General features: G+C 61.8%; 34 protein-coding genes (1 of these 34 running past the window's edge). 19 read left to right on the top strand and 15 right to left on the bottom strand.

Annotated features, from left to right (window positions below; translation table 11 throughout):
- The coding region annotated (locus tag BUS42_RS41630) for a beta strand repeat-containing protein (RefSeq protein WP_173878292.1) crosses the window boundary (this coding region is incomplete at its 3' end): on the bottom strand, nucleotides 1-265 show 265 of its 6,441 nt. 6,176 nt of the annotated region lie to the left of the window's left edge.
- Between the two features lie 2,238 nt (nucleotides 266-2,503).
- Between BUS42_RS41630 and BUS42_RS41610 the strand changes: the two genes are divergently transcribed.
- The 3 genes from BUS42_RS41610 to BUS42_RS41595 all read left to right on the top strand — a co-directional run bounded on the left by BUS42_RS41610 (nucleotide 2,504) and on the right by BUS42_RS41595 (nucleotide 7,102).
- On the top strand, nucleotides 2,504-3,070 hold the full coding sequence (locus tag BUS42_RS41610) for a hypothetical protein (protein ID WP_074318017.1): 567 nt from the start codon (nucleotides 2,504-2,506) through the stop codon (nucleotides 3,068-3,070).
- Between the two features lie 59 nt (nucleotides 3,071-3,129).
- Complete coding sequence (locus tag BUS42_RS41605; protein WP_074306086.1) at nucleotides 3,130-4,383, top strand: IS630 family transposase; 1,254 nt, start codon at nucleotides 3,130-3,132, stop codon at nucleotides 4,381-4,383.
- Between the two features lie 340 nt (nucleotides 4,384-4,723).
- The gene (locus tag BUS42_RS41595; protein ID WP_074318014.1) at nucleotides 4,724-7,102 is read left to right on the top strand and encodes a polymorphic toxin-type HINT domain-containing protein; all 2,379 of its coding nucleotides are present in this window, start codon (nucleotides 4,724-4,726) and stop codon (nucleotides 7,100-7,102) included.
- A gap of 2,128 nt (nucleotides 7,103-9,230) precedes the next feature.
- Here the strand turns inward: BUS42_RS41595 and BUS42_RS41580 are convergent.
- Both BUS42_RS41580 and BUS42_RS41575 read right to left on the bottom strand, forming a co-directional pair.
- Nucleotides 9,231-10,691, bottom strand: coding sequence for a hypothetical protein (locus BUS42_RS41580; RefSeq protein WP_254054153.1), 1,461 nt, complete (start codon nucleotides 10,689-10,691; stop codon nucleotides 9,231-9,233).
- A 110-nt stretch (nucleotides 10,692-10,801) separates the two neighbouring features.
- Nucleotides 10,802-12,235, bottom strand: a complete 1,434-nt coding sequence (locus tag BUS42_RS41575; protein ID WP_074318007.1) for a class I SAM-dependent methyltransferase — start codon at nucleotides 12,233-12,235, stop codon at nucleotides 10,802-10,804.
- A 1,199-nt stretch (nucleotides 12,236-13,434) separates the two neighbouring features.
- Between BUS42_RS41575 and BUS42_RS41565 the strand changes: the two genes are divergently transcribed.
- On the top strand, nucleotides 13,435-14,250 hold the full coding sequence (locus BUS42_RS41565; protein ID WP_074318002.1) for a ParA family protein: 816 nt from the start codon (nucleotides 13,435-13,437) through the stop codon (nucleotides 14,248-14,250).
- The gene (locus BUS42_RS41560) at nucleotides 14,250-15,146 is read left to right on the top strand and encodes a ParB/RepB/Spo0J family partition protein (RefSeq protein WP_074318000.1); all 897 of its coding nucleotides are present in this window, start codon (nucleotides 14,250-14,252) and stop codon (nucleotides 15,144-15,146) included. Before BUS42_RS41565 ends, BUS42_RS41560 begins: the two co-directional genes overlap by 1 nt.
- Nucleotides 15,147-15,153: 7 nt before the next feature.
- On the opposite strand, the gene BUS42_RS41555 is transcribed toward BUS42_RS41560, so the two are convergent.
- Nucleotides 15,154-16,653 (bottom strand): replication initiator protein A, encoded by a 1,500-nt coding sequence (locus tag BUS42_RS41555; protein WP_074317998.1) that lies wholly within the window; start codon nucleotides 16,651-16,653, stop codon nucleotides 15,154-15,156.
- A gap of 1,361 nt (nucleotides 16,654-18,014) precedes the next feature.
- Here BUS42_RS41555 and BUS42_RS41545 point away from each other — a divergent pair.
- The 5 genes from BUS42_RS41545 to BUS42_RS41525 all read left to right on the top strand — a co-directional run bounded on the left by BUS42_RS41545 (nucleotide 18,015) and on the right by BUS42_RS41525 (nucleotide 24,749).
- Nucleotides 18,015-18,719 carry a sigma-70 family RNA polymerase sigma factor gene (locus tag BUS42_RS41545; protein ID WP_254054151.1) on the top strand — a complete coding sequence of 235 codons (705 nt, stop codon included), beginning with the start codon at nucleotides 18,015-18,017 and terminating at the stop codon, nucleotides 18,717-18,719.
- Nucleotides 18,716-20,452, top strand: a complete 1,737-nt coding sequence (locus BUS42_RS41540) for a LamG-like jellyroll fold domain-containing protein (protein WP_074317994.1) — start codon at nucleotides 18,716-18,718, stop codon at nucleotides 20,450-20,452. Before BUS42_RS41545 ends, BUS42_RS41540 begins: the two co-directional genes overlap by 4 nt.
- Before the next feature lie 229 nt (nucleotides 20,453-20,681).
- Nucleotides 20,682-21,758 carry a DUF1559 domain-containing protein gene (locus BUS42_RS41535; RefSeq protein WP_074317992.1) on the top strand — a complete coding sequence of 359 codons (1,077 nt, stop codon included), beginning with the start codon at nucleotides 20,682-20,684 and terminating at the stop codon, nucleotides 21,756-21,758.
- A gap of 450 nt (nucleotides 21,759-22,208) precedes the next feature.
- Nucleotides 22,209-23,114: a glucose-1-phosphate thymidylyltransferase RfbA gene (rfbA, locus tag BUS42_RS41530; protein WP_074318034.1), complete on the top strand. Its 906-nt coding sequence runs from the start codon at nucleotides 22,209-22,211 to the stop codon at nucleotides 23,112-23,114.
- A gap of 177 nt (nucleotides 23,115-23,291) precedes the next feature.
- Complete coding sequence (locus BUS42_RS41525; protein WP_074317990.1) at nucleotides 23,292-24,749, top strand: DUF1501 domain-containing protein; 1,458 nt, start codon at nucleotides 23,292-23,294, stop codon at nucleotides 24,747-24,749.
- 6 nt (nucleotides 24,750-24,755) lie between these two features.
- Here the strand turns inward: BUS42_RS41525 and BUS42_RS41520 are convergent, their stop codons facing one another.
- Nucleotides 24,756-25,178, bottom strand: a complete 423-nt coding sequence (locus BUS42_RS41520) for a GNAT family N-acetyltransferase (protein WP_254054152.1) — start codon at nucleotides 25,176-25,178, stop codon at nucleotides 24,756-24,758.
- Between the two features lie 147 nt (nucleotides 25,179-25,325).
- Nucleotides 25,326-25,619, bottom strand: a complete 294-nt coding sequence (locus BUS42_RS41515) for a type II toxin-antitoxin system TacA family antitoxin (protein WP_074317986.1) — start codon at nucleotides 25,617-25,619, stop codon at nucleotides 25,326-25,328.
- Nucleotides 25,620-25,946: 327 nt separating this feature from the next.
- On the opposite strand from BUS42_RS41515, the gene BUS42_RS41510 reads away from it, so the two are divergent.
- Nucleotides 25,947-26,273, top strand: coding sequence for a hypothetical protein (locus BUS42_RS41510; RefSeq protein ID WP_074317984.1), 327 nt, complete (start codon nucleotides 25,947-25,949; stop codon nucleotides 26,271-26,273).
- A 502-nt stretch (nucleotides 26,274-26,775) separates the two neighbouring features.
- Here the strand turns inward: BUS42_RS41510 and BUS42_RS41500 are convergent.
- Nucleotides 26,776-27,765, bottom strand: coding sequence for a tyrosine-type recombinase/integrase (locus tag BUS42_RS41500; protein ID WP_074317982.1), 990 nt, complete (start codon nucleotides 27,763-27,765; stop codon nucleotides 26,776-26,778).
- Between the two features lie 222 nt (nucleotides 27,766-27,987).
- Here BUS42_RS41500 and BUS42_RS41495 point away from each other — a divergent pair, with 222 nt between their 5' ends.
- From BUS42_RS41495 to BUS42_RS41475, 5 genes are all read left to right on the top strand, one after another.
- Entirely contained in the window at nucleotides 27,988-29,430 is a 1,443-nt protein-coding gene (locus tag BUS42_RS41495) for a tetratricopeptide repeat protein (protein WP_074317980.1), read from the top strand.
- Nucleotides 29,352-30,545, top strand: coding sequence for a tetratricopeptide repeat protein (locus BUS42_RS41490; RefSeq protein ID WP_074317978.1), 1,194 nt, complete (start codon nucleotides 29,352-29,354; stop codon nucleotides 30,543-30,545). Before BUS42_RS41495 ends, BUS42_RS41490 begins: the two co-directional genes overlap by 79 nt.
- A complete protein-coding gene (locus BUS42_RS41485) occupies nucleotides 30,542-32,491 on the top strand; it encodes a M48 family metallopeptidase (RefSeq protein ID WP_074317975.1) in 1,950 nt (649 codons plus the stop codon). Before BUS42_RS41490 ends, BUS42_RS41485 begins: the two co-directional genes overlap by 4 nt.
- Before the next feature lie 178 nt (nucleotides 32,492-32,669).
- The gene (locus tag BUS42_RS41480) at nucleotides 32,670-33,767 is read left to right on the top strand and encodes a DUF3500 domain-containing protein (RefSeq protein ID WP_074317973.1); all 1,098 of its coding nucleotides are present in this window, start codon (nucleotides 32,670-32,672) and stop codon (nucleotides 33,765-33,767) included.
- Nucleotides 33,768-34,399: 632 nt separating this feature from the next.
- Nucleotides 34,400-35,374 (top strand): quinone oxidoreductase family protein, encoded by a 975-nt coding sequence (locus BUS42_RS41475; RefSeq protein WP_074317971.1) that lies wholly within the window; start codon nucleotides 34,400-34,402, stop codon nucleotides 35,372-35,374.
- 102 nt (nucleotides 35,375-35,476) lie between these two features.
- Here the strand turns inward: BUS42_RS41475 and BUS42_RS41470 are convergent, their stop codons facing one another.
- The 6 genes from BUS42_RS41470 to BUS42_RS41445 form a co-directional block, all read right to left on the bottom strand.
- Nucleotides 35,477-36,937: a DUF1501 domain-containing protein gene (locus BUS42_RS41470; RefSeq protein ID WP_074317968.1), complete on the bottom strand. Its 1,461-nt coding sequence runs from the start codon at nucleotides 36,935-36,937 to the stop codon at nucleotides 35,477-35,479.
- Between the two features lie 13 nt (nucleotides 36,938-36,950).
- Nucleotides 36,951-39,398: a PSD1 and planctomycete cytochrome C domain-containing protein gene (locus tag BUS42_RS41465; protein WP_074317967.1), complete on the bottom strand. Its 2,448-nt coding sequence runs from the start codon at nucleotides 39,396-39,398 to the stop codon at nucleotides 36,951-36,953.
- Nucleotides 39,395-40,345 carry a hypothetical protein gene (locus tag BUS42_RS41460; RefSeq protein WP_074317965.1) on the bottom strand — a complete coding sequence of 317 codons (951 nt, stop codon included), beginning with the start codon at nucleotides 40,343-40,345 and terminating at the stop codon, nucleotides 39,395-39,397. Before BUS42_RS41460 ends, BUS42_RS41465 begins: the two co-directional genes overlap by 4 nt.
- Complete coding sequence (locus BUS42_RS41455) at nucleotides 40,342-40,815, bottom strand: RNA polymerase sigma factor (protein ID WP_159452365.1); 474 nt, start codon at nucleotides 40,813-40,815, stop codon at nucleotides 40,342-40,344. Before BUS42_RS41455 ends, BUS42_RS41460 begins: the two co-directional genes overlap by 4 nt.
- Before the next feature lie 242 nt (nucleotides 40,816-41,057).
- The gene (locus tag BUS42_RS41450; protein WP_254054150.1) at nucleotides 41,058-42,512 is read right to left on the bottom strand and encodes a DUF1501 domain-containing protein; all 1,455 of its coding nucleotides are present in this window, start codon (nucleotides 42,510-42,512) and stop codon (nucleotides 41,058-41,060) included.
- Between the two features lie 21 nt (nucleotides 42,513-42,533).
- Complete coding sequence (locus BUS42_RS41445; protein WP_074318030.1) at nucleotides 42,534-45,590, bottom strand: PSD1 and planctomycete cytochrome C domain-containing protein; 3,057 nt, start codon at nucleotides 45,588-45,590, stop codon at nucleotides 42,534-42,536.
- A 304-nt stretch (nucleotides 45,591-45,894) separates the two neighbouring features.
- On the opposite strand from BUS42_RS41445, the gene BUS42_RS41440 reads away from it, so the two are divergent.
- The 3 genes from BUS42_RS41440 (at nucleotide 45,895) to BUS42_RS41430 (ending at nucleotide 51,276) form a co-directional block, all read left to right on the top strand.
- Complete coding sequence (locus tag BUS42_RS41440; protein WP_074317962.1) at nucleotides 45,895-46,530, top strand: MOSC domain-containing protein; 636 nt, start codon at nucleotides 45,895-45,897, stop codon at nucleotides 46,528-46,530.
- A gap of 179 nt (nucleotides 46,531-46,709) precedes the next feature.
- Nucleotides 46,710-49,490 carry a tetratricopeptide repeat protein gene (locus BUS42_RS41435; RefSeq protein ID WP_074317961.1) on the top strand — a complete coding sequence of 927 codons (2,781 nt, stop codon included), beginning with the start codon at nucleotides 46,710-46,712 and terminating at the stop codon, nucleotides 49,488-49,490.
- A 406-nt stretch (nucleotides 49,491-49,896) separates the two neighbouring features.
- Nucleotides 49,897-51,276, top strand: coding sequence for an ammonium transporter (locus tag BUS42_RS41430; protein WP_143206720.1), 1,380 nt, complete (start codon nucleotides 49,897-49,899; stop codon nucleotides 51,274-51,276).
- Nucleotides 51,277-51,405: 129 nt separating this feature from the next.
- On the opposite strand, the gene BUS42_RS45935 is transcribed toward BUS42_RS41430, so the two are convergent.
- Both BUS42_RS45935 and BUS42_RS41420 read right to left on the bottom strand, forming a co-directional pair.
- Nucleotides 51,406-53,613 carry a helicase-associated domain-containing protein gene (locus BUS42_RS45935; RefSeq protein ID WP_083671453.1) on the bottom strand — a complete coding sequence of 736 codons (2,208 nt, stop codon included), beginning with the start codon at nucleotides 53,611-53,613 and terminating at the stop codon, nucleotides 51,406-51,408.
- A gap of 188 nt (nucleotides 53,614-53,801) precedes the next feature.
- Nucleotides 53,802-57,671, bottom strand: a 3,870-nt coding sequence (locus BUS42_RS41420; protein WP_254054149.1) for an Ig-like domain-containing protein, incomplete at its 5' end; no start/stop codon positions are given.

Below are 57,671 nucleotides of genomic sequence, written 5' to 3'. Positions count from 1 at the left end.
CGGTCCAGGTCGCGACCAACTTCTGCGGGTTGTTCTTGTCGACGGCGATCGACGGTGTGCTGGCGTTACCCCGTAGTCCGGTCACGATCCCGGTGGCCGCAAGCGGCGCGAGGGGTGCCGGCAAGGTGGACATCAGGGTCCGTTCCTCCAACCCCTCGAGCGTCAGCCGGCGCAGCGCCGACTTCCGAGCGGATTCACGGCGAAACCCAACCAGGGCCTGATTCTGGCCCGCCTTGGCTTTGACTTCGGACCGTTCCGAACGCATGGCCATCTCTCCGCTGTAATATCTGAGCGCAACCCTGGACCAGGGCATTTACGAGCCGAGCACAACGTCGGGTCGAGGAAGGGAATCCTGTTAATCTAGCAAACATGCAGCCGACTGTGCCGTTAGTCAAATCGAGGCGACTAACGTGTGAAGATTGCCAATCGCATCATCGCGAACCGTTGCACATCATTTCCGAATGGCACGGAAAACCGACACACTTACTGATAGCTTGCATGCAAGCTATCAGTGCGGATTCGGTTTCGTCAACACAAGTTTTTTGGGCATGCTTTGGATTGTGGTATTTAAAGGACAAGGCGTGTGAACAAACCGGCACAATGTGCGCACCACAACTGCGCTCGAGTTTCAAATCGAGCATGCATTCGAATAAAGAAATCTCGGGTAACCACGACCACTCGGATCCAGGCCGTCCGGTCCCACGACACTGTGGAGACGACAAAACCGATCCGAGAACGAAGAATCTAGGGGTTGTACCAAGCGGAACAAATGAGGATAGTCATGAGACCTTCCTCGTGTCTAGGGGTGCCTACCTGATCGGTATTGCGTTTTTTGCTCACTCCTCGATTCGAACGGATTGATCGTCGAATCCGCGGCGCCCCCCCCCTGCTCTACCACGAACGCGACGACCGCGGCCGGATCGTCACGTTCGCTGGAAAAACGCCAACCCGCGAACCAATCCACGCCTAATAAAACATTCAATGCGGTCGCGAGCTTTCACTTTCGGATTGAACCTGTGAATCGGTCGGTCAGGGTCCCCGAGCGCTCGATTCGCCTGAACCGCTCCTGGGTGGGCTCGGCCCCGAACGTTCGGGCAACGCTCTCGCACTTCAAAGGTGCGAGGAGGAGGCGGCTGGAAACGCCAAGGGGTTGCCCGGCATTCGGATCGTGAGGAGGATAGCCACTCGTGTCGTGGCCAATCACGATTCGTAGGCCGCACGGATTCATCGCGATCGCGGCAATCCCTCGGGAACAGACGCAAACCCTGCGATGCATAAAGGAAGGGGATGATGAACCAACCACCGAGCCATCTCGTCGGGGCGATCGCAGCGCCCATCTCGTTCATCCGGGGAGTTTTTCCCGGGAGTGAACTGATGACCATGGATCGGGAAACGCTCGTCCCCCTTGGGCTTCCGCCCTCAGCTGTGGACTACCTCTCGAGGGTTGGCCTCCCACCGGATAACAAGTCACTCGTCGCAATCATCGGTCAGACGTTCCGGCTACTGGCGACTCCGGCGCAGTCGCAATACGCTCCTCACCTAGCCAGCGAAGAACGGACTCGCTATTTATGTTTGGAAATTAATCATTATTAGTTAATGTGTTTTGAATGGATGAAACGCGGGGCCATCGTCAGGATCGACACCACGAGGAGTCAACGTCCTCTCTTCGTGAACTCGAACGTACAGAACCTGGGGTTATTTCTGGCGATGTTTGTCTCACACTGTCATTTGACGACGGAGCTGCCCTTCGATGAGGTAACAGGACCGGACGATCCCCTCGAGTCCTGCATGAAGTCGATCGCCCCAGACGCTCTGAGCGAGAAAATCTGGTGGCACACCATCCTTGAAACCCTGAAAGAAGGGATGCTCTGACTGGTAATCCCGGATCCCGAACGGGCATGACCCAAATCCACAAGCAAATCAATTGGCACCCAGGCAGATTAGCTGCCCTCAGTGAGGAAAGATTCCCGCCCGTCAACGTGATTGTCGTCCAAGCACCGAGTAAGGACGTTCTGGGTCGTCTGGCAGAAGGGACATTGAATTCAGATCTGCCGTTGTTCAGTCCGCGAACGAACAAGCCACTGCCCTTCTTCCTCACCGATACCCGACCTCGTCACGACGAGCCAACCGGTCAGGGGGTCGGAGGCGACACACATCGGCCTTAACCACAGGCTCATTCGGATGGGCTGGCCACAAAGAACAGAATCTATTAATGCAAATGACTATTTAAAAACTATAGCATGTTCGTCTTTGTTATAATCGTCATCGCGTTAACCGCATTTTCGCAAGTCAATATGAATTGATATCGAGTTTATGTACATTATGGCATCTAAACCGCCGCAACCTTGCACAATCCGAGCAGAAGCTCGGAACGGAGGCCGGCCTCTCTGTCGGACAGGGCACAATCCGACCACCCGCACCTGGGAGTTCGACCTCGCCCATCTTGAGATCACCGTGGGGTTCCGAACCAGGGTCGGCAAGGCCGTCCGCCAAGCCTTCGTCGATGCAGTGGCCCGCTTGGGGGCAGGCTGCGGCCAAACAGGGTGCTTTCGATGACGGTCCTATCTCGCTCGCCTCGACGGGCGTCGAGTTTAGCGGCACACGAGCCCAATTCCGTGTCGATGCCCGGCTATTGGGGCAAGACACGCTCAACTGGCTTGCGCTGGCCATCCTTGATTTCGGCGAAGCGGTCCACACAGTCATAGGCATTTATTTTGGATCAACCATCGAATTTATCGACGCCATGATCGGCCCGTGCCGAGGCACACTCGAAGTCGTCGAGTTCCCCAAGGATCGGTCCTCGGCAATCCCCCCGATGCCGATCGCGGCAACCTCGGTCAACCACGTCCCGCCTGACGCCAGACCTGCGGTGGGCTTCCTGTCGCGGAGGTTTCCTGTCTTGGCACTCCCCATCGACGAATGGGATTCTTTCGTAGGGACGATCTACTTCGCCATGTCTCCCTGGGAAGAGGAGCGCGAGCGATTGGTCGCCTTGCTTGATGCTTGGCTGCTCCTTGGGTCGTACGGCGGCCTAGACCGACTTTTCGTATTCGATAGCCCAAGGGGTTGACGAACACCCCAAAATTACCTGGATGGACTAACTTACCAGCCACCAGGAGTTCACACGTCATGCCGGGCCAGGCGGCCAAGATCACCATTACCGAGTGCCAGCAGGAAATCCTTCGGACTTTGTCCCGTGCCACCACGGCACCCTCGCGACTCCGGCAACGCGCCTCGATCATCCTGATGGGCTTCGACGGCCTTCGCAATCAAGAGATCGCCGAGGCGGTCGGTCTGGTCCACCGCCAGGTCGGACGCTGGCGACGACGCTGGGCCAACGCTTGGGAGAAACTGATCAACATCGAATGCTGCGAGACTCGCGCCAAACTGCGCCATGCGATTGAAGCCGTCCTCACCGACGAACCACGCCCCGGCGCCCCCAGCAAGTTCACCCCAGAGCAGGTCACCCAGATCTTGGCGATCGCTTGTGAGCCGCCTGAGAAGTCGGGCCGACCGATCACCCACTGGACCGCTCGGGAACTGGCCGATGAGGTCGTCAAACGCGGCATTGTGGTATCGATCTCATCGTCCCAGGTGAGCCGTTACCTGGATGAGGCCGCCTTGCAGCCCCACAAGAGCCGGTATTGGCTCAACACCACGGAGAAGGATCCTCAACGTTTTGAGGAGCAAGTCAAGACGGTCTGTGACACGTACCTCATGGCGTCGGAGCGGGAGCGGAACGATGCGACCCACACCGTTTGCATTGATGAGATGACCGGTCTCCAGGCGCTGGAGCGGATCGCTCCCACCAAGGGGATGATCGCAGAGAAGTGCGAACGGATCGAGTTTGAGTATATCCGACACGGGACGTTATGCCTGATCGGCAACTTCGAAGTAACGACCGGAAAGATGCTCACTCAAACGATTGGCCCGACGCGAACCGAGGCGGACTTCGTCCGTCACATCGAGCAGACGTTGACTCTGGACCCGGAGGGATCGTGGGTATTTATAGCGGACAACTTGAACATTCATTGCACGGAAAGCCTGGTGAATCAGATTGCCGTGGCGTGTGAAATCCCCCTGGAATTGGGCAAAAAAGGTAAACGTGGGGTGCTGAAGTCGGTGGCGAGCCGGCAAGCGTTCTTGTCGGACACAAGTCATCGGATTCGATTTGTATATCTTCCGAAGCACAGCTCGTGGCTGAACCAGATCGAGGTGATCTTCGGAGTGATCATGCGAAAGGTGATTCGTCGCGGTTCGTTCACGTCGGTGAATGATCTGCAATCAAAGCTGTTGAACTTCCTTACCTATTTCAACAAGGTATTCGCGAAGCCGTTTCGCTGGACCTACACGGGTCGTCCGCTGATGAAGTCAGCGGCGTAAAAACAGAGAAGATGGGAGGCCCCGGGATGTTGGCCTCTTCATTAGCCTTCAAAAACGAAAAGTCGGTCTAGCGGCCTTCCAAGCGAACGCACCGACGAAGGCTGTAACCTACACGTACGATCAGTATGATGCCAACGGCCGCCGCTACAACACGGTCGTCACACCTGACAACGGCACGACCACCTCGTACTACGACGCGCACGGCCAACTTGTCGAGATCGACGCGCTCCAGGGGGACATCACCTACACCTACGACCCCGCCACCGGCCAAAAGACCGGCGTCACCACAGCGAAAACCGACATCCACTACGGATACGACCAGGAAGGCCGTCTCCACACCGTGACGGTCGACAAGCTCGACGGCGCCACGCTGTCCCAGCCGCTGGTCACGACTTACACCTACGACCTCGACGATCGCTTAGTCTCGACCGCAATGCCCAACGGCACGGTCGAGACTCGTGGCTACGACGTCCTCAACCACTTGACCTCGATCGTGACGACACTCGGAGCGTCGGGGCCGGTCCTTGCCGGTTTCACCTACACGCTCGACAAGAACGGCCTCCGCCGGTCCATGACCGAGGCCAGCGGCCGCACAGTTGCCTATACCTACGACGCTGATGGTCGCTTAGTCAAGGAGGCGATCACTCATGATCCCTCGGCCACCGACCGAACGTTCGGCTACGCCTATGACCTGGCCGGGAACCGTTCTTCGCTCACCGACACCGGCGATGGCACGGGTGCCTCCGATCTCCGATCTTACTATGACACCGACAACCGGCTGATGGAGGTCTACGGAATTTCCAAAGGCGGAGGGTACACGGCTACCTATTCCTACGACGGCAACGGCGACACCAAAACCGAGACCGTCACGACCGACAACGGCACCGGCAATACAACGACCTCCCAGACGACTTATGCCTGGGATTTGGAGGGGCGACTCATCAGTGCCAACGTCCCCGACGCGAATGGGACGACGCATCACACGGACTACTTGTATGACGACGACGGCAATCGTGTCACTGCGACGACCGACGGGCAGCGGACGACCTACCTAAACGACCCCAACCAGGCATACGACCAGGTGCTTGAAGAGTACGCGCCGGGCGGAGCGTTGGTGGCGTCGTACGTGCGCGGACTGGACCTGCTGTTCCAGGACCGGAATGGGACACGTTCGTTCTACGTCAAGGACGGGTTGGGGAGCACACGGAAGCTGACGGACGCGACGGGCGTCGTGACCGATACGACGAAGTACGACGCCTACGGCATCACGCTCGCGCACACCGGAACGACGGTCAACGCCTACCAGTTCGCGGGCGAGCAGCGCGACGCGGCGACGGGGCTGGACTACCTGCGCGCCCGGTATTACGACGCGTCGGCGGGGCGGTTCACCTCGCGCGACTCGTACGACGGCGAGGTCGCCGACCCAGTCACGCAGAATCACTACTCCTACGCTGGCGGAAATCCGGTCGATTTTGTCGACGCCAGTGGCCACGAATTCACTCTGTCCGGAATCACAGTCTCAATCGGCGTCCAAACGACAATCAGGAGTGTGGGCACAGGGGCGGTCCTGGGCGCCATAGGAGGGGCAACCTACGGCGGGATTGATGCAGCGCTTGGAGGCGATGATTGGCAGCAGGCCGCACTCCGAGGGGCCGTTTCGGGGTTTATCCTTGGAGCGGCGGGTGGAGCGTTGGGTAGCCAATGGGGCCTGCTGACGCACGCGGCACATTACACGATCAAGACGGCTTTGTTCGGATTCAACGTCATCTCCACGGGTGCCGGAATCATCGAGTCGCTCTTCAACGGCGAACTTGATCAAGCCGGGTTTAGGCTATTCGCAGGTCTTGGAGGGTTCGGGCTGATCCGACGGATCCCCACGTGCTTCCCCGCCGGAACGAAGGTGCTCACCGTGGCGAATGGCTCGCATGGCCACCATCCTGGGTTCGATGTGCAGTATAAGAACATCGAGGACGTCGTCGTCGGCGACACCGTACTCTGCGCCGAGGAGACGCATGTCGACCGCAGCGCTCTCGGGAGGGTCGCGAAGGTCTACAGGCGGCAAGCAAAGTCGCTCCTCGTCATCCGGGTCGGCGGCATCGACAAACTTCAGCAGACATTGACCCCCACACCTGAGCATCCGTTCTGGGTCGATGGAAAGGGATGGTTGGCGGCCCGGAGCCTCATGGAAGGAGACCGGCTCCGTACGTCTGGTGATAGCCTCTGCACTGTGATGTCGATTCGTCACCAGGATCTTGAATCGGACATCATCGTCTACAATTTGGAGGTTGCGGACAACCACTGCTATTACGTGGCGGACCGCGAAGGGGTGGACGGAATTCTCGTGCACAACGCGGATTACGGGACTCTCTTGAAGGGGATGAAGAGCGCCCTGTCTTCGGGAAAGCCACATTACAACGAGAACGCTGATTCACTTGATGATGCTCTCAACGCGGTCAAGAACTTCCTGGGGAGCGACGCCATCGAGGCGCCGCCGGGCGTTCCCGACTCTGCGGGAAATCCCGGGGTCTACGTGGATCCGGCTTTCGGCACCAAAAAGTGGTTCCGAATCGAACCCCCCGACGGCGGCAGTAACATGTTTCACATCAAGTTCCAAGATTACACTGGTGGCAAGCGCGGGAGGGGTGGCATCAACGGACATATCACGTTCCCTGAGGCTGATTATTGGCGTTATGTCGAATTGCTCACAAAACCAGGGTAGCTGCTGCAATCCCAGTGGCCCCTTCCACACTCAAGCGGTCGAATCACCCAGGTAGGTGGCGCCCAGCCGCGGGGCCGGGCGCCGCAGTCGCTCAAGAGGCAGATCGAAGGCGGTCGGACAACCGGTGAGGTGGTTCGTGCATACAAACCTGCCGTGGTACGTTTGGGCGGCGGCCTTTCGGCTCTTCCTCGCGGCAATCCGCTCGAACAAAGGGCCGTCGGCCACTACAATCATGGGGTGCGGTGACACAGTGGTCTTAGGGCCGGCGCCCGCGAGGAGTTACGTCATGATCAATACGCCACTGAGTTCTCAATGCATCCCATTCGCCGACTGGCCAATCGCTTACCGATTCACTTCCGAGAATTACAATGTCTTGAATTCAGAAACACTCGCAAGCATCAGACCTTTGGCGGCGGCGGCCGCACAGGAACTCGCCAGACGCCATGACCTGATTCGGTTGATGAACACGGTGAGAAGCAACATGCCCATGCCCGGGTGGGTGCGGACGGAAATCGATCCATCCGATCTCGAGAAAACAAGGTCTTGGCTTCGTTCACGACCCATTCCGGCGGAGGATGACGTCTTCGTCGAATGGAGCGCGAGCGACGGCGGGGCGGCCATAGTCAAGTGGGGGACGCTCTGCGAATTCTTTGATGATTTCTGGTATCCGTTCGAAGTCGTACTCGTTACCGATGACTCGTCAGGCTGGCGACTCCTCTTCGGCCCCAACGACGAGGTCCGATGGCGCGGGAGGAAAGAGTAAAGTGGTTGCCAGGAGATTTCCTTATGGTGAACTGATGATCACAAGGGCGAACCGGTCACCGAGAAGGGCGGCTGATCGCGGTCACCTCCACCGAGAGGGCGGTCGACTACGAGTACGCCCCGGCCACCGGCCAGAAGACGCGCGTCTGGACCGGGACCGACCCGGCCGCCCCCGTCACCGACCTGACCTGACCTGACCTGACCTGACCTGACCTGACCTGACCTGACCTACGGCTACGACGAGTTCGGCCGCCAGGCGAGGGAAGCTAAAATGGGGACGGAGGAAATTTAAGGAGACCGTTCCTCAACTCCATTCCGATTCGAAAATTTCCTCAATCCCCAATTTTATCCCCTACGAAATCATAACAACATCATAACTTTGGTCGTCGGCACGTCCAAGGCGGGAGAGAAAATCACCCCAAAATTTCAACTCCGCAGTATTGCGGACGTCCCGCCTAATGGACCCGCTTGGCCATTCGCATCAAGAGATACTTTGGGAGGGAGCCGATGAATCCACTGCCAATCTACGCGGGGCTCGGGGTCGATCTGGAGTCCGATATCGCCCTAGAAAAGCGGCTCAGCTCACTCGCTGTTTTTCAGAAGCAGGGGGGGTCAACATCGAGTTCGACAAGCAGGCCAGGCCGACTTTCACACACCAAGTTGTACTCGCCTACTACCTCCAGGGGCGGCCGGAGAAGGCAAGGGAGTACGCGACAGCGCTGGTGGCGGAGGTCGAAGATTCTCTCACCGGAGATTGGCAGGAATCCTACGTGGTCACATGGTGGGTCGATGACCCCGCCCACCCGGATGGGGGTTACAAGAGATCGTTTATACCCGGGCATGAATGGTGTCGCCGAGAATTCCGGTGGATGGAGACTTTCCGCGACGGACTCCTCTGGGCGCTGTGCCTGAACGATCACACGGCCGCAGTGCGCTTGGCCGAATACCCCGGGAGCGACGTCCCCGCTCAAAAGAATTCCACTTCGGCCCGCCGGACAAGGCGTGGCGGATGCTGGCCGCATCCCTTGTTCTGAGGAGGCCCCGCTCAGACTGGCCTCCTTACGAGCAGGTGATCGAACGATCGCGGGTCAAAAAACCTCGTCTCCTCGTCTCCTCCTCGCCGCCCTTCGCGCCGTCTCGGCAGATAATACGGTCGCGTTCCGCAAAGCTATCTCGGAGTGTGTCCGCCATCACCTCCGCACGGAATTCTCAGCCAACGAAAACGGTCTCAATGACAAACTTGCCTTAGACGCCAGTCTCGTGCTCCAGATTGCTAGGCGCTCGGGAATGTCAACCGACCTCCTATGGGAAGATCAGTCGACACTGTCGTACGTTTGTGGTTCGAATTTGTGGCACTTCAGGTTCGCTAATGCACCATGCCTGGATAAGAGTCGGGCGGGGTATACTCCCTGCCCCGGTCACGGTTGGAATCCAAACGGTCCGTAACATCAACAAACTGAAAGGGATCGTCGTAGGTCGAGAACAGGTTGCGATTTTCCAGGATCGGCAGCTTGGTTCCAAAGTTGTTGTTGAAAACGACTCGAAACGAGTTGACCGGCGTAATCCTCGGGGTGAGTCCTTCGTAATTGTGGTTGGGAAAGTAATAGCAGTTCAAGATGCTCATCCGTTCGCGAAGGTCGGTCCGTTCAAGGTCGTTGAGGTGGTGACGTAGGCCGGAGCCATGATCGGACTGAAGGATGATGATCGGTGGCTCGGGCGATTGGGCGAGGATTCGATCGATCGTCTCTTCGACCCGCTTGGTGAGATAGATTGCCTGCTTGCGATAGCCGTCGCGGTAGTTCTTGGGGTTGTCGAGCTTCTTGGAGCCTCTGCCCCTGGCGTTGCTCGCGCTCGGGCTGACATCCTCGCCATTCTCACCGAAGACGAAGGGATGGTGCGGACCGACGATGTGGGCGAACGTGAACGTCGGCTCTTTCGCTTGGGCCAGCTCTGGGAGGTGGCCCAGGACGAAAAGGATCCGTTCACGCATCGACCTGTAGAAATCCCAGGATTTCACCGGGAAGGGCAGGAACCGCAACGGCGTCATCCGGACCACCAACATCTGGAAGTTGTCCGCCGGATGGCGAGGACCGAGGAAGCGATCCGCCTGGGTACACTCGGTGGGGTCGTAGCCGGTCGCAAACGCCGCGAACTGATAGCCGAGAGGCCGTAACGATTTGACAACAAGGTTGTCGCCGATCAAGAGGGCCAGGGGATCGCGGTCGCGCGTCGAGGGTGCAATCAACTTGTCGAGATACTCACAATTCAAAGTCGAGGCGAGCGATAAGGGCGTCTGGCCGTAGTTGGTCCGGCTTTCACGCGCGATGAAAAATCCCTTCTTCTCGAGTCGGTGGAGAAACGGTTCGTTGTCAAAGTCGAAGAGCTCCTTCATCACGTCCGAGCGCGCGTAGGCATCAAGAATGATGAAGTAAATGTCAGGTAACCGCGCCGGCCTCGAGGGTAGCGCGATCCCCCCTTCCGCTCGAATGATCGGCTTGGCGGGTTCGCGGATCCAGGCCATGACCACATTGCCAGTCGGCATGAGCACAAGGATCAGGGCGAAGACGTTCAGATAGCCCGACCAGAGGCCAGGGTCCTTCAAACGCCTGAAGATCAAAATCAGCGGGGGTATCGCTCCGAATCCCAGGATCGTCACCACGAGTAACGGATGCTCGCGATACCCCCGGTTCACCCAGAATTGGCTTAGCACTTCCAGAAGGGTGTCGACGACGACCAGGAAGGGATTAAACGCATAAAAGAGAGCGATCAGCATCGAGGTCGCCAGCGCGGCCCGCTGGCGGTCCCGGGAGATCGCCCACAGGGTCACCCAGATCGCGAAGGGCACGGCGAGCGCCAGGCCGATCGGCACCAGCAACGACCGGGGCGACGTCTCATAGACGTTGTGCGAATAGAGGGAGAGGATCGGGAAGATCCCGATCAGAAAGGGATGGAAGACCCATCGCCACCGGGCCGATCCCCCCTGCCCCGCATCAGGTACATCACCCGTCCGCTGTCCGGGATCGGATCCGAGGCCTCGATGGCGAAGTATTGTCGAAAACATCGCTCGAATTCAGCTTGGTGATAATCAGGAAAGATGTCTTCACGACTGGCCAGGAGCCGGGCAACTTGCGGATCACCCTTCGGTACGAACTCGATGATCAGGGATCGCCCGAGCCGATGCAGAAACTCGGCAATACCGACCAGCGGAATATTATTGGCAATCGCCAGGTGGTGGACTAGAGCGAGGGCCAGTACCACGTCGACCGGACCGCGGCTCAGAAGCGAGGCCCGTTCATGATTCTGCCAGCCGGTGCCGGGACTCGGATTGAGCAGGTCGAGCAGTAACGGCAAGATCCGAGCATCACCGCGCTGGACGACCTCGCGATAGTTCAGTTCGACACAGCCCGGATCCACATCAAACGAAACCGTCGTGATCCCCCGCGCCGCGGCGACCCGGCTGAACCGGCCGGTGTTCGCTCCCAGATCCCAGGCGGTCGCCGGCCTGAGCCGGTCGAGGTAATCCGCGACGACCTCTTCCTTACGAACCAAGGCCGAGTCGGTGTAACTGTGCTCGCGGTAGTAGCTGGCCCATTCGGTCTTCCCCGGTTCCCAACGGAATCGGCGGATCGCCGACTCGAGGTGATCGACCAGGCCCAACAGCGCCCCACGTCCGAACCGACGCTTGACCGATCGCGGCGGCGCCGCCGTGCCCGCATAAGCTGTCTGCATTTTTGCATGCAAGTGAATATGGATCGCCAACGACGGCCAGAGTTTCGATCGCGCCGGCAGCAGGCGGCTGGCCAGGTCGAGTGGGATCCCGTCGATATTCGTCCGCAAGAGCTGATTGAGCCGAACGTCGGTCCGACTCATCAGTGCCAGCGGGGCCAGGAAGTGCTGGCAAAACTGGCGATAGGCAACCCACGGGTTCCCCTCGCGATAGGTTTCAAACGAGAGGGTATCGATGAAGATCACGCGTCCGTTCCGGAACTGGACGTTGTAGGCGGTGCAGTCCTTCAACGTCATTCCGTATTCGATCGCCCGCTTCTGGATCGCCAAGGTCAGAAGCGCGGCGTCCTTGAACTGACTGAAGCTCCATTCATAAGGGTAGGAAATGAATGGGATCGGCTCAGGCCGGAGTACCTTGTAGCTGGCTTCGGAATCGGAGTCGGGCGAAGCCAGTTCGACCTCCTCGTGGGCGATGAGCCAGCCATCGTCCACAAGGCGGCCGTAGAGTCCCGACTCGATCAGGAGGTCGTAGTCGCTCCGATAGGAGTTGTTGACCTGGCGATAGAGCACACCGTCTTGTTGAAACACGAAGCCGTTGGGGTCGCGAAATGAGGCAGTCGATCGCGTTCCTCGGACCTCATGCATGATTTTTGAAGACGCGGCTGACCGAAGTCCGCACCACGCCGATCGACGACTTCAAAAAGAACAAGCTACTGAACATTCCTGCAATTAGCACCTGGAGTAACAAGCTCCCGCTCCCTGGGTCCAGATAGGCCAGGACCAACGGAAGATCGTTAGCGATAGGAAGGAGCCACGTCATGGGCATTCCTCTCATCAACTGGGCCGCTTATCAGGCCAATGGGCCCTGTGCCACAAGTGGGAACGCTTTGCCGAGGGGGGGTGTCGAGATCATGGGAACTTGGGACATACCATCCCCCAATCCAACGACACAAGCAAGCGTGGGACTCACTACCTTAACCAAGCGTCATTCCAGTTCGCAACGGCCCCGATTTTTTTAGGATTTATTCCCTCGACCTCGGTTCACCCCAGGACCAAGCCCTGCCACCGGATCGGACCGGTTCGAGAACCGTCGATCGGGCCCGTCTTGATCGTGAGCGGTCAACGTCTGCCGTACGCTTAAATCAAATCAATATTTCATCTTACAGCGAGCTTACACCTTCAAATCATGCCCTGGAATTTTGCGCCCTCCTGGTTCCAAGAGTCGGTCATCGGAGAGCATGATGCGCGGCCAGCCGGGGGGAGATTTTTTTTCAGTGATCCTGTTTTTTTTGACGCAAACGACCTTGAGCCCGCAACGAATCCGCGGTCGATCCGACCGAGTCGCCAGACGTCGAATCGAAGGCACTCCAACGGATCCCAGGAGGCCTCCCCTGCCCTGCTCGACCATCCCGTTCGTTGGCTGGCCCCTGTTACGCCGCGTAACGCGCCGGCAGTCTGGGGACGGACTGGACCCTGTTACGCCGCGTAACGCGCCGGCTATCTGAGAAAGGACCAGCCCTCTGTTACGCCGCGTAACGCGGCGGCGGTCCTCCGCCGGACCGGGCTCATGTTACGCCGCGTAACGCGCCGATAGATGGATCGCTGTTACGCCGCGTAACACTCGATTTTCTTTGAGACTGGAGCAGGGGGACCGGCGGTTCTCGATCCGAGGCCAACGGGTATCACGGGTTCCAGGCTCGAAACCCATGGCGGATCAGCCGGGACCCTCGCTCACGGGTTCCGAGGCCGGAACCCGCGGTATCCAAAGTTCATCCGGCTTGCGGCATCCATCGTCTCCCGGTGACCTGGCTCGAGTCGCGACTTATTATTGGGGGCCCTGACCCGTGCGAACGATTGCGTTTCTGAACAAGAAGGGAGGGGTCGGCAAGACCTCGACCTGCCACCACCTCGCCGGGACGCTTGCCCGCAGAGGCCTGCGGATCCTGCTGGTGGATGCCGACCCCCAGGCCTCGCTGACCCAGGGCCTGCTCGGGCCGGAGGTCGCCCGGCTGTTGAAGCCTCGCGAGACGATCGCGGGCCTGTTCGACGACGCCTGCGACGCCGACATGGCAAACCTGGTCCGGCCGGCCAGCGTTCCCGGCGTCTCGCTCTTGGCGGGCTCGAGCCGAATGGACAAGTTCAACGCCCTGGAACCATGGACCACGGGCGACTCCCAGTACGTTCTCCGCGACGCCTTGCGGGAAGTCGCCGGTGACTTCGACCTCACCCTGATCGACTGCCCGCCGCACATTTACCTCTGTGCCTGGTCGGCCATGGTGGCGGCGCAAGGGATCGTGGTGCCGCTCCAGGCGGAGGACTATGGAGCACAAGGGGTCGCCGCGATCCAAGGGTCGATCGACCACGTCCGCGCGGGGGCCAACCCGCGGCTGACCGTTCTCGGCTTCTTGTTAACGATGTTCCAAAAGTCGCTCGCGGTCCACGCGGGTTACGCGGCCGACCTGCGAGCGATCTACGGCGACGCCGTCTTCGAGACGGTCGTGCCCCACGCCAAGGACTTCAAAGAGTCAGTCATGCTCCGCAAGCCGGTCGTCGCCTACAAGCCCCGCTCGGCGGCGGCCAAGGCGATCGATGCGCTCGCCGACGAGCTCCTGGCGAGGCTCGACGCCCGCGTCGCCGACGAGCCGAGGAGGGTTGCCTGATGGCCAAGCCAAACCAGACCGACGAGGCGCGAATCAACCGGCTGGCGTCGATGACCCGCCTGCCGGCCGAATCCGAGTCCATGACGGCCGACCCTGAAGCGCGGTCGTTCGAGGGCCGCTCGCGACTGAAAACGGCGGCCGAGATCCGGCTCGATCGGATCGTGGCCGACCCCAACCAGCCCCGCGTCGAGTTCGACCCGGAATCCCTCAGCCGGCTCGCGGCCAGTCTCCAACAGCGCGGCCAACTCCAGCCGATCCGGGTCCGCTGGGATGAGGCCCTCGATCGTTACGTCGTAGTCGTCGGCGAACGACGATGGCGTGCCGCCGGCCTCGCCGGCCTGACCTCGATCGCCTGTGTCGTGACCACCGGCACCGCGGCTCCCGAGGAAATCCTGGAGGACCAGCTCATCGAGAACTGCTTGCGAGAGGATCTCAGGCCGATCGAGCAGGCCAGGGCGTTCCGGACCCTGCTGTCCCGTCTCGGGATTTCCCAGCGGCAACTCGCCGAGCGGCTCCAGGTCAGCCCCCCGACTATCACGAGGGCGCTGGCGCTTCTGGAACTGCCCGACTCCATCCAGACGTCGGTCGACGCCGGCGAAATTGCGCCGCACACCGCCTACGAGATCTCGAAGATCGACGACCGGGCCACGCAGGTCGAGGTCGCCGCTCAGGCGGCCCAGGGTCGGCTCCGCCGCGACGACATGCGCGAGATGGTGACGAAGACGCCGAGGCAGAGCAAGGGGGCCACCCCTAAGCCCTGGGTCCACAACGTCGACGGCCGGGTGCGCGTGACCGTCGCTCCCTTGGCCGACGACGTGGAGCACGAGGAGCTGGTCGAGGCGCTGCGGTCGGCCCTCGCGACCCTCCGCAAGAAGAGCCGCGGTCAGGCCGCTTGAGACCGGATCAGGCGTCGAGCTCATTTTCGGGGAACAAGGTCCCCTGCGCCACCCTGGCCGTGCCGAGCCGCTTCTCAAGCGCGACGAGACAGAGCGGCTCGAGCATCTTCTTCCAGCGACCGAGGCCAGGGTTCTCAACCTTGACCTCGGACAGAATGGCCTCACGTTCCGCGTCGTGAAGCCGATCCCAGGCGGCGCGGAGCTCGGTCTCCCGGGCCTGATCGCGTTCCGATTCATCGTGAGCCTGGCGACGGGCCTGGCGCCCCTTCTCCTCGGCGACCCGTTCCACCTCGGTCGCCGCGGCCTTCGCCTCCGTCGATTCGGCGGTGGGGAAATCGCCCGGGGCCTGATAGTCGGCCCGGATCGACGCGACGAGGTAGCCGGCCGGATTCTTGCCGACCCGCTTGTCGCCGTTTCGCAGGAGCCAGTCGAAGACGTCGACCTTGGTCTCGATCCTCCCGCTGGGGTGCGTCTCGACCAGCTCGGCGGCGATCTTGGCCGTCACCCCACGCGCCTTGAGCACCTCAATCAGCTCCGACGTCTCCTCCACGGGTGGCTCGTCCGCCTGTCCCGTCTTGCCTCGGATCAGGATGATCCGCCAACACCCTCGCTTGACGTACGAGTACCGCTCTTCAAGACTCAACGGCTCGAGAAAGCCGAGTTGCTCGAGCTCTTCCAAAGCAGGCTTGAGCCGGCGCTTCAATTCGGTGGGCGCATAAGATCGGCTCATCCCAATATGTTCGCATGCCATTGTCCGCAAATCAAAGTCGAGTCGCGAGCGGCGGTAGAATCGCTTGTCGAGGAAGCGGAACATCCGCTTGGTGGTCGGCAATCGCAACCGCAGGTAAAACTCGAGGTCGAGTTGTTTGAGGTTGCCGCTCTGGAAACTCTGGAAGATCACTTCGTTCCAGCGGAAGCTCGACAAGGGCAGGGGGGCCTTTTCGGCCTTCACCGGCTTGCCCGAGCGTGGCGCCGGTCGGCGTCGTTCGCGATCGTAGAGGGTGACGTTGTCCAGGACGTGGAAGTTCTCATCGACCCAACTCTTGGCGTTGTTGTCCCACCAAGCATTCTCATACATCAAGACCACGCCCACCCAGCGATGGAGCGCCTCTTCGATCCGCCGATAGCTCTGCCCGCTCTGCGGCCAACCGAGGAGCTCGATCAACTCGTAACGCGAGAACCCGACCTTGGCCTCGGTGAAGTTGTTCCGCCGCTTCGTCAGTTGAATCAGGCCGACCAGGACCTCGTCGTCCAACGAGGTCGGTAGGCCGTGCTTGTGCGTCCCCATGATCGTCAGCCGCCGAACGATCGGCGCGCTGTCACGACACTCCAGCTTGTCTTCGAAGACCAACGTGGTCTGCCCATCGGGAATCCGATCGGTCAGCGCGGCGATGGGAAACTCGGCGAGGTTCAGCTCGTCCTTCCAGCCGGCATCGAGCGCCGAGGGACTTTCGGCAACGCGCTCGAGTCGGGCCGGTTCCTCAATCGATTGATCCCAATCGTCCATCGCTGTTCCCCAGGGCTCAGGATGTCAGTCAAGCTGCGAGCGATTCTGCTGGATTCGAAACCGATCGAAAAAAAGACAGCATCAAAACAGCGGCGAGCTGTTGTTGTTCTTTTCTTCTAAACAAGAGTCTAATACAAATTCTAGGCGCCGCAAGTGTTTTGTGATCCAGAACTTATGAACCCTAACTATGTCCCGTTAATCGCTAGTGGTATGTCCGGGCTATCGTGGGTGCAGGGGCGAACTATGTCCGGGCTATCGTGAGAAGTATGTCCCATTAATCGCTAAACGGCGGCCGAATCATGTCCGGTTGATCGTGGTGGACAAAAAGCAACTATGGGTGGAATATCGGTAGTGTACAAAGGGATTGAGGTGCGTGCCGGAAGCCTGTATGTCCGGTTAATCGGCATGTACACAAAAACATGCTTAAGCACCGAGACTCAGGCCGGAGAGTCGATCGTCTCGGATTAATCGGTAAACGTCGAAGGGTTCAGGGGATACCGTAACGTCGAAGGGCGGGCGGAAAGTATGTCTGAACGATCGTGGTGGACGTAAGTCAATCGTTGGTTGCGCGCAGGCCGGGGGGCAAAGTATGTCCGGTGCATCGCCAACGGAAGGGCGTTGAAGTGGGCTCACGACCGGGCGGGTAAGTATGTCCGGTCTATCGGTAGTTCTGCCTGAGGTCCTGGTGGTGGCGTTCGACCAGGGCGCGGGTAAGTATGTCCGGTCTATCGGTACGGAGCCGTGCTGGGAGATGAACCGAGATTGTGAAGCTTGCCCAAATTCTTGTCCGTGGTCGCAGCCAAATCCCAAAAAAATGAATTCGGACCGATCGCGGGATGGGGGCGTCTGAACCGCTTTTTGGGCTCGTCGTCCGAGTTTCCAGGTGGCAAGGACTGGCCGGGTGAACGCTTTGGGGAGGAGGAGATCGGTTTCGATCGGTCTGCCCCTCTTTCGAAGAGCCAGGTCGTCGAGCCTTCGGGATTGAGGGACTCGGGAGGTTTCCGTTCGATTCGCAACGGAGAGACCTGGGAAGGGGTGGGGGAGGGGAGGGAACTCCGCACGGAGGGCGGCTAACTCGCGGTCGACTCGGTTGCTCCGCTCCCAGTGTGCGTTCAGGAGGGTCGCGTTGTCATGCTGGACCTGGCGGAGCAGGTCCAGCAAGCTTGCCTGCATTTCGCTTTGCTGCTTCAACCTTGCCCACTCGAAGGTGGGGCAGCGACAGGCTATTGTGATGGATCATTAATATTCGTCTCACTCCGCTGAATGATATCAACTGCGACAGCATCCATGATAGTGGACTGCGATGGCAGCTGACCGTCCGCGCCCCCCCCGCCACGACGGTCGGAGAGATTCTTCGGAGATTGTTTTCCAATTCGGGCGCGCACTGTCCACTTCAATGGCAGTGCGACCAAGCTCCAGTTCCGTCACGGCTCGAACAAAGCGAGGCCCGCGATTCACAATGGGGGCATGATGTGGTGGGAGATCGCCAGCACGTCATCGTGCGATATCCACGCACGCACTCTTCGTCAGAGGAGCGTGAAGTTTCCAAGGGCCGGGGGTTTCTCAGCCGATTCCTCAAGGCTGAGCGGCGCATCTTCGCCTACATTCTCGCGCTATCGCCTCGAAGATCTGATGCCGACGATCTTTTTCAAGAGGCAAGCATGGTGATGTGGGAGAAGTATGATGAAACCAATCCACCAGAAGATTTCGTGGCTTGGGGATGTCGCATTGCCTACTTCAAAATTTGTGACTATCGCAAGGGCCAGGTGCGGCAACGCGTGACCTTCAGTGACGCGATGCTCGCTCGAATGGCGGAGACCTTGGCGACCGAAGCGACGACGAGGCATCTCGACGAGCGGCGCGAGGCGTTGGAGTGCTGCCTCGGCAAGCTGAACCGCCGCGACAAAGACTTCCTCGTGCAACGGCTCGAGGAAGGAGCCACGGCTCAGACGACCGCTGAGCGGACCGGACGATCCGTCGCCGCGGTTTACAAGGCGATGGCGAAAATTCGTAGTTCTCTAGGCGACTGTGTGTCGCGAACACTGGCGATGAAGGGTCGGGCATGATGCGAGATCCCGATCGGGACACCGAGTTGCAATCGCTTCTCGAGGCGGTTTGCGAAGAGACGATCACGACCGAGCAACTGGCGCGGTTGGAAGCGATCATGATGGCCGATCCGGAGGCGGAAACCCGTTACCTTGAGTTCATGCAGGTCCACGCCGATTTACTCCGCGAGTTCGGCGGAGCACGTTCCAGGGTCGACCTGAGTGGATGGGACCGAGAACGGTCCGGATTCGAGGAGGGCGTGTTCCCGCACACCGCGTCCGGCTTCCGGCCGTGGAGCAGGCCGGCTTACCGCGGGTTCATGGTCCTGGTCGCGGCGGCCGCGATCGGGCTGGCCGCGACGATCGCCTTCCACGCGTTGAATGAGGCGCGCCCACGGCGGATGGGGCCAACACGACAAGTTGCGATCCGCAACGCGAAGCCGCCTTACCGCAAGGTCGATGTCACGCGCGGCATCGCCCTGGTCGTCAAAGTCGATGGGATGCAGTGGGAGTCGCCGGATCGAGCGCATCCATCGGAGGGGGACGTTCTCGCGGCCGGCCGGCTTCGCTTCCGCGCGGGACGCCTTTTTTTGAACATGTTCACCGGTGTTTCCCTGGTGGTTGAGGGACCCGCTGACGTGGAACTCCTCTCCTTTGACAAGGTTCACGTTCGCTCGGGCCGACTGCGCGCCCGAGTGCCGGAAGGGGCAGAGGGCTTCGTGGTTTCCGGTCCCGGTTCGGCGGTCGTGGACCTGGGGACGGAGTTTGGACTGAACATCGGATCCGACGGCAAGATGCAGGGCAAGGTCTTTAAAGGAATGGTCGAGGCCGCACTTTTGAACGACGCGGGGACCTATCGCCGCAGTCGGATGATGGATCCGAAGAGTCATAGCTTTAACATCGATCCCGAGGCCGAACTGATCGACTCGGGATTTCAGGCCGATGACTTTGTCACACTCACCCAGCAAGCCACATCCCACTTGATCCTGGACTCCCGCTATCGCGACGCGGTCACCCAGGCGGGCCCCTGGGGCTATTGGCGGTTCGACAGTCTGATCGACGGTCTGATCCCGAACGAAATTCCCGGCCGTCCCTCATTGCGAGCCGAGGGGCCGATCCACCTCTCGAATCCGGGGCAGGTCAACCGGAGCGCAGTGTTTGAATCGGGAGCGACTGGCCAGTATCTCACGGTCGACGGCCTTTGGGAGCCGCCACGACACCCAGGCTACGCGGTTGAATTATGGTTTCTGTCCCAGGGAATTTCCCACGGCGCGCTCGTGAGCTTTCTCGAAGATTCGCCGACCGTGCGGGTGAACCATTCCTCGGAACTGCACTTCAAGTTCCTTCTCGAACTGACATCCCGGGTCCGGGGGAAGCTTCATCAGCCGGCCTCCTTACGACTCCTCCACCGATTTCCGACAAGCTATAATGGTGGCGATAACTTGTATTCCAAAAGTCATTATATGCCGTGGCAGTGGCATCATCTGGTTGGTCAGTTAAACGAAAACCGAATGGAACTCTACCTGGATGGCGAACCGACTCCGCCATTGAACGTCGACCCGGTCTATTTCAACCGGGCGAGCCAGATCCTCCTCGGACGACTGACCACGCTTCCCAAGCATAATGAAGATACGAGCCGGCCGTTTGTGGGCTCGATGGACGAGGTTGCCATCTACAATCGGCCGCTCACGATTGAGGAAATCCGCAGTCATCATCGGCTTCGAACGGCCGCTCCCAACCGCCCCGGGGAGTGAGCCGAGATCATTGGCGGTGCAATCGCCCGCCGGCGGCGACCAAGTGCCTGGTCACCTTGATTCGATCGGTTTCGGCGAATGAGCCGCGAGCAAGGTCTCCGGGGGGCACGGATACGAATCGACGGAGATTCGTTGTGCTGATTGGTTGGGTTGGACCGTCGTTTTGCCGTGCCGTGCCGTGCTTCTTTCCTGTCTTTTTTTCTTTTTTTTAGGATTGCGAGGACTTCTCATGAGGCGTCGAGGTTTCACTCTGATCGAGTTGTTGGTTGTCATTGCGATTATTGCCGTCCTGATTGCGCTCTTGCTCCCGGCCGTGCAAGCGGCCCGCGAGGCGGCCCGCCGCTCCCAGTGTGTCAACAACCTGAAGCAGATGGGGTTGGCCATTCAGAACTATCACGATACCAACGGGTGCCTGCCGCCCACCGACAATGCGTCGATCTACAACAGCTTGACGGCCAACGCGAATGACTTCGGGATGAAGGTTCGCATCCTTCAGTATATGGAGCAGTCTTCACTTTACAACGCGTTTAATCAGTCAATTGCCTATAACCTGGCTCCGAACGGCACCGTCTCTTCGACCAACGTCGCCACCTTTATCTGCCCGTCCGACGGCACGTCCGTGAACCGGGGGATGTCGGGGTACGTCGGCCACAACTTCGGCGACTGCAACTATGGGAATAACATCGGAACCAGCTTGTCGTTCAACGGCGGCCAGATCGATGGGCCTTCCTATGTCATTGGCCAGTATCCGAGCGGTGGGATTAACTATGGCTCCAGCAACGGCGGTGTCGTTTCGATCGCGTCGATCATCGACGGAACGTCGAACACGGCGATGCATAGCGAGTGGGTGAAGGGGAAGGGAACGGCCGGCGACGGTCTCTGGCAGGTCTATGCGGTCGGTACCAACCTGACCACCACCACGCCCGCCCTCCCGGCCGGAGCGCTCGGTTGGCAGGCGGTCTTGAGCAGCATCGGCTCAAGCTGCCAGACGAGCACCACCCAGAACTGGAATACCAAAGGATACTCCTGGAGCGACGGCGGATGCGGCATCGGCGGCTGTTATAGCCACCTCCAGCCGCCGAACAAGAAAGCGTGCGTATTCGCCAACCAAAAGGAAGGCTATTCCGCCACGGTCATCTGGTCGGTCGGTACGATGATCGGCGCGAGTTCCTACCACTCGGGCGGGGTCAACGTCGGGATGCTCGACGGCTCGGTCCGGTTCGTCAAGGACAGTGTCAGCCTCGCGACCTGGGGTGCAATCGCGACCAAGGCTGGCGGCGAAATCGTCAGCGCCGATAGTCTCTGAGCCCCCCCTCGAAAGCACTCGGCCCGGGAGCCCCCCCGTCGGGCCGAGGTTTGCTCCAACTTCGTGGCTTCGCCGTTGCGCGGTTGGCTCGCTCGAGCCGCTCATGCCTTCGCTGAACAGCAATCCTCCCTCCCCGAGACTCAGTCGGAGCGGACTCATCGGTTCGGCCTCGGGTTCGTCAGACGCGACGGAACCAACGCGAAACCAAGGCGGGGCCGGGTGACCGACGCGTTGCCCGCTCAGCCGCGATCGTCCTGAGCACGCCCCTCCCGCTTCAGCTCGTATGGAATTCGGGCGACGCAGTCAAGCGAGACGGTTTCGAATCCCCAAGCAGTAACGATGGGTGTCTGTTGATGCGGTTGGGGCCGCGCCGCCTTGCCAGGCTCTGGGAGGGCCGCTAGCATGACCTCCGACCGTGTTGGCCAGCCGATCCGATTCCGGAGCGTTCCGATGTTGAAGGACCAGGAAGTGTTTCCCAAGGGCATCATCCTGGCGGGGGGTACGGGAACCCGGCTCTACCCGATTACCCGTGCGATCAGCAAGCAGTTATTGCCGATCTACGACAAGCCGATGATCTACTACCCGCTCTCCACCTTGATGTTGGCGGGAATTCGCGACATTCTTCTCATTTCCACGCCAGAAGATATCGGCAATTTTGAACGCGTTCTTGGGGATGGTCATCAAATCGGCCTCTCACTCCGCTATGCCGTTCAGCCTCATCCGGGCGGACTCGCCCAGGCGTTCCTGATTGGCCGCGAGTTTATCGGCTCGTCTTCGGTCGGCCTGATCTTGGGCGACAACATCTTCCACGGCCAAGGCTTTCAATTGATGCTGGCCCGGGCCGGCCGTCCCCAGCCGGGCGCCACGGTGTTTGCTTATCAGGTCAAGGATCCCGAACGCTACGGCGTGGTCGAGTTTGATGCTCAGGGCCACGCCATCTCGATTGAGGAGAAGCCCAAGCGGCCCCGGTCGCAGTTTGCGGTGACGGGCCTCTACTTCTACGACAACCAGGTCGTGGATATCGCCGCGAATTTGAAGCCCTCACCGCGGGGTGAGCTCGAGATCACCGACGTCAACCGTGAGTACCTCTCCCGCGGCCAGCTCCGTGTTGAACGGTTCAGCCGCGGGTTCGCCTGGCTCGACACCGGCACGATCGACTCCTTGAACCAGGCCGCCAATTACGTCGAGACCATTGAATCGCGCCAAGGGCTCAAGATTGCCTGTATCGAGGAAGTCGCCTACCGGATGGGATACATCTCAAGCGCGGAGGTTGAGGCGCTCGCGAGCAAACTCCCCAACGACTACGGTCGCTACTTGAAGGATTTAGTACGCGAGCCGGGCCAGACGGGCCTTTGAAATCCGTGGGGCAGGGGGGGGGAGCCGGTTCGCCGGTCGTATTGGGAGGGAGTCTCCAGAAATTGTTGAATCCGAGTTAAAGCTGTGGTCCCCTGGAATTGTTGAATCCTGTATCATGGAGTTCCGGATCGGAAGTTCCCCGAAGCCCGTTTCGACCGGTCAATGAGGATGGCGTTCATGCCGAGCCACAATCGACGTCAGCACGACCACGATCACGCCTTCGCCGGGCTCAATCCGATGGAGCGGGAAGGGCTGATGGTGGTCGGCCGCCGGAACATGCTCAAGGCAGGTTTGATGGGGATGGCGGGGCTCACGGTGCCCGGTTTGCTCCGCCGCCGTGCCCAGGCTTCGGAGGCGGGTCGGCCGATCGGCGGCCGGAAGAGCGTGATCTTGCTCTGGATGACGGGCGGCCCGAGCCAGCTCGATACCTGGGATCCCAAGCCCGATCGCCCGCTGGAAAACCGAGGCCCGTTCGGGACGATTCCGACCCGGCTGCCCGGGGTCCGGTTCTGCGAGCATCTGCCCAGGCAGGCAGCGATGCTTGATCAATTCACGATCATCCGCTCGGTCGATGCGCGGTTCAGCAACCACGAGCCGAACAAGGTGTTCCAGACGGCCAACCGCGATGCAGAGCCGCGCACCAATCCGGCCGCCGAGATGTATCCGGCCATCGGTTCGATCGTGGCGAAACACCACGGCCCCAACCATCCCGGGATGCCCCCCTACGTCGCGTTCATGAAGTCGCGGTCTCACCTCGCGTTTGCCGGTTATCTCGGCAAGCAGTACGACCCGTTCATCGCCGACAACGCCACGAAGCTGCCGATCTACGACAACGTCGGGGTCGACACGGGCCGGAAGACCGACGCCGGCTTCTTCCAGCTTCCCCGCGGTCTGACCTTCGAACGATTGCAAGATCGTCGTGCTCTGCTCGGAGAGCTCGATCGAATGCGGAGCGAAATCGATCGCTCCGGGTCGATGGAAGGTATGGATAAGTTTGGACAACAGGCCGTGGACCTGCTCCTCGGCCAGCAGGCGCGCGACGCCTTTGACCTGTCGAAGGAACCGGACGCGATCCGTGAACGCTACGGCCCCCACCTCTGGTGCCAGCAAGCGCTCCTGGCCCGGCGGCTCGTCGAGTCGGGGGTCAGCTTCGTGACCCTCGACCTCAGCCATCACACGGCCTCGGGCACCTGGGACAACCACGGCGACAACATTCCGCCTTACGGTGGGATCAGCAAGGGCCTGGGACCGTTGCTCCCGCTCTTCGACCGCCTGATCACCACTCTCGTCGCCGACCTGGGGGAGCGCGGCTTGCTCGACGACGTCCTGGTGATCGCCATGGGCGAGTTCGGCCGCACCCCCATGATGGGGACGCAAGGGAGCACCGACGGCCGGAACCACTGGAACCCAGTCATGTCGATGTCCCTGGCGGGCGGTGGCCTCCGGCATGGGCAAGTCATCGGGTCGAGTGAGATTGACGGCGGCCATATCAAGGATCGGCCGGTCACCCCCGCCGACCTCGCCGCGACGATCTACCAGCACATGGGCGTTCCGCTCGACACCACCTATCTCGATACGGTTGGCCGTCCTCGGTCCATCGTCGAAGACGGCAGTCCGATCCGTGAGCTTTTTTGAGGGGAATCAAGGGACCGGCTTCGACGAATCGTCTGGTGGTGGGGCGTCAGCTTGGTCATTGGGCGCAAGGTCAAGCTGACGGATCACATTCATCGAGATGAATAAATGGAGCGGGTCATCAAGCAGTGGTTCAAAGCCTTGCTTCATGTAGAAGTTTCGGGCCTCATCGTCAATCGCGTGGACGACAACAGAGTGGATCGCAATTTCGCGATCCAAGGAGAGGATTCGGCCGAGAGCTGACACAAGGAGAACGGTTCCCAATCCTTGCCCTTGGACACTTTTGTCGACCGCCAGTCTTCCCAGCAAGGCGGCGGGAATCGGCTGATATCGTGGCAGCTTCTTGGATCGGGTCGTTGGTAAGGTCTCGAAACCGATTTGGAAGCTCGACAGACTGTAGTAGCCGAAAACGCGGCACTCTCCTGGACGCACGGCCACATGGGTCCGAGAAACATCCCGCCGCTCGTTTTGGCCAGCATAGCGCTGAATCCATTCGGACAAGGCCGGCTTTCCGCAGTCGAAATTCGAATGGATATGGTGGTCGGCCAAACGCTCGATGGTCCAATCAGGCACAGGATGTCACCGGGTCGCGGCCTTGAATCGATCGACAGAACGGAGCAACGCCGCATTAGGCTTGGCGTCATCTCGAGCGAGGGCATCAAGGAAGCGATCTCGGTCACGATTGGATAAGGTGACCTGCTGGGCTGCGAGAATCACGTCTCGCGCATGCTTGAGGGTTGCGCCAAGAACAAAAGCGGAAACCGGCACCCCTGAAATTGCGGCGGCCTGTTCAATCTCATCTTTGAGATCGGCCGTGATCCGCAAATCGAGGCGTTCATTTTTCGCTCGGCTGTTGTTGGCTGTGCTCGCCATGAACTCCTCCTCGGAAGAAATACGCGTTCCTACTGGTCCGCTTTATCACTATCGTAATGGATGTACGGTAATTGTCCACACAGAAAGAGAGCGCAGTGCGCACAATCGGCAGTCTGTCGTTGCTAACAGAACATAACCCCCATTATCAGACGTTCCACGCCGGCCCTGCCCGGAACGCACGCACGACTGCCTTGGCCCCGAATCCGGCTGGCGTCGATATCACCGGGGCGTGGACACCGACGTCCGAGCGGCGTAACCTCACTCTGGAGGCGGGCCTCTATCCAGCCCATGAGTCGAGTTCGTACGGCCCCACTGATCGAAGGTTCCATGACCCGCGTCGATAGAATCTGGCTGCTCGCCTGGGCGGCGGCCGCGATTACGATCGCCGGCTACATCGTCGGTTCGATTCTCCTCCACGATCCGCCTCACCTCCTTGCGGATCGGATCTACCTGATGGGCTTGGCGCTGGCGGCGACCTTCCACGGAGCCTTGGGGGCGATGTTCTTCGTCGGCATACCCCTTCGGCTCGCCCAGAACCTCCTCATCAAAGAGCGGCGATTCAGCTATCGCTGGGAGACGGTCGCCTTGATCATTGCTTTTGCATCGCTGTGCTTCGCGACTTACGGCATGATTGTGTATCCGCCAGAAGGATGAGCCGACGTCGGAGGGCCGCCCCTGCCCTGCTCTGACGGTGAGAGATCATCAGCCCATTATCGGACGCAGAAATTCGAGGCCTGTTGTTTACCCCGCGGTAGGTCGTCTCAGGCGTTGCCAGCTCGAACCTCCGGGGGAGTCTCGTGATTTCCGCGGACCCCAGCGGCCACGATGTATCTGCTACAGTCGGAATCCATTCGAAAATGGGCCGGCCCAACGGGTTGAGTCTGTCGTGGGTCGGACGTGGCAACGACGAGAGGAACGCGAGTGATGCTGTTCGGCTTTCTTCGCTCGATCAGACCGATGGAGGTACTCGTCCTGCTTATTACGGCTGTCTTGTTTGTCTGGCCCGCGTGGCGTATTTGCTCCAAGGCCGGGTTCCCCGGGCCGTGGGGTCTGCTGGCCGCCGTCCCTGTGTTTAACCTTAACTTGCTCTTTGGGCTCGCGTTCATCGAGTGGCCCGCGCACCGGCGTGGTAAACGATCAACGGACTCGTAACAGTTCAAATGATAATTCGATCAACCTCGCCAATCGTGATGGCTTCGTTGGTGCGGTCATAAAGCTTGGTGGTGCGGGGTGACTCATGCCCGGCGATCTGCTGGGCCTTTTCCACCGTGCCGCCGTTTTGCAAGAAGACCGTGATTCCCGTGGCCCGGAACGTGTGACAACAGGTCGATGCGGGCAGGCCCGCCGCTTTCACGCGCCGTTTGATCATTTGGAGGACGTCGGTGCGATGCGGCCGGGTGCTGCCGATCGTGCGATGGCGGGTGATCGCGCGAAACAGAGGCGTGTGGGTTTGATCGCCGATCTTGGCGGCGGTCAGATAGGCGTCAAGATATTCTTGGGCCTTGGTGTGAGCGGGCACTTCATGCACTTTGCCCCCCTTCTCGTGGAAGCGGAACCACCAGCGTTTGCCGTTCTGGAAGTAGTCGCCGACGTTCATGCCGACCACGGCTGAGACGCGGGCGAAGCTATAGACCATGACCCCGATCAAGGCGCGGTCGCGAAGACCGGCGATGGAGCGAGTGTCGAAGGAATCCAGCAACTGCCGGGCCTGGTCGGCCTCGAGTACGGACGTCTTTCCGCGCTTCGTGACGTGCTTCGGGCCACGAACCGACGACGCGGGGTTCATCGGGAGGACCTGGCCGACCACCAGCCAATCAAACAGCATCCGGATCGCCGCGAGCCCCTGCTTCTTCGACGGGGCACTGCCGGGATGCTGCTCGATGTAGGCGGCCACGAGCATCGGTTCGACCTCGTGGAGCGCGATCGATCGTGCCTCGCACCAGGCGAAGAAATGACTGACCGCTCGGGCGTACGCCTGCCGTGTATTCGGGTTGCGGATGTTCGCGGTGAAGAATTCGACGAAGCGGCGGGCGGCGGGCTCACCGGCCTGGCGGACGGGAAAGGGAACCATCCCGAGCAAGAGCGCCGAGTGCGATTGACGGTTGACCAAATCCGTGATCGGCTGTTTGCGGGTTGATGCGTCCATACGGTCCATCATAAAGGCCGTTATGCTAGAGCGCAAGGGGGAAACTGGAATTCCACTGCGAGTTGAAATCAGAGGTCGTTGAGATCTTGAGATACGCTGTTTAAAGCGTTAAATTGGCGAGGAACCCGCTTCGGGAATGCCGACGATTGCGCGTGGTCCGGGAGGCTCTCACGCGACAAGTGAGGCGGGTAGGCGGTCGGAACCAGTCCTGAGGAACCCTCTATGCCTGGAACGATAAACGGGATCGGGACGCACTATTACGGCAAGAAGAACCTTCACGTTCGGACGGCCATCTGCGGGGCCTGTCAGCGGCAAGGGAACCTGTCGTCCTATGACACGCGGCTCTGGTTCGTGGTCGTCTTCATCCCGATCATCCCGCTCGGTCGCAAGCGGATTATCGACCAATGTCCGTCTTGTACCCGGCATCGGGTCGCCGATGCGGATGCGTTTGAACAGGCCAAGCAGCTTCAGATTTCCGCCGGCCTCGACCAGTACCGCCGGCAGCCGTCGGCTGACTCCGCGATCGGCCTGCACGCGCAACTGCTGGCGTTTCACGAGATCGATCAGGCGGCCGACTTCCGTCGCACGGCGCTGGAACGGTTCCCCAGGCACGCGGGATTGCGGGTTGGCCTGGCCCACCAACTCGAGGACGCTTCGGAGTATGCCGAGGCGTCCGGGTTATATGAGGCGGCCCTGGGCCTGGAACCCGATCTCCCGGCGGCGCGGACGGGCGTGGCGTTCCGGAAGATGGCCAACGGCGATTTGGATGAGGCTCGGGTCCTCTTGAACTTCGCCGAGGTTCCGGGCGCGGGGGGAGAGCATAACCTCGCTCCGATCGACATCCTCGCCGGACATTATCAGCGTGCGGGCCGACACCGCGAGACGCTCGAGCTGGCCGCGCACCTGCTCCGGGAATTGCCCGAGATCGGCCGCCAGCATGCGTTTCGCGCCTTTGTCGGGCGATCGGAAAAGGCCCTGGGCGTCACCGAATCGATCTTGCCGGAACGGAAGCACTCGGTCCGCGGCTTGTTCCGCGCCGAGGGTTCGGAATACCCCGCGTGGCAACGTTGGGCGATGATCGGCGGACTTGGGTTGGGCCTACTCACCATCGGGCTCGCGGCGAATAATGAGTATATCCGCCGCCATCGCGTGCTCAACGTTGTGAACGCGTGCGGGGTTCCCGTCGAGGTTTCCCTTGACGGTGGTGCCGCCAGAACCCTCTCGAACCGCGGTACGATCCCGATCGCGGAGGGCAAGCACCGCCTGCGGATCACCGGTCCCGTTGATCAGACGGTCGATGTTGATTTGGAAGCGAGTTACTGGGATCGTTGGTTCAAGAAACCGGTCTGGGTGTTGAACCCCGGCGATGAGGCCGTGCTCGATCAGAAGTCGATCTACTACGCCAAAAACCCGCGCCCGAGCACGCACCGCCTGATCGTCGGGGCGCCGTTCACGGCGTTCCCGCATATCGACTATCCGTTCGAGTCACCCCCCGAAAGCATTGAGGGGACAAGCAGGGCTCTGAGGTCGAGAAGACCGTCCTGGAGTGGACCCAGGGGCACGACGCCGAAGCGTTCCTGGAGACTTTGGCCGAGAACCGTGAGTCCGCACAGACCTTTGGCGAACGTCGGCTCCGCCGTGGTTCGATTCAGAATGAACTCCTGAAGTATTATGTGGGGACGGTGAATCCGGCCGACCTGCCTCGCGCCGAGGCGTTCCTGAAGTCGGGTCTCGACCGCCGCCCCGTCTGGGTGCAGTGGCACCGGGCCTACCAGTACTTCGCGGGGCAAGGAAAACATCAAAACGAGCTGATTCCGTACTACGACAGTTTGGTTGCCAAGGAACCGGAATCCAGCGCCTTGATTTATCTTCGGGCACGCATTGAACCGGACCCGGAGCGTCAGGTCGCGCTCCTGCGCCGCGCCAACGAGGCCGACCCCGCGCAGCCCTGGCCTTATTTCGCCCGCGGTCGACATTTGGCCTCGGCGGCCCGCTGGGATGAGAGTCTCATCGCGTTTCAGAAGGCCCGCGAACTTCACATCGATGCCTTCGACATTGATGAGAACATCCACGTCGCTCGGCTGGCCCGGGGAGACGCGAAGACGCTCGTTGAGGAATACAAGGCACGCCTAGCCGCGGTGCCGACCGAGATGAAGACGCTGATTTTTCTGTGCGATGCGCTCGCCGTGTCCGACCAGACCGATCAGATCGAATCGGTTGTGACCGAATGGACGAATCGCGTCGGGATGCAGTACGGTCCCGAGGCAACCGCCACGGCGCGGGCGATCGGTTTCTACAAGAGTGGGAAGGTCGAAGCGTGCGCGCGGGTCTGTTCCGAGACCGGACCGCTAACCGACAGCCCGCTCCGAGCGCAGGCGCTCCTGGCGCTGGGCCAGACCCAGGAGGTTATCGACAACAAGGCATTCGCGAAACTCTGGGTCGAACCCTGGAACGCGGTCGCACTGAGCTTGGCGCTCAGCCTCAACGGCCAGGCCAAGGAGGCGGACGATTGGCGCGAGCGCGCCGCGAGAACGATGGAATCGCAGGGCGTTGAAGACGGCCGGGCGGCGGTCTTGCTTCGCGCGGCCGAGCCGGCGTCGATCGCCGAGATCGAACGCGTGGTCGTCGATGCCGACGAAACGGCCTTGCTCTGTGTCGCGCTCGGCAGGCGATTTCCCGCGAAGCGTGACGAATATCACGCGGCCGCCCGCCGCTACAACATTCAGAGAAAGGCGCCTTACCAGCTCATTCTCCGTGCGACCGATGGTGAGAAGCCATGACCCGGAAGGACTTCGACGACCTGGTGCATCGGGTCGAGGCCCGCTATCAGGGCAGACCCGCGGCTCTGGAGCGGGCGGCCGCCAACTGGGTCAGGCTGGGCCAAGGGGGCGCTGTCGCCTGGGTGGCGCTGGGATTCGCGCTCGGGTTGGCGGCGTTCATCGGCGGCATCGTGCTCCCCCCTGAGTTTGGGGTCTGGCTGCTTGGACTCGGGGTTGCGCTCTTGGTCTACGCGGTCTCTCAGGCTGTGCTGTTCCTGGCGTCGCCCGCGGAGCGGGACGAGGGCCGGGTCCTGGGCGCGGGCGAAATGCCGAAGTTGGTCGCGCTGCTCGATGAATTGAGGAGCGAACTCGCGTGTCAGCCGTTCGGCGAAGTCCGGCTCTCGATGGATTTCAACGCCGGGGTTCACGAACGGCCGAGGCGAAGCCTGCTCGGCCGACCGGGGAGTGTGCTGGATCTCGGCCTTCCCTTGATGATCGCACTCCGCCCGGAGGAATTCCGGGCGGTGTTGGCGCACGAGTTCGCCCATCTCTCGGCGCGGCACGGCCGCGGCGGCCAACGGGTCGGCCGGCTCTACCGGACCTGGGACACCCTCATGGGGAAGCTTCAGAAAGGACCCACCGGCAGTCCCGACCGCGCGGTGCGATGGGCGGTGACACGGTTCGTGGAATGGTACTGGCCGCGTTTCCGCGCCCATACCGTCGTTCTCTCTCGGTTCCAGGAGTTCCAGGCCGACCGAGTCGCCGCCGAGATGGCCGGCGCGGAGACGCTTGCCTCGGCGCTCTGGCGGATCGAGTGCGTGGCGTTCTGGCTCTCGGAGCGGTTCTGGGTCGACCTCCATGGCCAGGCCGCCACGCATCCCGAACCGCCCGAGGACGTCCTGACTCGCTTGGGTGCGGCCCTCGAGGTTCCACCGCCCAACGACCTGGCTGCGCGGTGGACGGAACGTGGCTTGAATCGCTCGACCGGCGTCGACGATACCCATCCCGCGTACAACGATCGCGTGCAAGCGCTGGGCGTCTCACCCCAGGCCGTGCTCTCGGCCGGCTTTCGCCCCTCGGCCGGCCCGACGGCCGCGGAGGAGTATCTGGGCCTCGATCTTCCCTTGATCTCGGGCGAGCTGTCGCGGACCTGGTCCCGATCGCAGTCGGCCCAATGGCGCGAACGCCACCGCCGGGCGCTGGCCGAGGCCCGACGGCGGGAGCGGGAGCCGGGAACCACCGCGGCGGCGGCGGCAGAAGCGCCGGCGCTCGCCGTCGATCTCTCGGCACTCTGGGAATCGGCCCGCGAGGCGGTGGACTTGCTCGGCTTTGACGTGGCCTTGCCGGCCCTGCGCGCGATCCTCGAACACGACCCGCTCCATGCCGGCGCCGCGGTGTACATCGGCCATCACCTTGTGAGTCGTAACGACAGCGAAGGCGAACGCCTGCTCTGGAGCGTGATCGAACGCAGTGAACAAGAATGGATGCATAGCGCCTGTGAATCCCTGCAAAATCTCTATCGCGCCACCGGCCAGGCCGAACGGTTGCGCGACGTCCGCGCGCGGCTCGACCGGTTCGATACCGAGTCCGAACAGGCTAGCCGCGAGCGCGCCACCGTCTCTGTGAGCGACGAATTGCTGGAACACGGCCTGGACGAGGAGCAACTCGCCCCCCTGCTCCGCTCGCTGAATAACGTTCAGCCCGGCTGCGCGGCCGCCTGGCTGGGCCGGAAGCGGCTCCATCACTTCCCACAACGCCCGCTCTTCCTACTCTCCGTCGGAGCCACGTCGAGCCGTTGGGGTTTCGCCAGCTCCGACCGCGACCGTGCCCTGGCCAGGCAACTCATCCCCCAACTCGAGCTTCCGGGGCAGGTCCTGGTGATCACACGGCACGGGATCTATCGTGGACTGGCCGACAAGCTTCAGGCACTCCACGAGTCGCAAATCCACGACGGCACCCGAAAGTAAACCGGTACTGCGTGGCTGCGGCTGCCGTAAACCTAAGCGTCTTACTCAAGTATCAAAGTGTTCACTCTTATCTATGTGTTGGCCTGCGCCGTCGAAAAACAGAGTGACATTGGCGGCCGTCTCGCTACCATGGGGCAATGACGCTCTTTCTCTCACCCCAAGCCAAGGCTCATTCGCGATGAATCGTTGCCGATCCCTACTGTTCGTCCTGACAGCCACGGCGCTCTCGTCGTACGCCACCCGGTCGTTCGCCCACGACGGCCCGGGGGCGCACACCCACCACGAGGCGCCGATGGCCAAGGCCGGCCGCGAGATGGCGGAAGCGGCCAATAACCTTTGGGCCGATCTCACGCCCGAGCAGAAGCTCAAGGCCGGCTTTGAGTTCACCGATCCGCTTCGCTACGACTGGCACTTCATCCCGAGGCCGCGCAAAGGACTGCCAATCAAGGAGATGACGGGCGATCAGCGGGCCTTGGCCTACGGCTTGCTCTCCAGCGGCTTGAGCCAGCGGGGCACGATCAAGGCCGGGACGATCATGAGCCTGGAGCAGATCCTCGCCTCGATCGAAAAAGGCAAAGGGCCGGTTCGCGACCCGGAGCTCTACTTCTTCAACATCTTCGGCAAGCCGGGCTCGACCGATCCCAAGCAGCCTTGGGGATGGCGTGTTGAAGGGCACCACCTGGCACTCAACTTCACGATCGTGGGCGACCAAGGGGTTGTCGGTGGCCCGACCTTCATGGGAACGAACCCCGCCGAGGTCAAAGACGGCCCTCGCAAGGGGCTCCGCGTTCTCGGCGAAGAAGAAGACCTGGGCCGCCAACTCGTGAAATCACTGAACGACGAGCAACGCAAGAAGGGAATCGTCGAGGACGTCGCCCCCAAGGATATCCTCTCGCTCGCCTTGCGCAAGGCCAAGCCGCTCGAACCGGCCGGCATCCTGGTCTCGGAACTCAATTCCGAGCAGAAAGAACTGCTGAACTCGATCGTCGTGCTCTACGCCGAACGGCTCCGCCCCGAGCTGGCCGCAAACGACCTGGGCAAGATCCTCAAGGCGGGCGTTGATAAGATCGGCTTCGCCTGGGCGGGTGGCCTGGAGCTCGGTCAGCCCCACTACTACCGGATCCAAGGGCCGACCTTCCTGATCGAATACGACAACACTCAGAACAACGCCAATCACGTCCACAGCGTCTGGCGCGATTTCGAGAGCGATTTCGGCGACGACCTGCTCAAAAAGCACTACGAGTCAGCGTCGGCCGACCACGGTCACACGAAGTAATCGATCAAGATGCGTCGATTTGTCGACAACAATCGGGGATCGAGAGTTAAGCATTGCGGTTTAACTCTCGATCCCTGCTCGCTGCGCCGCCACATAGTAGGTGCGAAACGCGAGGAGAACAAGGCTGATCCCAGTCTCCTGGTCTATTGCGACGCTCGTCCCCATGCGCCCCGTCCTCCTTGCTTGACCTCCCGATCGGAGAGAAGCGATGAAGGGTTTTGTTGCCCCGCTACGCGGAAAGAGTTGGGCATCCTGGAGCCGAGACTCTGGTATCCCACATCGCTGATCTCCGCCCCGGGCCTTCCGATGCGTTCGAGGTGACAACGTCCCTGCTTCCGACGATCCCAGGGCCGTCCAATCGTGAGGTCCAACCGCTAATTCACGACGTGGGGGTCGAAGAATGCATCTCTATACGATCGAAGATTATGTCCACAGGACGCTCTGAGGCCACGTGCCGTCGCGGTGCAACGCCACACCGAGGGTGCGACGCGATCACTTGATTCGCACCTTCACCTCTATGAGGGTATCGAGGGGCTCACTGCCCGCAATTCGAACGGGAACATGCTGTAGAACGACTCGACTCCAATGGGGAAGTCGATCCCACGCGAGACGATCACAAAAAGGACGCTCATATGCCGAAATCGATTCGCATCACACGGACCGGCGGTCCCGATGTCATGCGCTGGGAGGATGTTGAGGTCGGCGCGCCGGGAGAGGGCCAGGCCCGCATCCGCCACACCGCCGTCGGCGTCAACTTACTCGACACGTACCACCGGTCCGGCCTGTACCCGCTGCCCCTGCCGACGGTGCTTGGGAGTGAGGCCGCCGGAATCGTTGAGGCCGTCGGCCCCGGCGTCACGGTCGTCAAGCTCGGCGATCGTGTGGCCTACGGAGGCGGCCCCCCCGGTTCCTACGCGGAGCGCCGACTGATCCCGGCCCAGATTCTGGTGCCGATTCCGGAAGAGGTCTCGGATGAGACTGCGGCGGCTGTGATGCTCAAGGGCATGACTTCGCAGTACCTGATCCGCCGGACCTACCCGGTCAAGGCGGGCGAGACGGTCCTGTTCCATGCGGCCGCCGGAGGAGTCGGACTGATCGCCTGCCAGTGGCTCAAGGCGCTCGGCGCGACGGTCATTGGTACGGTGGGGTCGGACGCGAAGGCGGAAATCGCCAAGGCCCATGGCTGCGACCACGTGATCGTCTCGACCCGGGAGGACCTCGCCAAGCGGGTGCGCGAGATCACCGGCGGAGCGGGCGTTCCGGTGGTCTACGACTCGGTCGGAAAAGACACGTTCTTGGCCTCGATCGACTGTCTGAAGCCGCGCGGACTTATGGTGAGCTTCGGCAACGCCTCCGGGAAGGTGCCTCCATTCGACATCGGGATCCTTGCCCAGAAGGGCTCGCTCTACTTGACGCGGCCGACCCTGGCGACTTACACGGCCAGTCGTGCGGATCTGGAGGCGACAGCCAAGGATGTCTTCGGGGTGATCCGCGAGGGGAAGGTGAAGGTCGAGATCCGCCACACCTACCCACTCGCTGAGGCCGCACAGGCACATCGCGATCTTGAAGGCCGCAAGACGGTGGGCTCGATTGTGATGGAGCCCTGATTGGCAGCAGCTCGGAGCGGTCCGGCGCGGTGGGAGATCGACCAGTACCTCACGGGCTGTGCTTACCGGCCAACTCCGCTTCGTAATCGAGTCGAGAGGCGCTCATGAAATAATATCCGTGACGACTTTTCCGTAAACATCGGTAAGCCTGAAATTACGACCCCCGTAATTAAATGTCAGTTGTTTGTGATCGAGACCGAGCAGGTGCAAAATCGTCGCGTGCCAATCGTGGACGTGCACTGGATTGACCACAGCCTCATAGCCGTATTCGTCGGTCTCACCGTAGGCCAGGCCGCCTTTGACGCCGCCGCCGGCCATCCAGAGGGTGTACCCTTTGTTGTTGTGGTCGCGGCCGAAGGTGCTCTGGCCGTAGGGGGTACGCCCGAACTCACCGGCCCAGATTACGAGGGTTTCTTCCAACAATCCGCGTTGTTTGAGGTCGGTCAGGAGGGCGGCGATCGGTTGGTCGGTGGCGGCCGCACTTTTCGGAAGCGCGTCTTGGATCAGGAAATGGTGGTCCCAGGCAACCGGGGCCGTGATCTCGACGAAGCGGACGCCGGCTTCGGAGAGGCGACGGGCCATGATACACTGCCGCGCGAATCGATCGGTGGGCAGGCCGGAGCCCACGCCGTAGAGCGTGCGGATCGACTCGGGCTCGGATCGCATGTCGAGTAATTCGGGGACTTCGTCCTGCATCCGGAAGGCGAGCTCGAAGGATTCGATCGCGCCCTCGATCTCCGGGTGATACGCATCGCGCTGGAGTTTACTCTGATTGAGATTGCGGATCAGGTCGATCTGTGCACGCTGCAAGTCGCGTGGGATGTTGTTGTTGGCGATGTTCTTCATCGGTGGCCCTGGCTCTTCGTCCTTGCCGAAGAGCGCGGCGTAGAACCCGGGGATCTGGTTCCCACCCATCCTGGTTCCCTGGCAGGTCGCGGGCAGAAAGGCGCTGCCGTAGTTTCGTACGCCTCCGTTGTCCGTCGGCGGATTCAACGTGACGAAGCCAGGCAGGTTGGCATTCTCGCTGCCCAGGCCGTACAGCGACCAAGCCCCGACCGAAGGACGCACGAACTGGAAACTGCCGGTGTGCATTTGCGTGAACGCTTGTGAATGATTCGGCAGGTCGGTGTGCATGCTGTTGATCAGGCAGAGGTCGTCGGCCTGCTTCGCCAACTGAGGGAAGACCTCCGAGATCCAGAGCCCCGACTCGCCATGCTGGGCGAACTTGAACGGGGAGCCGAGGAGCTTGGCTTTGCCCCGGTCGCGCCCGAGGCTCGTGGTTTCGCCCGACTGCTTATTCAGCTTTGGCTTGTAGTCAAAGGTATCAACATGCGACGGCCCACCGTTCATGCACAAGAAGATGACGCGTTTCGCCCGGGGGGGAAAGTGGGGTGCCTTGAAGCTCGGAGTCGCTCCACGCGATCGCCGGGCGGCGTCCTGGGCCGCTGCATCGTGAGCCAGACCGGCGAACGCCAGGTAGCCGAACCCGGATGCGGAGGCCTGGAGCATCTGCCGTCGCGAGACGCACGACGCCGGTCGATCGCCAGGTGGATTGGTAGCCATGTGCGATGAACTCCTAATCAAGGTTCCTGAATTCGGCCGTCGCCAACAAGGCCTGGCAGAAGGCGGCAAAGACCTGGCTTCGTGCGTTTTCAAGTTCGCCGGCGCGGGACTGATCCTGCACCAAGAACGAGGTGGCCAGCGCCATCTCATCCTCAGTCGGGACGCGGCTGTAGCAGAGCAGGAAAGCGCGGCGGATTCGTGATGGATCGTCGCCGGCTTGTGCGATCAGACGATCGGCCAACGCCTTGGCCCGTGCTTGCATGAACGGGCTGTTCATGAGATAGAGTGCCTGGAGCGGGACGTTGGTGGTCTCGCGGTCCCCGGTGACCAGGCTCGGCTCGGCGAAATCGAACAGGTCGAGGACGTCGGGCAGGCGATCGCGGAGGACGGGCAAATAGACCGACCGATGCCGTGACGCGTCGAGGTCGGCGGGCAAGCGATTATCGAGCCCGATCAGGGAGATCGGTCGATCGCCGATTTCCTTACCCACGAGCGAGCCGACGCGCCGCGAGGGGTCGAGCTCACCGGAGACCAGGAGCATGGCGTCGCGAATCGCTTCGGCATCGAGTCGCCGTTTGGCGGATCGCCAGAGGAGTCGGTTCTCCGGATCGGTCTCAAACGACTTTGCGTTATACGTGGATGCCTGACGATAGGTACGGGAAAGCACGATTTCCCGGACCAGTTGCTTCACGGACCAGCCGTCGGCGACGAAACGGACCGCCAGATGATCCAGCAATTCCGGGTGGCTCGGTGGTTGGCCACTGAAACCGAAGTTGTCCACCGAACTCACGATCCCGATACCGAACAAGTGGCGCCAGACCCGATTGGTCATGACCCGGGCGGTCAGCGGATGGTCTGGGTGGGTCAACCAGCGAGCCAGTTCGAGCCGGCCGCTTTGATGCCACGAAACCGAGTCGGCGCCTGGGACTACGATGACCCGAGGAAAGCCGCGGGGCACCGTTTTACCCGGTCGACCGATTTCGCCACGCTCCAGCAACGGCTTATCGACGATCGTTTCGCGGTCGGTCACGCCCATCGCCAACGGAAGGGCCTGTCCCTTGGCATCGACCTTCTCGAGTTCGCCCTCGATCCCTCCCGACCTCCAGAAGACCCGTAGCGCGTCGGCAAGGGTGGTCACTTTTTGCTTCTTGAGGGTCGCGAGCTCTTGTTTCAGGCTGACGACTTTCTCCGCAGGAATGGACGCGTGCAGGATCGGTTGGCCAGCGCCTCGAGGCAAAACGAGCGGGTCGCCGCCCACCTGGTTCGACGGCGAGATCGCGGTGCCGAAATACGTCTTCGTGCTGGCGAAGACACCGGCCAAGGCGTAATAATCCTCCATCAGGAACGGGTCGAGCTTGTGATCGTGGCAACGGGCGCAGGCCACGGAATTGGCCATCACCCCACGCGACAAGGCGTCGATCTGTTCGTCGACGAGGTCGGCCGCGAACTGGGCCTTGTTCGCTTCATCGAGGTTTTTGGTACCGACCGCGAGGAATCCGGTGGCGATCAACAGGCGGGCCCGCTCCGCGTCGCTGGGTGCGGGGAGCAAGTCACCGGCGATCTGTTCGACCAAGAATCGGTCGAACGGCATGTCAGCATTCACCGCATCGATCACATAGTCACGATAGCGCCAGGCATAAGGAAACGAGATGTTCGCTTCTTTGCCACTGGATTCGGCGAACCGGGCCACATCGAGCCAGTGCCTTCCCCAACGCTCGCCGTAGGACGCGGAGGCGAGCAGTGGCTCCACCGCCTCAGCCAATGCGGTGTCGATCCCGTCGGCTTTGCAACGCTCGGTAAAGCGCTGAAGTTCCTCGGGCGTGGGGGGCAGTCCCACCAGATCGAAGTGGAGTCGGCGGAGTAAGGTCGCCGGCTCCGCATCCGCCGTTGGAACGAGATTATGCGATTCCAGTTTCGCCAGAATGAAATGGTCGAGGTCGCGTTTGGCCCAGCCCGGATTCTTGGTGACCGGTGGTTGGTGATCTCTGGGCTTCTGGAACGACCAGAACCGGCGCCCAGATTCGAGGTCCACGGCAGGGCGGGACGCGTTGGCCGCCCCCTTCTCACGGGGGTCCATGGCCCCGGCCTTGATCCATGATTTGATGTCGCTGATCACGGAATCGGGCAGGCGGTCCGTCTTGGGAGGCATCTTGAGATCTGGGTCCACGTGCGAAATCGCCGTGACCAAGAGACTCGTGGCCGGGTCGCCGGGTACGACGGCCGGGCCGCTGTCTCCCCCCGCGCGGATGGTCTCGCGGGCGTCGAGCAGGAGATTCCCCTTCGACTGACCCGCCTCCACCGAATGGCACTTGTAACAGTGCGCGACGAGGACCGGTCGGATCCTGGCTTCGAAGAATTCAAGGCCCGCGGCGCCGGTCGCCGCCGGTTCTTTCTCGGCACCGGCAAGGGGTGATGTCCCGATGAGAAACAGGGATAACCAGAGCGGTAAAGCTTGCTTCATTGGGTACTCGCTTCCGTCTTGGCCAAGCGATGGATCTCGACCTTGGCACCGGGATCGAGGTGAGACGCGAGCCGGTATTGCTCATCATCCTGTTTGGCACTTTGGATTAACGTATACGTCACCGTGCCATTGGGGCGACCTTCGCGAACCGTCCACAAGATCAGGCGCAAGAGAACTCCGCTCTGGGCATCGATCTCCAAGAGGGCCGCCGAAATCAGTGAATGCGATCGTCCTGGCTTCAATCGTGCCCAGACCAGATTCGGAGTGGTTCCCGCGTTCGAGGTCGGACCTTCCGCCCGCAGATGGAAGTCGGCCAGGACTTCATCCATCAGCGATGGCACCGTCATGGAATTGATTTCGCAGAGCACCGCGACATCGTGCGGGAGCTGCGATTCTCGGTCGGCGAACCGGATCCCGTGCATCCGCGAGGGACTCACCCAGAGGGAGCGATCCGCTTCGCGACCAATCGCAAGATGGATGGTCCCGATCGTGCAGTTCGCCCAAAAGCGGTCGCCACGGGTCCACAAGACACTCTCCGACGGCCCTTCGAGCATCTTTTTCCCGTCCCAATATCGAGGATCGGGAGCATAGTGCACCCGATAGCAACGATCGAGACCGTGGGCATGGATGCCCCGAGCGGTTCGCAGGAGCGTTGCCGCGTTGGCGGTGGTGGGACTGAGGGAGCGGCCGCCGAAGAAGGCGCCGACGACAATCGCGATCAGGGCGGCTCCCATCGACCAACTCAGAACTCGTGGCCAGTGCTCGAACGAGATCCAGGCGGCGCGGCCGGTTCGGATCGTCGCGGCTGCGGGGCGCGCGGCCGGCGCAAGTTCTTCACGAATTCGCGCATGCAGATCGGTCGCGTCCGTACGTTCGGTTTGGCCATCAAGGTGGGCTCGCACGAGCCGATCGACCGCTTCGAAGATCCGCTCTTCGGGATCGCTCACGTCACTTGGTCCTCGATAAACGGGCGCAAACGCGTGGCCAGCGCCCGGCGTGCGCGGTGAAGCAAGACGCGTGCATTATTGTGACTGATTTCAAGCATCTCGGCGATTTCGAGGACGCTGTGTCCCAGGCTCCGCAGTTCGACGATCGCTCGTTGCGTCACCGGAAGCTCGGTCAGCGCTGCGGCGATCGCGGCTTCCAACTCCCCATGGATCGCCCGCTGGTCGGGCTGAACGGCCGACATGTCAGCCAGCGAACGGCTGTCCGCATCCAGGCTCACGACCGGGGGCCGCCGCCGCGACTTGTTGATGCATGCGTTCGTAATCGCCTTGAACAAGAGTTTGGTGCCGTCGCTCGCCAAGTTGTACTGATCCGCCCTGGCCAGGAGGCGACGATAACAGTCGTGAACAATGTCCTCGGCATCGGCCCGATTTCGGATCAGAGTCACGGCATAGGCGAGCGCACGCTGCACGGTGTCCGCAACCCATTGACCGAGTTCGTCGTCAGATCGACCTGGACGGGAGATTCGAGCCAGCTTTGCCTCCGCGTCTGCCCCAACCCACAACGACGAGCGAGTCAACACAAGGTACAACACCGCGGCCCGCTCAGTGTTACACGGAATTCCGAAATTCCCGTAGGGTCCGCGATTTGCGGACCCTCTTCGATTTCGGCCTCAGTGGAGGTGTGGTCTGCGATGATGGTCCATAACGGACCCTACGCATTCGGCGATGGCGAGCGAAGGATTTCGGTGATGACCCGCCCGTGGACGTCGGTCAGCCGGCGGTCGCTGCCGTTATGGCGGAACGTCAGGCGCTCGTGATCGATGCCGAGCAGGTGGAGGATGGTGGCGTGGAGGTCATAGCAATAGGTGGGTTGGCGGGCTTTCCAGGACCATTCGTCGCTCTCGCCGAAAGCCAGGCCCCCTTCGATGCCCGCACCGGCGAGCCACGAGACGAAGGTGCCGCCGTTGTGGTCGCGTCCCAGGCTCCCCTGGCTGAAGGGCATCCGGCCGAACTCGGTCGTCCAGATCACGAGCGTATCCTCGAAGAGGCCGCGGGCCTTGAGATCCTTGACCAGACCGGCGACCGGCTTATCGGTGCTGAGCGCGATCGAGGCGAGCGCCTTGTCGACGTCGTTATGGTTGTCCCAATTTCCCGTCGGGCCGCCGGCCCCACTCCAGACCTGGACGAAGCGGACGCCGCGTTCGAGCAACCGCCGCGCGGTGAGGCAGTTGCGACCGAACTCATCGGTGGCCTTGTCGTCGAGTCCATAGAGCGCGCGGGTGGCCCGCGATTCCCCCGCGAGGTTGAGCACTTCAGGCGCACTGAGCTGCATCCGCGCGGCCATTTCGTACGACGAAAGGCGGGCCTCGAGCCGTGAGTCTCCCGGCGATCGGGTCATATGATTGCGATTCAAGGTTTTGAGCAAGGCCCGCCCCTCAGCCTCGGCCGCCGGAGTGATGTAACGGGCCGACTCGGGCGGGAACAGGTCGGCGATCGGCACCGGGGCCGTTGCCTTGATGATCGTCCCTTGATGGGCGACCGGTAAAAAGGCCGACGAGAAGTTGCCGGAGTTGTTGTATGGCAGGCCGCGCGAGTCGGGCAGCACAACGAAGGTGGGAAGATTGTCGTTGAGGCTGCCCAGGCCGTAGGAAATCCAGGAGCCCATGCTCGGGAACCCTGGTGTGACGAATCCGGTGTTCTGCATGTAGCTGGCCGGGCCGTGGACGTTCGTCTTGGAGGCCATCGCCATCAAAAAGGCGAGGTCGTCCACGATCGTGGCGACATGGGGGAAGACGGAGCTGACCCACCGGCCGGACTCGCCGTACTGCTTCCAAGTCCAGGGACTCTTGAGGACCTTGCCCGGCACGCTCGTCACGGCCTCGACCCGACTGCCGGGGTCGAACGTCTGGCCATGGCGTTTGATCAACTCGGGCTTGTAGTCGAACGTGTCGCACTGGCTGGCGCCACCGTTCATAAAGAGCTGAACGATTCTGCGGACCTTGGGGCGATGATGCAAGCCGCCGTCAAGATCAGGGCGCGGCCCGGTGGTGGCTGCCAGGAGCCCATCGCGACCGAGCATCTGGGCCACTGCGATTCCGCCCAACTCGCCGCCGAGCCGCCAGAGGAACTCGCGGCGGCCGAGCAGGTCGGATTGACAAGCTTCCATAGTCATGGCGATCCCGATCCGCTAGTCTACGAACATGAACTCATTACTATTGAGAATCAAGCGGCATACATTGGCCATACCGTGCTTGACGGCATACGCAACGAAGGCTTCGGACTCATCAGGGGAAGGCGAACGACCGAGCGCGAGCCGGTAGACCGCCTCGATCTGGCCGGCGGGTGTTGTTGCAAGTTTGCCAACCCGCGCGGCGAAGTGTTCGCTCTGCCGCACGATGAAGCGGTCGTTCAGCATCGCCAAGGCTTGCAGTGCGGTCACTGAGGCGTTTCGGGTCGGGCTGAGCTGCGACGCGTCAGGGCAGTCCATCGAATCCATGAACGGATCGGGGAGCGTGCGGAACAGGAACCGATAAACGCTCCGCCGGTAGCTCGCCGCGCTGTCGACATCGAACTGGAGGTAGTTCACCATCGGGGTCACGTGAATGCCGGGTGTCTCGACGAACTGGCGAACCGAGGGACCGCCCATCATCAGGTCGAGCTTGCCGGAAATCTGGAGCACCGCGTCACGCACGGATTCCGCGTCGAGTCGCGTACGGTTCATCCGCCAGAGCAAGGCATTGTCGCCATCCCGCGCCGCCGCGGTCGAGTCGTGGCGGCACGCCTGGCGATAGACCGAGCTGGTGACGATCAGGCGGTCCAGTTGTTTGAGTGACCCGCCGCCGTTGCGGAATCGGACGGCCAGCCAGTCGATCAACTCAGGGTGGCTTGGCTTCGCTCCCATCCGGCCGAGGTCATTGGGTGAATCGGCCAGGCCCCGACCAAAATGATAGTGCCAGACTCGATTGACGATCGAGCGCCAGGTCAGCACGTTCTTCGGGTCGGTGATCCAACGCGCCAGAGCGGCGCGACGGCTCCCTTCGTCGTTGGGATCGGCCGGTGTGAATCGAGCATCAAGGCCAGGAACGCACGCCAAGGCACCCGGAACCGCCAGTCGAACCGGGCTGTTGATATCACCCCGTTTCAAGATCTGTACCGGGCGCGGGGTTTTCGCCGGCACGAAGCTGCTCTCTGGCTTGAAGTCATGAGCCGCCGCGTAGACGGTCGAGGCCGGCGGGATCGCGGCGAGCTGTCGGTCCACGTCCTCGATCACCCGGGTGAGCGCGGGGGCAATCGTGTAGTAATACGCCGTCAACTCGGCCCGCTGGGCTTCGGTGCGAGCCGGGGCAGGGACAGCGAGAAGTTTGGTGATCGGGTCCGGAAGAGGTTGGGCCATGGCTGGGCGTGACGTCGTCGTCGCCGAGAGTCTGACCCGTCCGATCAGGTGGCCGCCACCGTGAGACTGTTCAAGTGTAAAGGTGAGCTCCGTCTCGCCGTCGGTCCCCAGCGGTTCGGAGGTCTCGAAGGCCGCTTGATGGGATTGACCGACCGCGGGGTAGATCCCCCAGGCCGTCGCCGGGTTGTCGTCGATCGCCTTGGCGATGTCCCAACCCTTCTGATCGAAGTCGGCGCCGGGGTTGAGCAAGCGGATTGGCCGGGCTCGGGACGGGTCCGAAGCGCGGGCGGCCTTGAGCCGGAACTCGGTCAGGTGGAGGTTGCCATTATCCTGCCGCCCCGGCCCTTTGTGGGGCAGGCCGTCATCGGCCAGGACCTCGAGGCGAACCGCGCTGATTCCGTGCAAGTCGGACCGCGCCACGATCGTATAGGTGTCGACCTCGGGCCTCGGCCCACGAAACCGGATCGAGCCATCCGCCAGCTTATCCGCCGTCGCACCTCCGGCCGAGGTGAACGTCAAAGGGTCGAGCGTCGTCCAGCCGAGCGATTCGGCCGCGGCCGACTCCCAGGCGGCTTGACCTGAGACGAGCGCCGCGCGAGTCGCCGGATCGAGCCTGGAATCCACCATCGCTGGCCGCCGCGATTGGAGGGCGGTCCGCCGCGCGACCAAGGGCGCGCGGAGTGATTCGGCTTTGGGATCGAGGTCGTACGGTCGCTCCGCGCGGTCGACTCCCGCGAAGACGGCCTGGAGGCCGTAGTATTCCGCTTGCGAGATCGGGTCGAACTTGTGGTCGTGGCAACGGGCGCAGTGGACCGTGGTGCTGGTGAAGGTGGCCATGGTGGTCGCCACCATGTCGTCGCGGTCGAGGTTCTGGGCGACCTTCTTGTCGACGGTGTCGTCTCGAATGTCGCGCTGGGAGCTCTCGTCCCACGGTCCGGCGGCGATGAAGCCGAGGGCGACGATCGCTTGCGGATCGCCGGGGAACAAGACGTCGCCGGCAAGTTGCTCCTGGACGAATCGCGCGTAGGGAGTGTCGTCATTGAATGAACGAATCAAATAGTCACGATAAGGCCAGGCATTGGGACGAGGTCGGTCCTGGTCGTTACCATGGGTCTCGGCGAAGTGGACGACGTCCATCCACCGCCTCGCCCAGCGCTCACCGTAGCGTGGGCTCTCCAGTAACCGATCGACCAACCGTTCATAGGCGTGGGCCCCCGGGTCGGCAATGAAGGTGGCCACCTCCTCGGGAGTCGGCGGCAGGCCGGTCAGGTCAAACGTGAGGCGACGGATCAGGGTTCGCCGATCCGCTTCGGGCGATGGCGCGAGCCCCTCCTCCTCGAGCCTGGTCAGGATGAAGTCATCGATCGGCGTTCGACCCCAACCGCGTTGACCTGGGCGGGGCACCTCGAGCCCGATCAGCGGTTTGAGCGACCAGTGCGCCTCCTGCTCTGCCTGCACCGGGTCGTTCGTCTTGGAGGACCAATCGGCCCCCTGGTCAATCCAGACGCGAATCAGGTCGACCTGGCTCGCGTCGAGCCTACGACCCTTCGGCGGCATGACCGCATCCGGGTCGAGTCCCGTGATGAGCTGGACGAGTCGACTCTTCGTTGCCTGTCCGGGGATGATCGCCGGCTCGCCCGAGTCGCCCCCTCGTAGCGCGGCGTCACGGTGATCGACCCGATAGCCGCTGCGCTGTCGGGTGGGGCCATGGCACTGGGCGCAATGTTCGGCCAGAAGTGGTTCGATGTCACGCGCGAAATCGACCTTTCGGTCGGCCGGTTCGATCGCATGAGCCGACATGGCCAAAGTGCTAAGCGTCAGGAACCCAGCCAGGCGAAGAGATCGTCGCATCGCTTTATGACTCGCGATCCGCGGTGATCCTCGGAGATTGTCCTCGCTCCGGATCGGCCGCACCCTTGGGACTGAGGCTCGATCGTACCCGAGATTCGACCGCCTCGCCCGCTTATTCCGGAACCGCCAATCCATGGGATTTTGGGTGCCCGTCGGGAATTCTCTTGCATTTATCGCATTTGCATTCGATTGAATCGAAGAGCGGGCGGGGCGCCCGCGGTCTCAGGAAAGGCCATTGCCCTCTCGTGATAATGGTATTTGTGAGTGGAGTTTTGAGGATGGGCGAGCGGAGAGGGAAAGGCTCATGCGTGTGGTTTCGGTCAATGTGGGAAGACCGCGGCTGGTCGCCTGGCAAGGGAATACGGTCCTCACCGGCATTTTCAAGGATCCGGTGGACGGACGGATTCCGCTCCGCGGTGTCAACCTCGCCGGCGATGCCCAGGCGGATCTGAGCGTGCACGGTGGCCCGGATAAAGCCGTCTATGCCTACCCGCTCGAGCACTACGACGACTGGCAAGCGGTGCTCGGGCGTAACCTCTCCCCCGGCGCCTTTGGCGAGAACCTGACCACCGAAGGGATCACCGAGGACTCGGTTCACATCGGCGATGAGTTCCGCGTGGGAACGGCCCGGCTGGTCGTCACTCAACCGCGGATGCCCTGCTTCAAACTCGGCATCCGGTTCGGCGACCCGACCATGGTCAAGACGTTCCTCAGGGCCGGCCGACCGGGAATCTACTTCGGCGTGCGAGAAGAAGGTGAAATCGGCCCCGGCGACACGATCGATCGCGTCTTCGAAGAAGCGCACCGTGTGACGGTCAGCGCGATGCTTCAGTTAATCCTGAACCGAAATGCCGATCCGATTCAACTCCGCCGGGTGCTCGAAGTTTCGGCGTTGGCGGCCGTCTGGCGCGAGGAGTTCAAGGACCGACTGGGAATCTGAAGCGTCTACCGTTGCCCGGGATCGGTCCCGGTGCGGACTGGGCAAACTGACCTTGTGGGAGGGGGCCGATCGGATATGGTATCGGTGCGCCAATAGAGCCTCTTAGGAACGCTTTGGCCGGCTGATCGGGAGCCTCGTTCAGGAGGAATAGGGGAAAGGCCGGTGCCATGGAGGGACCGATGGATGAGCAACCTGACGGTGTTGTCCTCAGTAATGCGACCGATGGCCCGACGACGGAGCGATGCCATCTCGTTATCACCGTCCATGGCATTCGCACCTACGGCGACTGGCAAGCGGACCTGAAGGACCTGCTGGAAGAGGCGGAGCCCGGGATCACCGTTCTGAATTATCAGTTCGGCTATTTTTCCTCGCTCGCCTTCCTGGTTCCTCCGCTGCGCTGGATGGTGGCCTGGCGGTTCCGCAAGTTCTTCGCGCATGCGATCGCGTCGGTCCCCGCGGGGTCGCGGATCGACCTGGTGGCCCACAGCTTCGGAACCTACCTGGCGGCTTCGGCCGTGCCGCACGTTCCCAAGAGTCACCGGCTCCATACGATCATTCTCGCCGGCAGCGTGCTCCGGCCGTCGTTCCCCTGGTATCGCTATCAGCAGGCGGGTTGCCTCCGCCGCGTGGTGAACGAGTGTGGTTGGGACGACACGGTCCTCGTGCTCTGCCAGTCCGCCGCCCTGATGATGGGGATGGCCGGACGCGTCGGCTTTCAAGGGATGGTTGGTGGCCAATTCCTCAATCGGTACTACCGGTTCGGGCATGGCGGCTATTTTGATCGCGAACATAAGTTGATGCGTGAGAATTGGCTGCCGATCCTGACGACCGAGGCCCCGATTCCGGCGATCGACCATCGCCCCAAGCTGACCCACCTGGGGGGCGCCAGGCTCTTCTTGCTGAACAACCTCCAGTTCATCAAGGTGGCGGCCTTCGCCGCGTTGCTCCTGGCGATCGTCCTGATTCCGGTCGACTGGATGCGCAAGGCCGACTATCAGAAGCGGGTCGAGCGGTTCGCCCACATTGCGCGGCTGGCCAATGCCGTGGAGATCCCCGGCCGCGACCCCAGCCACGTTCGCGACCTGCTCCGCGTCGACGTGAAGGCCGGAGGCAGCGAACGGTCGATCGATCATATCATCGGGACCGAATCCTCTCCCAGCGGCGACGACCTCGCTGACGGCGTGCTCGCCGAGGACGACGCCGAACCACGTTGGTGGGAGCGAATTCCCGGTCTCCATGACAACACCCGCGAGGCCTTCCGCGCCCGGCAACTGCACGCGCGGGCCAACTTCCAACTTGCGGCCGGCAAGCAAGGGGCCACCACCGACTTTTCCAAGGCGCGGCTGCTCTTCGAGGATGCCATCCGCTGCTATCGGCGGGTGATCCTCGACGACCCGGCCAACGGCTCCTATGCGCTCTGCTTGATCGATTACGGCCTGCTCCTGGAAAAGATGGGATTCTCACAGCAGGCGGCCGAGCAATTCCGCAAGGTTCGCGAAGACGTCTTCCCCAGGGATGCCAAGGGGGAGAGTTCCACGATGCCGCGTTCACTCGTGATCGACTCGCTCGGTTACGAAGCCTCGTCGCTCCGGTCGCTCGAGAAGTGGGATGAGTCCACCGACCGCTTGCTCCAGGCGGTGCGCGAAGCCAGAGGCCAGGACTCCTTGCTCTCGTTCGTCTACAACGAACTCGCCTGGCATCGCATGGAACGTCTTGATGTGGCCAAGGCCCGCGATTCATTCCTCAAGGCCAAGACCTCGTGCGAGGCCCTGGTCGAGAACGGCCAGTTCGTGTTCAAGACGCGGCTCTACCACATCCGTCATGGCTTGGCGATGGCCGAGCGGCTCTGCGGTCGGCCCGACGAAGCCTATGGCCAGTATGATCAACTCGTCAAAGAGCTCCAGGAGTTGATGCGGAACGACCTCGACTTCAACCCGAAGGAGCGGCGTGATCTCCGCACCCGGCTCGTCAACAGCATGGAGCGGCGCGCCGACGTCCGCTTCTTCTCGCGGCGGGCGCCGACGTTCTTCCCGGAGGTCACTCCGGAACGCTACCTCGGTCTGCTCGCCAAGGTCGAGCAAGACTACCAGGAGGCCATCGAACAGGTCGCCAACGATGACCTCAGTTCAAAGTCACAGCTCCTGTACAAGAAAGTGATCGTGCGTTGCTTGGCCGAAATGGGCCGGAACTCCGCGGATCGTCCGCGCGTTGCTGACGCGGTCGAACGGCCCGCACTCGCGCCGATTGATATCGAGTTCGCCGAGTCCGAGCGCACCTACAACGCCCTGCCCCCCGAACGCAGGAAGACCCTGAAGCTCTACCACGAGATCGCCTCGGCCTGTATGGACCTGCATAAGGTCCCCGATCGCGACGCCTATCTGACCGTCGACGGCGCCGACCCCGGCACATCGAGGACCCGGCGCTTCGCCCCTCGGTCCATCGAAGAGCTCCGAGCGTTGACCGCTCGATATGGCGCGCAATGCGATACCATCAACCGCGAGCGCGTCGAGATGCTGCTCGTCGCCCTCGAAGTCTTACTCGAAGTCGGCGTCGAGACCAACGACCCGAAGAGTTCTCAGGATGCGTCGCGGATGATGGCGGTCCTCGGCGCCACGACCAAGGTGGCCTCCCATGACGAGCTACGGGCCTACGTGAACCGGTTCAACCGGATTGCGGCCAGCAAGCTCGTCCCCCAGGACGAGTTGACCGCATCGCGCCCACGAGTCGAAGCCGGACGCGTCGCGAGCAAACCGGCTGCGCCCGTCCCACCCGGTGGGCGGCTTCTCTTCTATCTCCAGCTCTCGCCCTCCCGGTCGCTGATGCTGACCGAAGCCGCCGAGGGCTCAGCTCCCCCTGCTCCGCCGGCGGAGTCGTTGACCGCCAAGCCCGGGTCGACCCACGACGATGAGGACGAGCTTGTGCCCAGAACCGCCATGAAGCGAACGCTCGATCCGCCTTGAGGATGAGGCCGTGACCGACGACCGGCCGATTGGCCGTGCGCCCCATCGGATCCACGAATCCCTGTACGTGCCCCGGAACGAGCATCCACGCTCGCCGGGGCACGCGGCGTTTTGCCCTCGGCCACCCGGCGGCTTTCCCGAGCCGCGATCAGCTGGTCCCCACCTCGGGACCAAGATGCGTTCGTTTAATACCGCCCCCGTCTGAATTTCTGGCATAAGCGCTGCGTTAGCATCATCTCCAGTCGCCAACTTCCCCGGGCGAACCGAACCCAAGCCGAGTCGCATTCGCGTCTCAAACCTAGTAGTTCCAGGAACTTGGGTATCAAAGATTCGTCCTTGTCGGACGAAGGCCAGCGGGAAACTGGTGTGAAGCTCTCCTCCGTTGTTGCCTTTTATTTAGACGAGGATGCCCGTGAAACGTGCAACCCCCTTCCCCTTCCTGATGCTGGTGGCTCTGGCCATCGCCGCCTTGGTTGTGAAGCCAACGCCCAAGCCGACTCCCGTGGGAGAGGCGATCAATTCCGGGGACGTGGCCTGGATGCTCACCGCCGCCGCCCTCGTGCTTCTCATGACGCCGGGGCTCTCGTTCTTTTACGGCGGGATGGTTGGATTCAAGAATGTTGTCTCGACCATGCTGCAAAGTGTGGTGGCGCTTGGGGTGATTAGCCTGCTCTGGGTTTTCGTCGGTTTCAGCTTGGCGTTTGGAGACTCGATCGGTGGTGTCATCGGAAACCCGATGACGTTCTTCATGTTCGATGGCGTCGGCGAAGCGACCCATAAGACGCTCTCGCCCACGATCCCGCTGATGTTGTTCGCCCTCTTCCAGTTGAAGTTCGCGATCATCACGCCGGCGCTCATCACCGGGTCGTTCGCCGAGCGCGTGCGGTTCTCGTCCTACCTGCTGTTCATGGTCTTGTTCAGCCTCTTGATCTACTGCCCTCTGGCCCACATGACGTGGCATCCGGACGGCTTCCTTCGCCAGCACGGCGTTCTGGATTTCGCGGGCGGCACAGTCGTTCATATGTCGGCTGGGTTTGCAGCACTGGCTGGCGCGATCGTGCTGGGGCGGCGGAAGAGCCACCTCGCCAATGAAGCCCACTCTCCCGCGAACGTCCCGTTCGTGCTTCTCGGCACCGGGATGCTCTGGTTCGGCTGGTTCGGCTTCAATGCCGGTTCGGCGCTGGCCGCCAACGGGACGGCCGCCATGGCGTTTGGAACCACCAACACGGCGTCGGCCGCGGCCATGCTGGGCTGGATGTTCTTCGATTGGATGCGGGGCCATAAGCCGTCCGCCCTCGGCGCCTGCATCGGTGCCGTCGTCGGGCTGGTCGCGATCACCCCCGCGGCCGGATTCGTGACGATCCGCGAAAGCATCGTCATCGGCCTGGTGGCCAGTGTGATCAGCAACCTGGCCGTGAGCCTGAGAACGAAGTCGACCCTCGATGATACCCTCGACGTCTTCCCCTGCCACGGCGTGGGAGGTATGGTCGGCATGATCGCGACCGGCATCTTCGCCAAGGACTTGGGCCTGACCTCGGGCCTCACGAAGACGTTCGTCTATCACCTCGTGGCCCTGGTCATCGTCGGCGTCTTCTCGTTCGTCGGCTCGCTCATTCTCTACAAGATTACCGACCTGATTATCCCGCTCCGGGTCACCCATGAGCAGGAAGACGAAGGCCTCGACCTCAGCCAGCACGGCGAGACCGCCCTTGGCGCCGACCTCCTCGGAGGTGCGCACGCCAACGGCCAGGCCCATCCCGAGTTCGCGGTCGGAAGCGGAGTCTAATCCCGTCGGCCATTTATTTTCGTGAGCATGAACATGAATAAGAATCCCCCGTTGTGTCACCGGTGACACAACGGGGGATTCCTTGCAAGTCGAGTCAGAAGCGATCCGTCCGCGAGCGTCCACCCTGACTTACCATGTCTGCTTTTTTGACTTGGTCTTACTCGCTTTGGCTTCCGTCCCTTTTTGAAGGATGATCCCGTAGTTTCGGAGCTTGCCCTGTTCGACGGCCGTCAATTTCTTGAGGTCGACGGCGACGATCGTGTTGCTGATCCGCTCAGTCAGACGTTTCAGGGCCGAGACGACCCGATCGGCAGTTTCCTGATCAGGGCAGCGGAGCACGGTCAGAGTCGAGGTTGTAACCCGACGCACCCAATTCGACCACTCCTCAACTTCCCGAAGTACGTTCAACGGCACGTCATTGCTGGCGTGGCGTTTGAGCCGATTGATGATCTCCTCGGGCTTGAGACCGAGGCCGACCGCCTTGACGATCGAGTCGCGGGTGATTTTCAGGACCAACGCGCCTTGACCGCTTCCTGATGAGGATCGCTCGCAGAAGGGAGCCAGTTCTGCGGCAGGGGCTGGGTTCAGGCCAATCACGATCACGCTGAAATCGGGCTGAACCACCACTCGGGCCGCAACCCCCATGTTGGGGGCCCAATCCTCGAGGGCGACAGGCCGGTCAAAATAGGCGTCGTAGCGAGGCTCACGTGCGATGCAGATGCGATCTTCATCGTCGATCGCCACCCGGACACAGCCAAGCGGAATCAGACGCTGACGTACAAAGGTCTCGATCACGAGCCGCCCAGCCTCCTCACGCGGTTCGTCCCGAGGTGGAATCAGCCGACTATGCCAGTAGACCACGACCTGGTCAGGGTCAAGCCCTCGGTTCAGGGGATTGTGCTCGCGATCGACAAGATGAGACTTAACGCTGTCCAGTCGATAGAAAATCCCCGGCTTCAACGCGGCGAACGCTTCGTCAAGTGAGGTCCGCAACGCTTGATGATCGACCACCTTGGTGTCCCAGTGGTAGGGAACGCGCTTCCCCTTCTCGAGGCGAAGGACTGTCACGTGCGCGCCGAGGAAGCGCGTGTCACCGGCACCCAGGTCGTTGAACGGGTCGAACGAAGAGCAAAAAATTCCCATATGGGGATCTAATACCGAATTCCGTTCCGCCTTCGCCGTAAAAAGTTTGTAGATTCCCTGATATTGCTCTTCAAGGTCGCTGGACAGCCACTTGTGCCCCTTGGCATTAAGATGGAGCCGGATCTGCTTCCCCTCGGCAACATCTTTGACCAATTGAAGGGCACGCGCCAAGCCGATGGCCTGGCCCACTCGCGATGCGTCGGACCATTTCATGGCCTTGAGCAGCCAGGCCGGTAACGGTTCTTGAACGGCCTGGAACCGCTCGATTTCCTTGGTGTACAAGGCCTGATCTTGGCGAACCCGAGGGGGATCACTCGCAATCTCCAGGAGGACACTCCGAAGGTCGTCGGCAATCACGCTCCCACTCGGTCCCACCTCTTTGGTCCGCTCGCAGGCCACCAGCGGTGCGCGGTTGTACGGTTGGTTAAACTGGATCCATTGCTCGCGAACTTTGGGGACCAGTCCGACCATCACGTCCCACGTTTTCGGTTCGAGATCTTCAACCAGCGCCAGATGCGTGATCAGCGCGTCCACCACCTTACGAACCTTCGCGGGATCGCTCCCCGGAATCTGGCCCAGCAACGCGACCAGCGGCACCGGCCCTTCGGCCTGCCGGATCACGTCCAGAATCTGCTCCGCCAGTGGCTCCTTGAGTGCTCCGGCGACCCACCCCGGCCAACGCTGGTGAACTACATACGCCTTGATGATTTCGGCAAGAGACAATTCATTAAAGATTTGATGATGGCGCAGTACTGAGGAGAGAACGCCGAGGAGCTTACTGCCCACAAAGATGTAATCAAGATATTTTCGGAATTCGCTCGATTTCTCAGGGTCCAGGAGGTGGTAACTGTGCATCGCGCGGAGTCGCGTGGCGAAGTCGTAGAGCCCATCGCAGGCGATCACCTGGTCGTCGAATGCCCGGGAACGGGCGGTGATCAACTCGACGAACCCGGCCGCCGTCAGCTCCTTCAATACCGCGGCGGGGAACCGAGCGGCCGACACGCCGGTCGGCTTGGATTTCGGCAGCCGATTCTTGCCGGGACTTTTCACGACGAAGAGGAAAAAATACCGAGCCTGAACTGACAGCCGATGCCACTTGGCATCCCAGATCGCCATAGATTCCCGGCTGTAGGCTTTCTCAGAGAAGTCCGTCGACTTCTTTTCTTTCGAGCGGATCCAGGTTCCGTAACTCATCCTTTGCCCCTCGATCGACACCGATTCGAACCCGCCGTTCCAAGCTCTGATTCAAGACTGAACCTGGATTCGGTCCGAGTCAAGTCATCAAGGAAGTGCGCATAGAGAAGGGCCGCGTGGAGCCAGGCGAATTCGCCCATTTCCACGCGGCCCGCGATGCGTCATTGACGATACGGCTCAGGACGGATTCATGACCGACGTTTGCCGAGCCGTCCGAGGAGTGAGGCCAGAGCCGAGTCGTGGAGCTGAGCGATTCGCAATCGATTCAGCTTGCCCTTGGCGGCGGCCTCTTGGATTTTCTGTTGGTTGGGACGTTGCTGACCGCGAGCGGCAACCGGAGGAGCCACGGCTGTCGGAGTCGGCGTGGTTGAGGTTGGGGTCGGAGTCGGCGCGGCAACGGTCGCCGCGGCCGAAACGATGGGGGCGGCGGCCGTCGACAAGGCGGCCGCTTGACTGCCGAAATCAAGAGTGCTCGTCGCGCTGATCTTGTTGCTCAAGGAGCGATAGATGAACGGAGCATTAATCGGGATGTCCTTAGTGCCGCCGTACTGGATCGGCTGCGCGTAGCCGGCGATGAAGAGCTGGCCGGTGCTTGGCCTGTAGACCGCGATGTCGATCTTGCCGTCGCCGTTGTAGTCGGCCGGGACCGGGATGTCCGTGGTGCCGCCGAACTGGATCGGCGCGTGGCCGGCGATGAACCAGGTGGCCGAACCCGGTCGGAAGACGGCGATCTGCGTCCGGCCGACGCCGTCGTAGTCACCCGGGACCGGGATGTCGTTGGCACCACCGAAAACGACGGTTTGCAAGCCGCTCGTCGACCCGCGAATCAACCAACGGGTGGGGTTGGTGGCGCTGGCCGGTTCAAAAACGGCGATGTCGGCCTTGCCGTCACCATCGTAGTCGCCCGGGACCGGGGTATCCCCCTGACGCCCCAGCGAGATCGGCGTCCCATCCCCGGCGACGAACCACTGGCCGGTCGTGGGTCGGAAGACGGCAAGCGTTGTGGTCCCGGTCCCGTAGTAGTCGGCCGGGGCGGGGAGATCGATGTTGGTCGCGCCGAACTGGATCCCGTTGGTCGGGAAGACGCCCTGAACGAACCACTGCGCGGTGCTCGGCCGGTAGACGGCCAGGTCGGATCGGCCGTCCCCGTTGAAGTCGCCCAGGAGTGGGATGTCGGTACTGCCCACACCAAACGCGATTCCGTTGGGGCCGGTCACTCCCGGGATGAACCACTGGGCTTGCGGATCCGTGCGGCGGAAGAGCGTATCCTGGGCCTGCCCGACTCCCGTATAGTCGCCGGCCACCGGCAGCTTCCGGTAGCTGTAAGGCGCGGTGACGGCCACTCCGCCCCCCTTCGGCCCACCGAACGTGGTGGTTCGAGGCACGCTGCTTCCTGGTGCGAAAATCGTCCAGGTGCTGGTCGTGGGATCAAAGGCGGCCGGCTCATCAATGCCGACGCCGTCATAGTCACCGGGGACCGGGATGCTTCCCGGGGTGAACTGGACCGTCCGAAGCTGGTTGTTCGGCCCAAGGATCGTCATGACGCCGGTGGCCGGGTTATAGACTGCCGGCTCGGTCTTGTGCGAGGTCACGGTGTTATCGTAGGCGCCTGGCACCGGGATCTGTCCCGGGGCGCCGACCTGAAGCGGTTGGGCATGACCCGCGATGAAGAACTGACCGGTACTCGGCCGGTAGATGGCGAGCTGGGTGCGGCCCACGCCGTCATAGTCGCCTGGAACCGGGATATCGCCGGGGCCACCGAACTGAGGAATCGGCCCTGGGGAGTTGGGAATGAACCACTCACCGGTCGTGGGCCGGTAGATCGCGATGGACGTGGTACCCGTCCCCAGGTAGTCGCCCGGGACCGGGATGTCGACGAACGACTGGCCGTACTGGACACCACTCATGATCCCTTGAACAAACCACTGTGCGGTGCTCGGGCGATAGTAGGCCAGGTCCGACTTACCATCCCCATTGAAATCACCTTGGATCGGGATGTCGAGCGTCCCAACGCCGAACGGAGTCCCGCTCGTCGCCCCCTGGATCAACCACTGGGCCTGGCTCGCTCGGAAGAAGAGGGAGAGGTCGGCCTTGCCATTGCCGGTGTAGTCTCCGCCCACCGTGGTGATCGTCAGATTGAACGGAGTCCCCAGCGGCCCTTGGTTGCCGGCGACGTCACGGGCCCGCGCCACGATCGAGATGTTGCCGTTCCGGAGATCGCTGGGAAGCTGAATCGAGTAAGCACCCGTACCGTCGGCCGTGGCTTGGCCGAGCGGAACATTGAGGTTGGCCGCGTTGTAGATGACAACGATGGCGCCCGGCTCGGTGGTTCCGACGAAGTGCGGCCGGCGGTTGCTCGTGATCCCATCGCCGAGGATCCCGGTGTCGTCGGCGGCGAGAATCCCGAGGCTGGTCGAGGTGGTCGGCCCATGGGTGTCAATCGTAAAGCTCAACGGCAGACTGACCGTCGAACCAAACGGGTTAGTCGCCTTCACCTGCACGGTGTAGGGACCATCGGGCAACGGGGTCGCGAATTGAAGGATGAAGTTGCCGTTGAGGTCGCTCGACCCGGTGGCCAAGGCGGCCCCGGTGGGGTTGCCTCCCACCGAGAGGAACAGTTCGACGGTCACGTTCTGATCGGTCAGCCCCAGGATATGGGGCATCGTGATGTTGGTGATCCGCTGGCCGTTCGACGAGTCGTCGAACGGAGAGAGCCCGATGGTCGGCGTGGCGGGCGGGACCGGCAAGCCAAGGTTGTTCGCCTGAAGGATGAAGGTGAACAAAGCAATGTTCCCCGTCGTCCCCGAGGCATCAGTGGCCTGGATTCCGATCGTCTTGGTGCCGTTGGAGGTGAAGGCGGCCTGGTTGACCTGGACCGAGTACTTACCGAAAGCGTTGGTCCGGTTGGCCGCGATATTCGTGGCTGGAACGCTCGGATTGTAGCCGCCGATGAGCCTGGGATTATTGGGATCGGTCAGGTCGTAGAGCGTAATCAGAGCGGTGTTGCCGAAGGCGGTCTGCTCGCTAAAGCCATTGATGATCGGCCGGGAGGTCGTGGGAGTGACGAGCGGAATCCCACCGGCACTCGTTCCCGCGCTGCTGCTCGGGTCGAGGCTGATGTTGCTGGGCTGTGACGCGGTGTTGGGGAAAACGATCGGCGCCAGCCGGATCGTGAACGTGCCGCGGCCGAACGTGGACGCGAACAGATTGTTGGGATCGCCAGGCTGAGCCACGGGGCGGCCGGTGGTCGGGTCGACATTGCCCAGCGCGAGGTTGAGGTCGGAGACGTGGACGTTGGGCAGGAGACCGCCGTCCAGAGGCGCGGCGTCGAAGGTGATGTTGGGGAAGAGTGCCCAGGTCTGGCCGTTATCGAGCGAGCGATAGACCCCGGACTCGGCCGAGACGTAGAGCACCGGGTGGGTCGCCGGGCCGTTCAAAGGCGCGGGGGTGATCGGGATGACGTACCGCCAGTCCGCCACGATCGAGGTCAGGTACTGAGCCTGGCCATTGACCAGGGTCGGGTCGCCAAACGCCGAGGTCGTCAGCGTAAAGAGGTTCCCGGTGATGCTCGTCCAGACCGGGTTCGTGCCGGAACTGAGCGAGTTGGCGGTGTAATACACCCCCTTCTGGGTGATGGCATAGGCGTTGTGATTGCCCCGGGTCGGGTCGGCGAGGATCTTGAGGACGGGGGAACCGTCGAGGCCGGTCGAGATGTCCGTCCAGGCGTTGCCGGAACCGGAGGCACCGCCGCCGGTGGTCGAGACGTAGATCTTGCCACCCACCGTACCGGCGTAGATGAAGTTGTTGAGGTTGCCGATTCCGGCGGGGCCATTGGGGTCAGGGGCGCCAAAGGTCAAGGCCGGGGCATACGTGCCGTCGAGGTCGGCCGGGTTGGCAATCACCTGCCAGGACCGGCCTTGGTCGATGGTCGAAAAGACCCGGCCGGCCGCGGAGCTGATCATGACCTGGTCGCCGGCGATCGGGTTGACCGTGAAATTGCCCTGCATCAGCCCGTTGCCGTAATTGACCGAGCCGGTCGGCCACTGCGGATCGCTCAC

This window comes from Singulisphaera sp. GP187 (assembly GCF_900129635.1).
Taxonomy (GTDB): domain Bacteria; phylum Planctomycetota; class Planctomycetia; order Isosphaerales; family Isosphaeraceae; genus Singulisphaera.
The sequence above is the reverse complement of the archived record's forward strand: the minus strand, read 5'-3'. Positions and strand labels throughout refer to the sequence as shown.

Excerpts from the sequence above, each read along its gene's own strand:
- BUS42_RS41610 (WP_074318017.1), top strand. The coding sequence starts at position 2,504 with ATGCAGTGGCCCGCTTGGGGGCAGGCTGCGGCCAAACAGGGTGCTTTC.
- BUS42_RS41605 (WP_074306086.1), top strand. The coding sequence starts at position 3,130 with ATGCCGGGCCAGGCGGCCAAGATCACCATTACCGAGTGCCAGCAGGAA.
- BUS42_RS41575 (WP_074318007.1), bottom strand. The coding sequence starts at position 12,235 with ATGCATGAGGTCCGAGGAACGCGATCGACTGCCTCATTTCGCGACCCC.
- BUS42_RS41560 (WP_074318000.1), top strand. The coding sequence starts at position 14,250 with ATGGCCAAGCCAAACCAGACCGACGAGGCGCGAATCAACCGGCTGGCG.
- BUS42_RS41555 (WP_074317998.1), bottom strand. The coding sequence starts at position 16,653 with ATGGACGATTGGGATCAATCGATTGAGGAACCGGCCCGACTCGAGCGC.
- BUS42_RS41540 (WP_074317994.1), top strand. The coding sequence starts at position 18,716 with ATGATGCGAGATCCCGATCGGGACACCGAGTTGCAATCGCTTCTCGAG.
- BUS42_RS41535 (WP_074317992.1), top strand. The coding sequence starts at position 20,682 with ATGAGGCGTCGAGGTTTCACTCTGATCGAGTTGTTGGTTGTCATTGCG.
- rfbA (WP_074318034.1), top strand. The coding sequence starts at position 22,209 with ATGTTGAAGGACCAGGAAGTGTTTCCCAAGGGCATCATCCTGGCGGGG.
- BUS42_RS41525 (WP_074317990.1), top strand. The coding sequence starts at position 23,292 with ATGCCGAGCCACAATCGACGTCAGCACGACCACGATCACGCCTTCGCC.
- BUS42_RS41515 (WP_074317986.1), bottom strand. The coding sequence starts at position 25,619 with ATGGCGAGCACAGCCAACAACAGCCGAGCGAAAAATGAACGCCTCGAT.
- BUS42_RS41510 (WP_074317984.1), top strand. The coding sequence starts at position 25,947 with ATGACCCGCGTCGATAGAATCTGGCTGCTCGCCTGGGCGGCGGCCGCG.
- BUS42_RS41500 (WP_074317982.1), bottom strand. The coding sequence starts at position 27,765 with ATGGACGCATCAACCCGCAAACAGCCGATCACGGATTTGGTCAACCGT.
- BUS42_RS41495 (WP_074317980.1), top strand. The coding sequence starts at position 27,988 with ATGCCTGGAACGATAAACGGGATCGGGACGCACTATTACGGCAAGAAG.
- BUS42_RS41485 (WP_074317975.1), top strand. The coding sequence starts at position 30,542 with ATGACCCGGAAGGACTTCGACGACCTGGTGCATCGGGTCGAGGCCCGC.
- BUS42_RS41480 (WP_074317973.1), top strand. The coding sequence starts at position 32,670 with ATGAATCGTTGCCGATCCCTACTGTTCGTCCTGACAGCCACGGCGCTC.
- BUS42_RS41475 (WP_074317971.1), top strand. The coding sequence starts at position 34,400 with ATGCCGAAATCGATTCGCATCACACGGACCGGCGGTCCCGATGTCATG.
- BUS42_RS41470 (WP_074317968.1), bottom strand. The coding sequence starts at position 36,937 with ATGGCTACCAATCCACCTGGCGATCGACCGGCGTCGTGCGTCTCGCGA.
- BUS42_RS41465 (WP_074317967.1), bottom strand. The coding sequence starts at position 39,398 with ATGAAGCAAGCTTTACCGCTCTGGTTATCCCTGTTTCTCATCGGGACA.
- BUS42_RS41450 (WP_254054150.1), bottom strand. The coding sequence starts at position 42,512 with ATGGAAGCTTGTCAATCCGACCTGCTCGGCCGCCGCGAGTTCCTCTGG.
- BUS42_RS41445 (WP_074318030.1), bottom strand. The coding sequence starts at position 45,590 with ATGCGACGATCTCTTCGCCTGGCTGGGTTCCTGACGCTTAGCACTTTG.
- BUS42_RS41440 (WP_074317962.1), top strand. The coding sequence starts at position 45,895 with ATGCGTGTGGTTTCGGTCAATGTGGGAAGACCGCGGCTGGTCGCCTGG.
- BUS42_RS41435 (WP_074317961.1), top strand. The coding sequence starts at position 46,710 with ATGGATGAGCAACCTGACGGTGTTGTCCTCAGTAATGCGACCGATGGC.
- BUS42_RS41430 (WP_143206720.1), top strand. The coding sequence starts at position 49,897 with ATGCCCGTGAAACGTGCAACCCCCTTCCCCTTCCTGATGCTGGTGGCT.
- BUS42_RS45935 (WP_083671453.1), bottom strand. The coding sequence starts at position 53,613 with ATGAGTTACGGAACCTGGATCCGCTCGAAAGAAAAGAAGTCGACGGAC.